This is a genomic window from Ruegeria sp. CRTD044, assembly GCF_059613485.1.
The window spans coordinates 113,144-170,028 of record NZ_JBXWSP010000004.1 but is presented as its reverse complement, the minus strand read 5'-3'; the positions used below and the strand labels follow the sequence as shown (position 1 = coordinate 170,028).

Sequence of the window (56,885 nt, the reverse complement as noted above, 5' to 3'; positions counted from 1 at the left end):
CGGGCCTGTCTCAGGCCGTCGTGGTCGTCGAGGCTGCCGCCAAGTCCGGCAGCCTCATCACGGCGCGCGACGCACTGGATCAGGGACGCGAGGTTCTTGCCGTGCCCGGCCATCCGTTCGACGCCCGCGCCGCCGGATGCAATCTTCTGATCCGTGAAGGCGCCACACTGGTGCGCTGCGTGCAGGATGTGATCGACGCCCTGCCCCCGCAGCCGCGCAGCGCACCCAATCTTGCCCCCGATACGGCGCCCGTCGCGCAGACAATCACTCCTCCCGAGGCGCTCCACGCCCGAATCCTGGAACGGTTGGGGCCTTCGCCCTTGGCCGAGGACCAGTTGATCCGGGATGTCGATGCGCCCGCCAGCGTGATCGGCCCCGCTTTGATCGATCTGGAGCTGGATGGATTGATCCGTCGCCAGCCGGGCGGGTTGCTGAGCCTCGCCGTGTGATCTGCCGAGGTGGTTCCAACCCGGGCAGACCGTCTCAATTTGGCCGGATTTCGGGCCTTTCAGACTGTGCATTGACAAATCCATCTTGCCCTACACATTTTGCACGGCCATAGAAGGCGCCCAATCCGTCGAGCGAGGTTTTTAACTAAATGCCTGTAGTTGTTGTAGAATCCCCGGCCAAAGCAAAAACGATCAATAAATACCTTGGCCCCGACTACACGGTCCTGGCCTCTTACGGACATGTTCGCGACCTGCCTCCGAAGGATGGATCGGTGGATCCCGACCACGAGTTTTCGATGACTTGGGAGGTCGGTGCCGACAGCCGCAAACACGTCAAGGCCATCGCCGACGCGCTCAAGGATGACAACGCGCTGATCCTGGCAACCGACCCCGACCGAGAGGGCGAGGCGATCAGTTGGCACCTGCAGGAGGCGCTGACCAAACGCCGCTCGATCAAGAAGGATACGGCCGTCAGCCGCGTAACGTTCAACGCCATCACAAAGGATGCGGTGACCAAGGCGATGCAGAACCCGCGCGAGGTGGACATGCCGCTGGTCGAGGCGTACCTCGCCCGGCGCGCATTGGATTATCTGGTCGGCTTCAACCTGTCGCCGGTTCTGTGGCGCAAACTGCCCGGCGCGAAATCGGCCGGGCGCGTGCAATCGGTCTGTCTGCGCCTGATCGTCGAGCGTGAGATGGAGATCGAGGCTTTCAAGCCCGTGGAATACTGGTCGGTCAAAGCGCTGTTCGAAACGCCGCGCGGCCAGACCTATGAGGCGCGACTGATCACGCTGGCCGGCAAAAAGCTGGATAAGCATGACATCGCCAACGCGACTCAGGCTGAACTGGCGGTGCAGGCGATCACCAGCCGCGCGCTGAGCGTGACCTCGGTCGAAGCGAAGCCAGCCGCGCGCAATCCCAGCGCGCCGTTCATGACCTCGACCCTGCAGCAGGAAGCCAGCCGCAAATTTGGCATGGGCGCCCGCCACGCGATGCAGGTGGCCCAGCGTTTGTACGAGGCCGGGCACATTACATATATGCGAACTGACGGCATCGACATGGCTCCCGAGGCCGTCGCCGCCACGCGGGACGCGATCAAGGACCGTTTCGGTGCCGAATACGTGCCGGACAGCCCGCGCATGTACAAGAACAAGGCCAAGAACGCACAGGAAGCGCACGAATGCATCCGGCCAACGGACATGACCAAAGATGCGGCCGCCCTGAAACTGTCGGATGACGATCAGCGCAAGCTGTACGATCTGATCTGGAAACGTACGATCGCCTGCCAGATGGCGGCCGCGCGGCTGGAACGCACCACCGTCGAAATCGGCAGCGATGACGGACAGGTGGGCCTGCGCGCCACCGGTCAGGTCGTGCTGTTCGACGGCTTCATGCGCGTCTACGAGGAAGGCCGCGACGATGTCGAGGACGAGGATGACAAGCGCCTGCCCCAGATCATGCAGGGTGATCCGGCGCGCTTTGCCAAGACCACGCTGAAGGATCAGTTTGACAAGGCCACCGCCGACGGCGCGGACAAGAAAGCCATCCTGTCGGACAACGAGGCGGTTCTGGCGCTGCAACACCACACCCAGCCGCCGCCGCGCTATACCGAGGCGACCCTGGTCAAACGGATGGAGGAACTGGGCATCGGACGACCCTCGACCTATGCCTCGATCGTAACCACGATTCAGGACCGCGGTTACGTCCGCAAGGACAAGAACCGCCTGATCCCCGAGGAAAAGGGCCGGATCGTCACGATCTTCTTGCTGAATTTCTTCCGTCAGTACGTGGGTTACGAATTCACCGCCAACCTCGAAGAACAGCTGGACGAGGTGAGCGACGGCGCCCGCGACTACAAGGACCTGCTTTCCAAGTTCTGGCGCGATTTCTCGGCCGCGATCGCCGAGACGTCCGAGCTGCGGATCTCGGAGGTGCTCGACAAGCTGGACGAGGCGCTGGCCCCGCAGCTGTACCCCCCGCGCGAGGATGGCTCTGATCCGCGCATCTGCCCCAAATGCGGGGTCGGACGGCTGCACCTGAAAACCTCGCGGACCGGCGGGTTCGTGGGCTGCGGGAACTATCCGGAATGCAACTATACCCGCCCCATCGCTGGCGAAGGCGCCGAGGGCGAGGAACGTCTGCTGGGCCTGGATGGCGAGGATGAGATCTGGCTGAAATCCGGACGCTTCGGGCCCTATGTCCAGCGCGGCGAAGCCACGCCCGAGAACAAGAAACCGCCGCGCGCCTCTTTGCCCAAGGGTTGGAACAAGGACGACATGGACCTTGAAAAGGCGCTGACCCTTCTGAGCCTGCCGCGCGAGATTGGCGAGCACCCCGAGGGCGGCATGATCAGCGCCAATTTCGGGCGCTTCGGTCCCTATATCATGCACCAGCTGCCGGACGAGGCGAAGCCGGTCTATGCCAACCTCAAAGATCCCAACGACGTGTTCGAGATCGGCATGAACCGCGCCGTCGAACTGTTGGCGGAAAAGCGCGCCAATCCCGGGCGGCGGGGGCGGGCTGCGGCCAAACCGCTGAAGGATCTGGGCGAGCATCCCGATGGCGGCGCGATCCAGGTTCTGGACGGGCGCTATGGGCCTTATGTGAAGTGGGAAAAGGTAAACGCGACCCTGCCCAAGGACATCAAGCCCGAGGATGTGACGCTGGAAATGGCGGTGGAATTGGCCAATGAGAAGGCCGCCAAGAAAGGCACCCGCAAAAAGGCGGCGCCCAAGAAGAAAGCCACCAAGAAGAAAGCCGGCTGATCCCGGCTCCCCGCAGGCGGTTAGGTAGAAATACCACCCGCCCGCAGGTTTCATTGACTTCCCAATGACGTGGCGGCACAACCTCCCCATCACCATGTCATTGGGGGAGTTTTCCATGAAGAAAGTCTATGCCAATGCCACCGAGGCCCTCGATGGGATACTTCGGGATGGCATGCTGATCGCGGCCGGCGGGTTCGGCCTGTGCGGCATTCCCGAATTGCTGCTGCAGGCGATCAAGGAGTCGGGTGTGAAGGATCTGACCTTTGCCTCGAACAACGCAGGCGTCGACAATTTCGGCATCGGCATCCTGCTGCAGACGCGGCAGGTCAAGAAGATGATCAGCTCGTATGTCGGTGAGAACGCCGAATTCATGCGCCAGTACCTGTCGGGCGAGCTTGAGCTGGAGTTCAACCCGCAGGGCACCTTGGCCGAGCGCATGCGCGCCGGGGGCGCGGGCATTCCGGGCTTCTACACCAAGACCGGCGTGGGCACCGTCATCGCCGAAGGCAAGGAACACAAGGAGTTCAACGGCGAGACCTACATCCTCGAAGAAGGGATCTTTGCCGATCTGGCCATCATCAAGGCATGGAAAGCCGATGACACCGGCAACCTGATCTTCCGCAAGACTGCGCGCAACTTCAACGTGCCGGCAGCGACCTGCGGCAAGGTCTGCGTTGCCGAAGTGGAAGAGATCGTGCCGCGCGGCTCGCTGGATCCCGACTGCATCCACCTGCCCGGCATCTATGTGCATCGCATCATTCAGGGCGAGCACGAAAAGCGCATCGAACAGCGCACCACCCGCAAACGTGAGGAGGCCTGAACCATGCCTTGGGATCGCAACCAGATGGCCGCGCGCGCGGCGGAAGAGCTTGAAGACGGCATGTATGTGAACCTCGGCATCGGCATTCCGACGCTGGTGGCGAACTATGTGGGTGACAAGGACATCACCCTGCAGTCCGAAAACGGCATGCTGGGGATGGGCCCCTTCCCCTATGAGGGCGAAGAGGACCCTGACCTGATCAACGCCGGCAAGCAGACCATCACCGAACTGCCCCGCACCGCCTATTTCGACAGCGCCACGTCTTTTGCCATGATCCGCGGCGGCAAGATCGCGGCGGCGATCCTGGGCGCGATGGAGGTCGACGAGAAAGGCGATCTGGCCAACTGGATGATTCCGGGCAAGCTGGTCAAGGGCATGGGCGGCGCGATGGACCTGGTGGCCGGCGTCGGACGGGTCATCGTGGTAATGGACCACACCAACAAGCACGGCGACAGCAAAGTGCTGAAGAAATGCACCCTGCCGCTGACCGGCAAGGGCGTGGTTGACCGCATCATCACCAACCTGGGCGTGCTGGACGTCGTCGAAGGCGGCCTGAAAATCGTCGAACTGGCCGATGGCGTCAGCGAAGAAGAGATGCGCGCGGCGACCGAGGCGACCATCGTCAGCTGACTGCTGAACAATCGGAGAAACCGCAAGGCCCGCCATTCGGCGGGCCTTTTTCAATTCATGGACTGAAAGACGCACCCGTCGGAAATCAACATCGGCGGAGTGGCACACAACGCTCGGGCCACCTGGAAGGCGGCAAGAACCTTCGGGACATAGTCGCGCGTTTCAGCATAAGGCGGGACGCCATTGTGCTTTCGCACCGCGCCTTCACCGGCGTTGTATCCCGCCAGAACGAGGATCGGGTCGTCGTTGAATTCACCCATCAGCCAATCCAGGTATTTCACGCCGCCGGCGATATTCTGTTCCGGCAACATGCTGTCGGTCACGCCGAACCGCTTGGCCGTGGCAGGCATCAGTTGCATCAAACCCTGTGCTCCCGCCGAGCTGACGGCAGTAGGGCGACCGCCTGACTCCACGGACATGACTGCAAGGACCAGCGCCGGCGACACTTTTGTTCCTACAGTCGTACGGAGAATATCGACCCCGCGCTGCTCGACGATCTTCTGAAGGTTCTGCAGCCGCGGAGATGAAATCTGGGTCGCCGCCAGAGCCTGCAAGGCTTCGTCAAGGCGGCCGGGGCCGGCTCGAGTCATATCCGGCGATACCTTTTCCCAGAACGCCTTGTATGCGCCCTCGGGGGTCTTTTTCTTCATTATGTCCGGAAAGGCCGCCGGAGGGACTTTGGTCCGGGCTATGATATCGGGCACGACCAAATCGGGGCCCGTGCTGGGCGCTGAAGGTGCTGATGCGTGTTCTTGCGGACTGATCTGAACCGTCACTCGCGGGCGTTCCCCCGCCTTGGGAGCCTTGATCCGTTTGTATACGCCGCGTGGCTCGATATCCGCGGCAGGTGCCGGAGCCGCCACGGCAACCAGCAACGCCAAAACGCCGGCGCATGTCAGTGCGTCCCGGAAAACCATTTCTGCCTGCCTCATCTGTTCTTTTGAGTTGATTTGATACGCGAATCTTCCCGCAAGGCCAGAAAAACAAAGCGAATTGGGGCGGTTTTGCCTCATTTGGCGCAATTTTGCACCGCCGAAACAGCGTGGCGGGTTGGTGTCGAAATTTTTTCATTATTTCTTTCAATAAGTTACCAGATTAATGACCAAAAAGTTAAGCCTGAGGCAAAAAATTCGTTGTTTGGCCCAATTCCTGCCACGCACGAGGGGCAAACATAGTGCCATACCGAGACGGTCATGAGCCGACTGAGAGATGAAGCTCTGAACGACCCCGAGGTTTTATTGACTTTTTGATCCTTTAGGAGGGACGTAACATGATCAAGTTCATCAAGAACTTCCGCAAAGACGAAGACGGCGCCGTAACTGTTGACTGGGTCGTTCTGACCGCAGCCGTTGTTGGTCTGGCAGCCGTTGCTTACCAGCAGATCGAAGGCGGCGCGACCGGCCTGGCAACCGACGTTTCCAGCGCCCTGACCAGCGCAACGATCAGCACCGGTTCGAACTCGGCAGCTGGTGGTATCACCACCGCCGGCAGCAACTAAGCTGACTTCATCCCAATCGGGATACAAGGCCGCGCCCAAGGGCGCGGCCTTTTCCTTTGAAGCAAGACACACGCTGCGCATCGGATTTCGGGCGCCGGGCCAAGCATGGCCCACGTTTGGCCCAAATTCCGCCACGGCGACCGCGTTTAAGTCTTTGATAATTAGTTTTTAGGTGCCCGCGAGAATTCTGGTCGCCATCAGAAACCGGAACTGGGCGGAATCACTCTGTCAGGAGGGACGCGAAATGATCAAGTTCATCAGGAACTTCAAAAAAGATGATAGCGGTGCGATCACCGTCGACTGGGTGGTCCTGACCGCAGCCGTCACCGGCCTGGCAGCGATTGCCTACGCTTTGATCCAAGGCGGGACCGAGGGCTTGGCTGACGATGTCGAGGCGGCCCTATCCGACTCGGCGATCAGCATCAGCACCGGCGACAGCAACACGACCGTTGGCGGAATCATCACCGGTGGATCGAACGGATCCGGCGGCAACTGATTTTCGGAAACTTGGCCGACCGGCCACATGACAACCGCGCCAGCCGGGCGCGGTTGTTCGCGTTTGCCCCCTGCCTTCTCCGCACCGCACAACCCATGTTGGGATACAGCAGACGCGACGTCACGAGATGCTCGTTCGCAACGTTCTGTGCCAATAAAACAACGAAAAATATCCATTTGTCCCACATTTCGACACAATTCCGATTTAGGAAATATGCTGTTTCAATGTCCTGCCCGGACCGATACAGGTCCGGCCAGAGCAATAAAGAGGTATACGCATGCGAGCTGTATTTGGTCTTGTCCTGATCGTCGGGGTCGCTTTGGCTGGCGGTGCGGTCTATATGGCCCGCAACTATATTGCCGAGTATCAGAACGCCCTGGCGCGTGAACGGCAGATGGCCGAAGAGGCCCTTGCCAACGCCAAGGTCGACGTCGTTCCGACCGTCGGCGTGATCGTCTCTGAGCGTCCTCTGAAATACGGTGAGCGTTTGACCCAGGAAGATGTGCGCGTCGTGGAATGGCCTGAGAATGCTGTTCCGGAAGGGTCGTTCACCGATATGACGGCCCTGTTCCCGGAAACCGGCAACAATGAACGCTTTGTTCTGCGCACCATGGAAAAGGACGAGGCCATCATGGAGGTCAAGATCACCCGTCCGGGTGAGCTGGCCGGCCTGACCTCGCGCCTCGAAAAAGGTATGCGCGCGTTCGCCATCAGTGTTGATGTTGCCTCGGGCGTTTCTGGCTTTCTTCGCCCCGGCGACGTTGTTGACGTGTATTGGACCGGATCGCTGCGCAGCGCGGTCGAAGGGGCAAACGGGGAAATCACCCGCTTGATCCAGACCAATATCGAGTTGATCGCCGTCGATCAGACGGCGGGATCGGATGTCACCGGCACAACCATTGCCCGGACCGTCACCGTCGCCGCCACCCCGGAACAGATCGCGGCCCTGGCGCAGGCGCAAAACACCGGACGCCTGTCTCTGGCGTTGGTCGGGGTTCAGGATGAAACCGTCGCAAGTGCGATCGAGGTTGACCAACGCAAACTGTTGGGAATCGAAGAAGCAGCCCCCGCGCCGAAGAAAGAGGCCGAGAAGGTTTGCACCATCCGGACTCGCCGCGGCGACCAAATCGTCGAGACCCCGATCCCCTGCACAAACTGACGCCCATTCAGAGCGTTACCATGCCCGAGCCGCGCATAATGCGCGGCTCGTTTCGTTTGGGTTGTTGCGCATTGTCCACATAAGGAAAATTCCAGAAACCCTTGATTATTGCAATAAATCCGGAATTCGCGCAGAGTTCGTCACCATAGGGCATAAGACCCAAAAAAATAGAGTGGTGATCGGAGAGGCAGGTCACATGACAATACGTTCCTTGATTGGTTCGACCCTTTTGGGGTTGGCCCTAGTTCTGAGCCCGGTCGGCGATTCCGCCTGGGCCCAAAATCTTCGCGTGGTCAAAAAGGGCACGGCGGAAACGCTGGATGTGCCCATGAACCGCGCCATCGTGGTTGAAAGCGAACAGCCGTTTGCAGAGCTCAGCATCGCGAATGCAGGGATTGCGGACATCTCGTCGCTTTCGGACCGCACAATTTACGTCTTGGGCAAAGCGCCAGGCATGACGACGCTGACACTGTTTGACGGCGCCGGAAACCTGATCACGAACGTCCGCGTTCGCGTTGCGCCCGATGTGACCGAATTCAAAGAGCGCCTGCGCCAGATTCTGCCAAATGAGCGAATCGAAGTGCGTACCGCCAATGACGGCATCGTTCTCTCGGGCACGGTCTCCAGCGCAGCCAAATTGGCACGTGCTCTGGAACTGGCCGAGCGCTATGCGCCCGAGCGTGTGTCGAACCTGATGAATGTCGGCGGCGTACAGCAGGTCATGCTGAAGGTCCGCTTTGCCGAGATGAACCGGTCGGTCGCCAAGAACCTGTCCGCCTCGCTTGGTTTTTCCGGCGGTGACGCGACCGGTGGTATCAACACGCTGAACAACCAGTTGTCCCTGAGCAACGCGTTGGCCAACAACATCCCGGCGGTTCAGTCGAATACCGGCGCAATTCTGTTTGGCTTTGGCGCAGGTTCCACGCAAGTCCGGCTACTGCTGGAAGCGCTGGAAGCCAAAGGCTTGGCACGAAGCCTGGCCGAGCCGAACCTGTCGGCGCTGTCCGGGCAGGAAGCAACCTTCCTCGCCGGTGGTGAAGTGCCGATTCCCGTTCCTCAGGATGACGGTGTGGTGGCCATTGAATACAAGGCTTTCGGTGTCGAGATCGACTTCGTTCCGCGCGTCGTCGACGGTGACCTGATCAACCTTGAGATGGCGGCAGCGGTGTCCAGCATCGACACCAGCTCGAACTTCACCATCAACGGTGACACAGTCCCCAGCTTCATCACGCGCCAGACCAGCACAACGGTCGAACTGCGAGATGGTGAGAGCTTTGCGATCGCCGGCCTGATTCAGGACGACTTCACAGACCTGAGCAACCAAATCCCGTGGTTGGGTGACGTACCTGTTCTGGGCGCATTGTTCCGCAGTGCGGAGTACCAGCGCGAGCAGAGCGAACTGGTGATCATCATCACCGCGCATCTGGTTTCCCCGACCCGTGGCGAAGCCCTGGCGCTGCCGACCGACCGCGTGAAGCCGCCCAGCGAATTCGACCTGTTCATGAACGGCAGAACTGCCCGGACGGAACGGGTTGGTAATGGAGCCGCATCGGAAGTCGCCAAGCAGGACTTTGGCAATTCCTACGGCTACGTCCTGGATTGATAGGGAGGACAGACCAATGCAGAAGTGGATCATCACACTGGGTCTTACAGTCGCTGTCGCCAGCTGTACCCGTGAGGCCGGCTATGAAGTGGACCAGGGCGCGTTCGGCAACGCAACGCTGAACAACATCCAGGTCATGAATGGCGAGTTGACCTATGGCCAGATCCTGGCGCAGCGATTCGCTGCCGAGGTTCCGACCCAGATCAACTTTGCTTTCGACAGTGCGCAGCTGGATTCGGCAGCACGCCAGATTCTGCTGTATCAGGCGAACTGGATCAAACAGTTCCCCGAAGCACGTTTCCGCGTGTACGGCCACACCGACGCCGTCGGATCCCAGTCCTACAACAACAGTCTGGGTCTGCGCCGCGCGCAAGCGGTCGTCAACTTCTTCGCGCAACAGGGTATTTCCCGCTCGCGTCTGGAAGCTGTTGTTTCGTATGGCAAAACGCAGCCACTGGTGGCCACGCCCAATCGGGATCGCCGCAACCGCCGCACCGTTACCGAAGTGTCGGGCCTGGTCGATCGCCATCCCAACATCCTGGACGGCAAGTATGCTGACTTCGTTTATCGCGAGTACATCGAAAGCGCGACATTCAAGAGCCAGCTGCGCCGCGAAACGGCCATCGGCGACACCAGCGAACAATAATCAGAAATTGGGCGGCATCGTCGCCCAATTCCCTACAATTGGTTTTTTTGCGCCCAATTCTTGCCCCACTTCCACGCAACATTGTGAACAATTGGGTGACCTGCGGCCAGAATTGACCGCTTAGGGCGACAGCAAGCTGAAACACGGACTGGTATTGTATCGACGTTTGCTGCGCTCTCACGACGAGGATTGTGTTAATGACGAGCGCAACGCCGCAAAACGACGACACCGGCATTCTGGCCTGTACCATCAGCCGAGATGTCCAGAACTTCGACCTGTTGATCGAGGACATGGAAGCCGCTTTGGGCGAGCGCTGGGGTGACCTTGGCTTTGCCGAGGCCCTTGCCTTTTTTAGCCAGCCCGAAGCCGAGTCTCTTCAATTCGTGGCCCTGGCGATCGACGGTGAGGACGAGGACAATCTGACCTTGATGGGTGAGATCATCACCCAGGCCAAGGAAAAGAAGATCAAAGTTGTCCTGATTGCCGAGGACGTGACCCCCGCCGCTCTTCATCAGTTGCTGCGCAAGGGGGCCGATGAATTCGTCCCCTACCCTCTTCCCGAGAACGAACTGCAGGAAGCGATCGACCGCATGAATGCGCCCGAACCTGTCGTGACTCCGCAACAGGTTTCCGTCCCGCTGGCTTCAGGAGCTTCGAAAGAAGGCGCTTTGTTTGTTGTTCAGGGCTTGGCCGGCGGCGTCGGTGCAACGACTCTGGCCGTGAATCTGGCTTGGGAATTGGCCACCGTATCGCAAAAGGATGCACCCAAGGTCTGCCTGATCGATCTGGATCTGCAATACGGAACCATCTCGACCTATCTGGACCTGCCCCGCCGTGAAACCGTGTTCGAAATGCTGTCGGACACCGTGGCCATGGATGACGAAGTGTTTGGGCAGGCTCTGCAGACATTCGACGAAAAGCTGGATGTTCTGACGGCCCCGACCGACATGGTGCCTCTGGATATTCTCACGCACGAAGACATCCAGCGGGTGATCGACATGGCCCGCAAGCACTACGACTATGTCGTGGTCGACATGCCGAAAACGCTGGTGCACTGGTCCGAGACCGTTTTGCAGGCCGCGCATGTCTATTTTGCTCTGATCGAACTGGATATGCGGTCCGCTCAGAACGCGTTGCGTCTGAAACGCGCCCTTCAGGCCGAGGAATTGCCATTCAACAAGCTTCGCTTTGCGTTGAACCGCGCACCCAAGTTCACGGACCTGAGCGGCAAAAGCCGCGTCAAGCGCATGGGTGAAAGCCTGGGAATCTCGATCGACCTGCAGCTGCCGGATGGCGGCAAGCCGGTCATGCAAAGCGGCGACCATGGTCTGCCTTTGGCCAGCTCGGCCGGCAAGAACCCTCTTCGCCGCGAAATCGCAAAGCTGGCTCAATCCTTGCACAGCCTCGGCAGCAACAGCGCCGAAGCGGCATAACAAAGGCTATCAGGGGGAGAAACCGCCGTGTTCTCACGTTACAAGAAACCATCAGGTGCGCAGCCGGTTGCGACCCCTTCACAAGCCCCCAAGGCCGCCGAAGCCCCAGCTGCTCCGGCAGCGGCACCGTCGCCGTCCACCGCGATTGCCCGCAAACCGGTGGCCAAAACCGCGGCGGAAGCCAAGGGCAACGACCGCGAACGCAAGCGCAAGGAACGGCTGAGCGAAATCAAGATCGAGCTGCATCGGGAGCTTCTGGAAAACCTGAACCTGGCTGCACTGGAAAATGCAGCCGAAGCCGAATTGCGCACCGAAATCAGCGCGATCGCGAGCGAGGTTCTGGAAGCCAAGAACATCGTTCTCAATCGCGAAGACCGGACCCAGTTGAACAAGGAATTGTACGACGAAGTCACCGGTCTGGGTCCGCTTGAAACACTGCTTCAAGACGACTCGGTCAGCGATATTCTGGTCAACGGTCCGCATCAGATCTTTGTCGAACGCTTCGGCAAGCTCGAACTGAGCGACGTATCGTTCAAAGACGAAAAGCACCTGATGCGGATCATCGACAAGATCGTGTCCGCCGTTGGTCGCCGGGTCGATGAATCCAACCCCTATGTTGACGCCCGTCTGCGCGACGGGTCTCGTTTCAACGCTATGGTTCCACCGATCGCGGTGGACGGGTCTCTGGTTTCCATCCGGAAATTCAAGAAAGACAAGCTTGGCATCGACGATCTGGTCAATTTCGGCGCGTTTACCGAAGAAATGGCCGCGTATCTTCAGGCCGCCGTCTCCACTCGTCTGAACATCATCGTGTCTGGTGGTACGGGTTCCGGTAAGACGACCACGCTCAACGCGCTGTCCAGCTTCATCGATGACGCAGAACGCATTCTGACCATCGAGGATACGGCGGAACTGCAGCTGCAGCAGACCCATGTGGGCCGGATGGAAAGCCGCCCGCCCAACGTGGAAGGCAAAGGCGAAGTCAGCCCTCGCGACTGTCTGAAGAACGCCCTGCGGATGCGCCCTGACCGCATCATCGTGGGCGAAACGCGCGGCGCTGAGGTGATCGACATGCTGCAGGCCATGAACACTGGCCATGACGGCTCGATGACCACGATCCACGCCAACTCGGCCCGTGACGGTATCTCGCGACTTGAAAACATGATCGCGATGGCCGGGATCGAAATGCCGATCAAGGCCGTACGCAGCCAGATCGCAAGCGCTGTGAACCTGATCGTCCAGGCCAGCCGTCTGCAGGATGGTTCGCGCCGCATGACCTCGATCACCGAGATCACCGGGATGGAAGGTGACGTAATCTCGATGCAGGAAATCTTTAAATTCCAACGAGTTGGCCTGACGCCCGACAACAAGATCATTGGTCATTTCACGGCCACCGGCGTTCGCAGCCACTATTCCGAACGGTTCCGTCTGTGGGGGTATGACCTGCCCGCATCGATCTACGAACCGACGACAATGTAGGAGATCAGGGCATGCAACTGCCAACCGAGGCGCTCATCTATGTCGCGATCTTCGTCGGGGTTCTGGCGCTGGTCGAAGGTATCTATCTGGTGGCTTTCGGCAAATCCATCAGCCTGAACAGCCGCGTCAATCGCCGTCTGGACATGATCGACAAAGGCGTCGGGCGCGAACAGGTTCTGGAGCAGCTGCGCAAGGAAATGCAGCAGCACATGAAGTCGCAGAGCATTCCGCTCTACTCGCTGTTGGCCGACAAGGCCCAGAAGGCGGCGATTGCCTTCAGCCCGCGGCAACTGGTCATGATCATGGCACTGGTGTCCGTGGTCGCGTTCATGGGCCTGAGCATCGGCACCAGAACCGACACAATCCTGCGGGCAGCTCTGTCGATCGCAATCGGTATCGGCGCTGTCTATGCTTGGGTCAATCACAAGGCCAAGAAGCGCATGGGCATGCTTGAAGAGCAGTTGCCCGATGCCGTGGAACTGATGGTGCGCTCACTTCGGGTCGGCAACCCGTTCGTTTCGACGATCCAGATCGTCGCGAACGAGGTGCAGGATCCGCTTGCGACCGAATTTGGCGTGATTGCCGACGAATGCGCCTATGGCCGTGACGTGGGCGAGGCGTTGAAGGACATGGCCGAACGTCTGGACATGCAGGATTTGCGCTTTCTCGCGGTCGCCGTTGGCATCCAGCAGCAGTCGGGCGGCAACCTGGCTGAGATCCTTGACGGGCTTGCCAAGGTGATCCGCGCACGGTTCCGTCTGTTCCGCAGGGTCAAGGCGATCACGGCCGAGGCGCAGTGGTCGGGCAAGTTCCTGTCGGGGTTCCCACTGTTTTGCCTGGTTTTCATTCTGGTCAAGGACCCCGGGTATTATGACTCGGTTCTGGACCACAAATGGTTCATTCCCGCCTGTTTTGTCGTGGGGATCATGCTGACGCTGAACCTGATCGTCATGCGCATTCTCACCAACATCAAGGTCTGAGGGCACGACCATGGAATTTCTGACCCAAATCAACGACATGCTGACGGATCAATTGGGCGAGTTCGGCCCGCTGATCGTCGTCGGCGTGCTGGGATTGTTCATGGTCCTGGTGACCATTCCGATCCTTTTGAACCAGCCGGAAGATCCCTTGAAAAAGCTGCAGCGTGCAAACGCTGCGCCCAAAAAGGAAAAACGTGGCAAGAAGGATCAGTTGCGCAACTCGGGCCGGAACGAACAGCTTGAAAAGTTCGCGACCTTCCTTGAGCCGAAAGATGAAGAAGAATACTCGGCCATGGAGCTCAAGCTGCGCCAGGCCGGTTACCGCTCGAAAGACTCCGTTCGGTTCTTCCACTTTGCGCAATTTGCGTTGGGGATCACCGGGATCGTTTTGGGTGTTCTCCTGGTGACCGTGTTTTCAAACGGGCAGGAATTCACCGGTCAGCAAATGATGATCCGCGTTCTGGTGCCGGGTGCCATCGGATACTACATTCCCAAATACTGGATCACGCGCCGGATCGAAGAGCGCAAAGAGAACATTATCGCGGGCTTTCCCGACACGCTTGACCTGATGCTGGTCTGCGTGGAAGCTGGTCAGTCTCTGGATCAAGCGATCGTGCGTGTGGCCGGCGAGATGAAGGCCTCCTACCCCGATATTGCGCAGGAATTCGAGATCGTGGCCTATGAGATGAAGGCCGGCAAAGAGAAAGATCAGGTTCTGCGCGATTTCGGGACGCGGTGCGGTGTCCAGGATGTGAGCTCTTTCGTGACGGTGATGATTCAATCGGCCACATTCGGTACGTCGATTGCCGACGCCCTGCGGGTTTATGCCGGCGAGATGCGCGACAAACGCGTCATGCGCGCCGAAGAAGCCGCGAACAAGTTGCCAACGAAAATGACCCTTGCCACAATGATGCTGACGGTGCCGCCGCTGCTGATCATTCTGGTCGGTCCCTCGGCAAAAGGCATCATGGAGTTCGGTAACAGAGGCCAATAAGCCCATGCCCTCACGCAACCGGTGCGCCCGCTTTGGGCTCCACCGCCTAATGATAGCCACCGCGGTTCTTGCCATGGTGGCTTCGTGTACGGACCCAAGTCTTTCGAACGGGCCTTTTGCCCCCGGCGTCGACCCCAAAGGTGGACCGATTGACGAAATTGCTGTCGGGAACCGATTGATGGCAGCCGGAGAATACGAGTTGGCCATGGAATCGTTCACCCGCGCGGCCCTGACAGAGGGGATGACCCCGGAAATCCTGACCTCGATCGGAACCGCCAATCTCGGCCTCAGGCGGCTGGGACAAGCCGAGCCCCTGTTGCGACAAGCGGTCGAAGAAGACCCGGATTGGTCGGTTGCGTGGAACAATCTCGGCGTTCTGCTGATGGAAAAAGGTGAGTATGCCGAGGCCGCGCAGGTCTTCCAAAGGGCCTATGCGTTGGACAATGGCGAAAGTGACGCAATCCGTGACAATCTTCGCTTAGCGCTCGCAAAAATGGAAAATCCTGTTAATAATACACCACAAGAACAAGAATATACGCTGGAGCAGCAAGGGAACGGAGCTTTCCTACTGCGGAAGAACCAGTAACAGAGGCAAGAGCAGTAAGGGACGCAAAAATGCGCCAACAATTCCTGATTCCGACAGTCGTCGTGTGCGGGCTGATCCTGTCTGCATGCGCAAAAGAATCCGAAGAGGAAAAGGTCGAACGTACGTTCCAGGAAGTGAACGTCATCGACGAGACAAACCTCAACGACGTGATGCTCAATGCGGCTGACCCGAACGAGGCAGTGACCTATTTCCGTGGAGCCGCCGGCAAGAATCCAGATCGGATCGATTTGCAGCGCGGCCTTGCCATTTCGCTGACCCGCGCCAAGCGCAGCACCGAAGCATCGGCCGCCTGGAAGCGCGTGACCGCGATGTCCGGTGCAACGAACGCGGATCGCGTCGATTATGCGGACTCGTTGGTCCGCAGTGGTGATTGGAAGGCCGCAAAGGCTGCGCTGGACCAGATCCCCCCAACCTACGAGACGTTCAAACGGTATCGGCTTGAAGCCTTGGTGGCAGACGCCAGCAAGGATTGGAAGCGTGCGGACCAGTTCTATGAAACCGCGATCGGGCTGACCACACGGCCGGCCGGCGTGATGAACAACTGGGGGTATTCCAAGTTGACCCGCGGCCAATACTCTGAGGCTGAGCGCCTGTTCACCGAAGCCATCCGACAGGACAGTTCATTGTTCACGGCAAAGAACAACCTGGTTCTTGCCCGCTCGGCGCAGGGCAATTATTCCATGCCGGTGATCCCGATGTCCCAGACCGAACGCGCGGAACTCTTGAACACGATGGGCATCTCGGCCGTGAAGCGCGGTGACATCAACACTGCCAAGAACCTGTTCCGGGAAGCAATCGCCACCCATCCGCAGCATTTCGACGAAGCAGTTCGGTCGCTCCGCGCGCTCGAGGAAGCATAAGGCATGGAAATTCCTGCAGTGGCAGCCCTGTGGTTTCTACCATTTGTGCTGCCCATCTGTTTCTATGTCGCGTTCACCGACATGCGGGAAATGAAGATCAAGAACCATGCGGTTACAGCTCTGGCCTTGGTTTTTGTGGTGGTCGGGCTGATTGTGCTGCCACCTTGGTCGGGCGAATGGGTTGGGGCCAGCATCGGGCCTTTGCAGTTTTCTCTGCCGGTTTATGCTTGGCAGCTGTTCCATCTGGTGGTCGTGCTGTTTTTTGGCATTCTTCTCAATGCCGCCGGCGCCATGGGTGCGGGCGACGCCAAGTTCTGCGCGGCTGCGGCTCCGTTCGTTTGGGTTGGTGATTTCTTGCTAGTGATGGTGATTCTGATGGTCACGACGCTGGCCGCGTTTGCCACCCATCGGCTGGCCAAATACTCCCGCCTGCGCCAGATCGCCCCGAACTGGGAAAGCTGGGATCAGGGCAAGAAATTCCCCATGGGGCTGGCCTTGGGTGCGAGTCTTGGCATCTATTTGATTTTGGGCGCAATTAACGGCTCGTAAACCATCATGCCTGCGCCTTGCCCGCGCCTTGGTCCTGCCACAAAGCTGCGCCAGATTTTCCGCAAGTGGTCCGTTTCGGGGCCCAAGGATTGACAACTGGATAGACGAGCCGCGCTCATGAACATGCAGACCTCATCCGTTATGGCTCCTCCCGCCCCGAAGGGTCTGGGGGAAATGCAGCTTCCGCTGGTTATGATGCGGGACATCCTTCTGAAGACCGTTTTTCGCAAGAATGTGGACACGGTGAGCGAGATCGCCGCCTCGATCTGTCTGCCGAGTTCGGTGACGCAGGAATTGGTCGACATCGCCCGCGAACAGAAGCTGCTTGAGGCGACGGGGACATTGAACGCCAACAGCGGCAATGAAATGGGCTATCAGCTGACCGACGCCGGCAAGGCACGGGCTTTGGACGCGCTGAGCCAGTCCGAATACTTTGGCGCCATGCCCGTTCCGCTGGAGGTCTACCGCGAGCAGGTCAAACGGCAGTCGATCCGGAACATCCAAGTCACGCGCGATCAGCTGACCGGCGCCATGGGGCATCTTGTCCTGCCGGACAGCCTGCTTGACCACCTGGGCCCTGCGGTCAGCGCCGGTCGCTCGATCCTGATGTACGGCCCGCCGGGCAACGGTAAGTCTTCGATTTCAAACGGAATTCGGGATGCATTGGGTGACAACGTCTTTGTTCCGTACGCCATCGAGTATGCCGGTCAGGTGATCACCGTGTACGACCCGATCGTGCACACAGCGATCGAGCAAGAGGCTGACGACCCGAACAGCCTGCGCCGCCGCAAGCGGTTCGACACGCGGTACGTCCAGTGTGAACGCCCTACGGTGGTCACGGGTGGTGAACTGTCGCTGAGCATGCTGGACCTGGTCTACAACCCCACGGCGCGCACCTATCAGGCGCCGCTGCAGCTGAAATCGACCGGCGGCATCTTCATCGTGGACGATCTAGGCCGCCAGGCCGAGCCGCCGCAGGCCCTGATCAACCGGTGGATCGTTCCGCTGGAAGAGGGCAAGGACATTCTGGGTCTTCAGTCGGGTGAAAAGTTCGAAGTTCCCTTCGACACGCTGGTCATCTTCTCGACCAACTTCCACCCGAACGAGATCTTCGACCAGGCCGCGCTGCGCCGGATCTTCTTCAAGATCAAGATCGACGGTCCGAACCAGGAAAATTTCCTGAAGATCTTCGCGATGGTGGCCCGCAAGCGCGGCATTCCGTTGGACGAGGCCGCGCTAGTACATCTTCTGAAGGTCAAATACCCGACCATCAACAATGTCTATGCGAACTATCAGCCGATCTTCCTGATCGACCAGATGATCTCGATCTGCGAGTTCGAGGGCATCCCCTATCAGATGAGCCCGGAATTGATCGACCGCGCCTGGGCGAACATGTTCGTCAAGGACGAGGAAATCGTTAAGTAAGACGGGCCCAAACCGCATTCCGCTTTGACACCGGGCGGGCTAGTCTGCGCATATGACGCAGATTCCCGCCCGGATTGACGCTTGGTTTCCCGCCAAAGGTTGGTCCGTCCACCCGCACCAACAGGCTATGATCGACCGGGCACAGGCCCCTGCGACGCTGTTGATCGCGCCCACGGGCGGCGGCAAGACGATGGCGGGTTTCCTGCCCTCGCTGATCGAACTGGCCGATGGGCGGCACGCGGGGCTGCACACGATCTATGTCTCGCCGCTCAAGGCGTTGGCCGCCGACATCAAGCGCAACCTGCGCGGCCCGGCCGACGAGATGGGCTTGCCGATCCGGATCGAGGATCGCACCGGCGACACCACCCCCACCCAGAAAAAGCGCCAACGCGTGGACCCGCCGCATATCCTGCTGACGACCCCGGAAAGCTTGGCGCTGCTGGCGTCCTACGAAGATGCACCACGTATGTTTCAGGGCGTCCAGCGCGTGATCGTGGACGAGATACACGCGTTGGCCGACAGCAAGCGAGGCGACCAGTTGATGCTGGCGCTAGCCCGCCTTCAGACGCTGTGCCCCGATCTGCGGCGCGTGGGCCTGTCGGCCACAGTCGAGGACCCGGACGCCATCGCGCGCTTTCTGGCCCGCCACCCCGACCCTTGCGACATTGTTCTGGCCGACCCCGGCCCCGATCCCGATATCGCCACATTGCAAACGGCCGAAATGCCGCCCTGGGCCGGGGGCGGCGCGGCCTATGCCATCCCGGCGGTGCTGGAGCAGGTCCGGCAGCACAAGACGACGCTGATTTTCCACAACACCCGCGCCCAGGCCGAGATCTTCTTTCACAACCTGTGGCTGGCCAATGACGAAGGTCTGCCCATCGGCATCCACCACGGCAGCCTCGACCGACAGCAGCGCGAACGGGTCGAGGCGGCGATGGTCCGTGGAGACCTGCGCGCCATCGTCTGCACCGGCAGCCTCGATCTGGGGATCGATTGGGGCGACGTGGATCTTGTGATCCAGATCGGCGCACCCAAGAACGTCAAGCGCTTGGTCCAGCGGATCGGGCGGGCCAACCACCGCTACAACGCGCCGTCCAAGGCTCTGCTGGTGCCGGCCAACCGATTTGAGGTGGTCGAATGCGTCGCCGCGCTGGAGGCCGCACGCGCACACGATCTGGACGGCGAGCCGCGCGGCCCCGGCCCGCGTGACGTATTGTGCCAACACATCCTGATCGCGGCCTGCGCCGGGTCGTTCGATGCCGATGCCCTGTATGCCGAGGTCACCTCGGCCGGTCCCTATGCCGATCTGGCCCGCGCGGCCTTCGATGCCTGTTTGGAGTTCTGCGCCACCGGTGGCTATGCGCTGCAGGCCTATGACCGCTGGCAGCGCCTGCAACAGCGCCCCGACGGGCTGTGGCAGCTGCGCGACCCTCGCGCGGCGCAGCGTATTCGCATGAACCTGGGCACGATCCAGGACAGCGATACCCTGAAGGTCAGGCTGAAACGCAACCGTGGCGGCAAGCCCTTGGGCGAGGTCGAAGAGGCCTTTGCCGCATCGCTCACTCCCGGCGACACCTTCCTGATCGGCGGTCAGATCGTGCGCTATGAAGGGCTGCGCGAAACGGTTGTCGAGGTCACGCGCCGTGCGGACAAAAAGCCCAAGGTCGCCACCTTCTCGGGCACCAAATTCGCCACCTCGACCCAGCTGAGCGACCGCATCCTGAGGATGTTTGCACAGCCCGACTGGCCGCAGCTGCCCGAACATACGGGTGAATGGCTGGATCTGCAGCGTCGGATGTCGCGGCTGCCCGGGCGTGATCGGCTGTTGATCGAGAGCTTTCCCAATGACGGCCGCGAAAACCTGTGCGTTTACGGCTTTGCCGGACGCAACGCACAACAAACGCTGGGCCTGCTGCTGACCAAACGAATGGAGGAAACCGGGCTTGCGCCGCTGGGCTTTGTCGCGACCGACTATGCCACGCTGATCTGGGGACTGGACGCGGTGACCGACCCCAGCCCCCTGTTCCAGATCGAGGCCCTGCGCGACGGGCTGGACAACTGGCTGGCGGGCAACGCGGTGATGAAACGGACCTTCCGCGCCTCGGCTACCATCGCCGGGCTGATCGAGCGCAACACAGGTGGCCAACGCAAAAGCGGGCGGCAGGCGACCTTTTCGTCGGACATCCTGTACGACACGCTGCTGAAATACGACCCCGACCACCTGCTGATGCAGATCACCCGCGAAGAGGCCATGCGCGGGCTGGTCGATTTCGGACGGATCGAGGCCATGATCGCGCGCATCGGCGACCGGATCGACCTGATCCGGCTGGACCGGGTGTCACCGCTGGCGGCGCCGTTGCTGCTCGAGGTGGGAAAGGTCCCGGTCAAGGGCGCGGCCGAAGAACGGCTTCTGGCCGAAGAAAGTGCCCGCCTGTTGCGTGACGCCGGCCTGGAACCTGCCTGAAGAAACGACTTGCAAAACACGCCCTGACAGGCAAAGAACGGACCATGAACAGCCTTGAATTTTCGTTTGCGGGTGCCCGGCTGCGCGCCATGGGATCGGGCGCACTTTGGTGGCCTGCGCACGATCTTCTGTGTGTTTCGGACCTGCACTTGGGCAAGTCATCTCGGGTCGTTCGGCGGGGCGGACCGGCCCTGCCCCCATATGACAACCGAGAGACACTGTCCCGGCTGGCCGCCGATCTTGACACGACCGGTGCCAAGACAGTGGTATGCTTGGGGGACAGTTTCGATGATCTCGAAGCCTCGGAAACGCTGAGCGACGCAGATCGGCTCGAGATTTCTGCGCTGCAAGCCGGGCGGCTCTGGATCTGGATAGAGGGCAACCATGACCCGGGTCCCGTCGCGCTGAGCGGCACCCATCTGGCCGAGTGGAGCCAAGACGTGCTGGTCTTCCGCCATATAGCGGAAACCGACGCGCAAGGCGAAGTTTCAGGGCATTTTCACCCCAAGGTCCGGCTCAATGCGCGGGGCCGCATAATCTCGCGCCCGGCCTTTTTGTTCGACGGGTGTCGACTGATCATGCCGGCTTATGGAACATATACCGGAGGGTTGCGCAGCTCGGACACCGCGTTGTCTCAGTTGATGCAGCCGGACGCCCGCGCCATTCTGACGGGCCCGCAGCCACAGCTGACGGCGATGCCGCGTTAGCCGACAGCTGGTTCAGATCACACCGTCTTCTTCCAGTTTGGGTTTGTATTTTCGGCTGACGGGAACCAGATCATCGTTCCGAAGGCGCAGGTAGGTCTTGCCGTTGTTTTTCTGGATTTCCAGAATGGCCGCGTCCGTGACCCAATGGGATCTGTGCGTACAATGGCCGGAAACCGGTTCCATCTCAGCAATCGCATCAGTAAAGCGCGACCGGATTGTATAGGTTCCGCTGGTGGTCACCACATCAACGTAGTGATCCCGGACCGCAAGCCGTAGGATATCACCACGGAACCCATCCGGTAGGCGGCTCACCAAACGGGGTTGGGGTGCTTCGACGACCTCGTTATTTTCAGGCGGGGCTTCGCCTTTGCTGACAAGAACCAGACCTGTGCTAAACAGCGCACCGTAGGTGCCAACCGCCAGCAAACCGGGGGCATCGTGGCCACTGGCAGCGCACAGGATCCACGTCAGGATCCACAATGCTGGCGTGAACAATACAAGGATCACCAAGGCAAACGCCACGTCCCGGACCGTCAGTCCGACGTGGTCCAGACGATCTTTCACCAACTGCCGAGATCCCCAAGTTGCCACAACCGCCAGAATCATCACTCCTGCCCAGAACAACAGACGTACGGAGAAGGGCAGATCCATTTCTCGGAACGGTGGAAAAGTATAGGCGAGCAACGGGATGAACAGAATACCGGCGACCACCCTCTGAGGCGTGCATTCTGCAATGAATGGGCTCAGTTTTGACGACATATCAAAATCAATAAGCAGCCTTCCGAGACCCAGCCCTTGTCCCTCAGACGCCCACTTGTTCACTTCGTAACCGGCTGGAAACTCAAGCTTATCACGAAATGTCAGACAATCAAACACGTTTGCGGCGTGTTGGCGGGGGTCGTTTCATCCCCATGTTGGCCCCGGGGCGGACGCTCTGCCCCAAGGCCGCCAGTGGTCAGGCTGTCAGGCCTTCGGGCTCGGGCAGGCCGTTCGACCGGCAACAGGCCGTCAGAGTGTTGGCCAACAGGCAGGCGATGGTCATCGGGCCAACACCACCGGGAACCGGTGTGATAGCGCCTGCGCGCTCGGCCGCGCTAGCATAATCCACGTCGCCGACCAGCTTGGTTTTTCCATCACGCTCGATCCGGTTGATTCCAACGTCGATGACGGTGGCACCCTCCTTGATCCAGTCGCCAGGCACCATCTCGGGGCGGCCCACGGCGGCCACGACGATATCGGCGCGACGCACGACATCGGGCAAGTCCTTCGTACGGCTGTGCGCGATGGTCACGGTGCAGCTGTCGCCCAGCAGCAGTTGCGCCATCGGCTTACCCACGATGTTCGACCGGCCGATCACCACCGCATCCATGCCGGACAACGAGCCATGATGATCGCGCAGCATCATCAGGCAGCCCAACGGTGTGCAGGGGACCATGGATTTCTGACCGGTGCCCAACAGACCCACGTTCGAGATGTGGAACCCGTCGACATCCTTGGCCGGGTCGATCGAGTTGATCACCAAGTCCTCATTCAAATGTTTGGGCAGCGGAAGCTGGACCAGAATGCCATGCACCGCGGGATCGTTGTTCAGCTTCTCGATCAAGGCCAGCAGATCTGCCTCGGACGTGTCGGCATCCAGCTTGTGCTCGTATGAGTTCATGCCCACTTCTACAGTCATCTTGCCCTTGGAGCGGACATAGACCTGGCTGGCCGGATCTTCGCCGACCAGGACCACTGCCAGACCGGGGGTGATGCCGTTTTCTTCCTTGAGTTTTGCAACCTGATCGGCGACTTGCGCGCGGACCTTGGCCGCAAAGGCCTTGCCGTCGATGACTTGAGCTACCATCCTTTGATCCCTTCTTTCAAAAAGCGGATCGGGCGCGAAGGGCGCCCGGTCATTCAGTCAGGGCCGAGCACGTTCTCCTCGCGCGCAATCGACCAATCAATCAAGATGCGCCAAAGCCTTTCGGTCAGATCGGGGTCCATGCCCACCTCAACCGAGTTTGAACGCACCTTTTGCACCACATCCTCGACACGCTCGGGAATTCGGGCCGGCAGGCCCTCGCCCGGTTTCAATTCGGACGCGCGATCGATGTAGGTTGCGCGCGTCGCCAACAGTTCGATCAGTTGGCGGTCCAGCTTGTCGATCTGAACCCGCAATTCCTGCATGGAATGACAGTCCTGCGGTAGTGTCAGAGTGGGCATCGCAATCTCCTCATGGCCCGGGGATTCCCCGGACCACGAGATGTCTTATTCAGCAGCTTAGAACAAGCCCTCGATCTGCCCTTCGTCGTTGAGGCGGATTGTCTCAGCCGCCGGTTTGCGGGGCAGACCGGGCATGGTCATGATCTCACCGCAGACCACCACGATAAAGCCAGCACCCGCCGACAGGCGCACCTCGCGCACCGGAACCGAGTGGCCGGTGGGCGCGCCGCGCAGCGACGGATCGGTCGAGAAGGAATACTGTGTCTTGGCCATGCAGACCGGCAGGTTGCCGTATCCGGCAGCTTCCCATTCCTTCAGCTGGTTGCGGATCTTGGCATCGGCCAGAACCTCGTCAGCGCGGTAGATGCGCTTGGCGATGGTCTCGATCTTTTCGAACAGGGACATTTCGTCAGGGTAGATCGGCGCAAAATTCGCGGTACCGGCATCAGCCAGTTCAACGACTTTTTTTGCCAGATCTGCAGATCCTTCCGAGCCCAGTTCCCAATGCCGCGACAGAACCGCCTCAACCCCATGTTCGGCGCAGTAGTCCTTGACCGCCTGAACCTCGGCATCGGTATCGGTGACGAAGTGGTTGATCGCCACGACGACCGGCACGCCGAAGGATTTCACGTTTTCGATGTGGCGGCCCAGGTTGGCACAGCCCGACTTTACCGCGTCGACGTTTTCCGCGCCCAGATCGGCCTTGGCCACGCCGCCATTCATCTTCATCGCACGCACCGTGGCCACGATCACCACCGCCGACGGCGCGATGCCCGCCTTGCGGCACTTGATGTTCATGAACTTCTCGGCGCCCAGATCGGCCCCGAAACCAGCCTCGGTCACGACATAGTCGGCCACCTTCAGCGCGGTCTTGGTCGCGATGACCGAGTTGCAGCCATGCGCGATGTTGGCGAATGGGCCGCCATGCACGAAGGCCGGGTTGTTTTCCAGCGTCTGGACCAGGTTGGGCTGCATCGCGTCCTTCAGAAGAACGGTCATCGCGCCTTCGGCTTTGATGTCGCGGCAGTAAACCGGGGTCTTGTCGCGGCGGTAGGCCACGATGATGTCGCCCAGGCGCTTTTCAAGATCCTTCAGGTCGTTGGCCAGGCACAGGATCGCCATGACCTCGGACGCGACGGTGATGTCGAAACCTGCTTCACGCGGGAACCCGTTCGACACGCCCCCCAAAGAGGCCGTGATCTGGCGCAGGGCGCGGTCGTTCATGTCGACGACCCGGCGCCAAACGACGCGGCGGGTATCGATTTCCAGTTCGTTGCCCCAGTAGATGTGGTTATCAATCATCGCCGACAGCAGCGAGTGGGCCGAGGTGATGGCGTGGAAGTCACCGGTGAAGTGCAGGTTCATCTCTTCCATCGGCACGACCTGCGCATAGCCACCGCCCGCGGCACCTCCCTTCATGCCGAAGTTCGGACCAAGCGAGGCCTCGCGGATACAGATCATCGCATTCTTGCCGATCCGGTTCAGGCCATCACCCAAACCGACGGTTGTGGTGGTCTTGCCCTCGCCCGCAGGCGTCGGGTTGATTGCAGTCACAAGGATCAGCTTGCCATCTTCGCGGTCCTGGACCGAATTGATGAAATTCTGGCTCACCTTGGCCTTGTCATGGCCGTACGGCAGCAGGTCGTCGCTCGAGATGCCTATTTTTGCACCAATCTCCTGGATTGGCTTCTTGTTCGCCTCGCGAGCGATTTCAATGTCGGATTTGTAGCTCATTGGGCAAGATCCCTGATTGAATTCCGTGCAAAACCGACGCCGCGCGTCGGTGCTGTCAAATCCATACCGTTGTGTACGGTTTGAATGGATGTGGATTCCGACATTTTCAGGCCGCGAAACGGCGTAGGCCTTGTTCGGACGTATCTAATCGGAAACCGCCGTCTGTTTTGGGTTCCATGCGCGCTGATCGGGGACGAACAGGGTCAGACTGTCTCCGAGCCTCAGAAGTCCCGGCCGTTCGACCCAAGCGGTCACCCCGCGCCGGCCCTGTGCGGCCGGTTTGAACCGGACGCCGTGCCCCGGTGACTCTGCTTCGATTTCACGTCCGGGCAGAACACAAGGGCGGTTCTCCATATCGACGGTCATGGTCAATCCCGTATCCGCCTGCAGCCGAGACGAGGGCGGAACATGCGTGAAATCCGGAATGCCCTCGACAACGATACTTGCACCCAAAAGGGCCGGATCCAGCCGGTCCACGCCCATGTCAGAAGCAATGGCCGCCATTTCCTCGGCAGCCAGGATCGTCAACTGTCGCACGTTGCGGATTTCGGTGCCTTCCGGGTACAGGTTCTTGACCCGCACGCAGGATGGTCGATTGAGCCCTTCATGGCGCGCGCCAATGTCGCCCGAGAACCCAAGGTCGAGCTGTGGCACCGGCTGAGCCCGCAGGGATTGCCCGGCGGGAACGTGGCCCAACCAGACGACCCGGGCCTTGAATTCGGTTTCACGCAGGACAGGCATGCCATTTCCTTTCGACAGCGGATCAAAGTTCGCTGCAGCCTAACGCTCGCTGCCCTGATGGAAAGGCCGAAAAGAAAAGACCCGGCTCTGGGGCCGGGTCTCTTGCATCATGCCGAAGGTTCAGGCTCCATCCCGCCCTCGGGCGGGGTCTTCTTGACCTTGGTCTTGGGAATCGCCGTCACGCTCGCGGCATTGCCGTGATCGGACTTGTCGCTTTCGTCGTCACTCTCATTCGGCGGTTCGCCATTCATGACGCGCTTGATTTCGTCACCCGTCAGAGTTTCGTATTCAAGCAGACCCTGAGCCAGACGCTCCCATTCTTCCTTGTGTTCGGTCAGGATCTGATGGGCGCGGTCATATCCCTGCTGGATCAGCCGTTTGACCTCTTCCTCGATCAGTTCCTTGGTATGGGCCGAAACCGAGAACCCGGCCGTGTTACCCTGATAGCCCTCATGCGCTTCGGCATAATCGATGTTGCCGACCTTGTCAGACATGCCCCAACGCATCACCATGGCCCGTGCAAGTTGGCTGGCCTGCATGATGTCACCGGCCGGGCCGTTCGAGACGTGGTCTTCACCGTACTTAATGACCTCAGCCGCCTTGCCCGCCATGGTCATGGCCAGCTTCTGCTCACATTCATCCCTGTGATAGTTCAGCTGGTCCATCTCGGGCAGGCTGACCACCATGCCCAGCGCGCCGCCCCGCGGAATGATCGTGGCCTTATAAACCGGATCGCACAGCGGCAGGGTCATACCGACGACGGCATGGCCGGCCTCGTGATAAGCGGTCTTTTCCTTCTGGTCCTGGGTCAGCACCATCGAGCGGCGCTCGGCCCCCATCATCACCTTGTCCTTGGCGTTCTCGAAGTCTTCCATGGTGACAAAACGCCGACCGACCCGCGCGGCCATCAACGCGGCTTCGTTCACCAGGTTGGCAAGGTCAGCCCCCGAGAAGCCGGGTGTGCCGCGCGCGATGATGCGCAGATCGACATCCGGGCCCAGAGGCGTCTTGCGGGCGTGAACCCCAAGAATCTTTTCGCGGCCCTTGATATCGGGGTTGCCGACGGTCACCTGACGGTCAAAGCGGCCCGGGCGCAGCAGCGCCGGGTCCAGCACGTCCTTGCGGTTGGTTGCAGCCAGGATGATGACGCCCTCGTTTGCCTCGAACCCGTCCATCTCGACCAGCAGCTGGTTCAGGGTCTGTTCGCGCTCGTCGTTGCCCCCGCCATATCCGGCGCCACGGTGGCGACCCACGGCGTCGATCTCGTCGATGAACACGATGCAGGGCGCGTTTTTCTTGGCCTGTTCGAACATGTCGCGCACGCGAGACGCACCCACACCGACGAACATTTCCACGAAGTCCGAACCCGAGATGGTAAAGAACGGCACGCCGGCCTCACCCGCAATCGCTCGGGCCAGCAGCGTCTTACCAGTGCCCGGAGGGCCAACCAGCAGCGCACCTTTCGGGATCTTGCCGCCAAGGCGCGAGAATTTCTGCGGGTTGCGCAGGAATTCGACGATCTCTTCCAGCTCTTCCTTGGCCTCGTCGATGCCCGCTACGTCGTCAAAGGTGACGCGGCCGTGCTTTTCGGTCAGCATCTTGGCCTTGGACTTGCCAAAGCCCATGGCACCGCCTTTGCCGCCGCCCTGCATCCGGTTCATGAAATAGACCCAGACACCGATCAGCAACAGGAACGGCAGCAGCGTGATCAGGAACGACTGAAAGCCGGATTGCTGCTGCTTTTCTGCCCGCACGGGGATGTCTTTCTCGATTAGCAGCTTGGTGACTTCGGCATCACCGGGCTTGATCGTGACGAAATTCCCGCCGGAACTGGTTGTGTAACGGATCTGCTCACCATCCAGCGTCACGCCTTTTACGTCGCCTGCTTCGACGGCGCTTACGAAATCCGAATAGGTTTTTTCATTGCTCTGGAGGGTTCCTCCCGGTCCGCTGAACAGATTGAACAGTGCAAGGATCAACAGGAAGAGAACGACCCAGAAGGCTATATTGCGAGCGTTGCCCAAGAAAATTCTCCCAAAAGACATCGGCAGATGAGGCGCTGCCGGGTTGCCTCTTAAAATAGAGATGATTGAAGCAGGTTCAATGCGATAAAAAAGAAGCCGAAAACTCGGGGAATTTCGGGTCCATTTCAAACGTCCATCCGTTCAAAAAACCGGCAAATGGCGCAGACACGATTTGGTCGCCCAGCCAAACGGCGGGCGTGGCCATCAGCACCATGCGCGGCACCCCTGTCGCGCGCCAGTCGGGTACTTGTGGCAACCCGGTTTCGCCGAGCGTGCCGATCTGCGCTCCGGGCGTGTCCGGTCCTGTCGCGATCCAACGCCCGTCCCAGAGTTCGGCCGGTCGGGCCACGCATGCCGAAACGGCGGTCAGCTCTCTGCAAAACCACGAACTATTCCCGTCCGTAAGGATTTGACAACCGCTCAGCGTCGACGAACGTCCCGCAACAACGGCCTGTACGACCTGCTCGACTTTGCTTTGCCGAGGCGGGTACCCCGGACCGGAAATCCGCTGAAGGATACCGACCACAAGCCGGCGCTGTATTTCTTCAGGTAGCGCAGCAAAACCGGCGCGATCCACACGCACCGCACAGGCTGTCTCCTTCGCAACACGGCGGGCGGATTCCTGCGCAAAATGCTCAAGCGCCCGGTTCGCACGCCCGAGGTTCGCAGCAACCCGGGACAAAGTGTCGGCCGTAATCCCCAAGCCGGACAGATGGCCCAACGCCTCGCGGGCCTTGATCCGGTCAAAGCGCAGGTCCTGATTCGAAGGGTCTTCGATCCATCGCACCCCCTCAGCCTGCAGGTAGTCCCGCAAAGCTGTGCGCGTTTCGCCCAGCAAAGGTCGCCAAACCGTGACACCGTCCAGATCGCGCCCAAAAGACATGGCCGACAATCCACGCACGCCAGAGGCGCGCCCAAGACGCATCAACACGGTTTCCGCCTGATCATCTGCGGTATGGCCCAGAGCGACCGCAGGAATGTCCTGCGACACCGCCCAGTTCCGCAGCAGGCCGTAGCGCGCCTGCCGTGCCTGATCCTGCAGGTTTCCCGACCGGTCCCATCCCGTCCATTTCAGAGTGACATGGGACACGCCCAAATGTGCACATGTCTCGGAAACACTGGCCGCCTCGGCGGCCGCATCCGGCCTCAGGCCGTGGTCGACAGTGGCCGCAAACAGCCGAACATCTTCATCCCGGGCGATGCGGACCAAAAGATGCAGCAATGCAAGCGAGTCGCTTCCGCCGGACACGGCCACGCCCAGTCGCGACGGAAGCGTTTCAGGCAACAGCGCCCTGACGCGCTCCGGAAGGGTGTCGGCTGGTGAGCTCAAGAACAGCTCAGCGACGCCATTTCCTCGGTTGCCGTGGCCACAAAGGCCGACGACGGGAACCGGACGCCGACTTCTCCAAGCGTGATACAAGCCTGGTCCACCTGGCCCAACCGGCCCAATGCTGCTCCAAGTTCGTACAACGCCTCGGGGGCCACCGGCCCTTCGGAATCGCCAGTAAAGCTGGCAAGGAAAGCCCGGGCCGCTTCACGGGTATCACCCAGCCCTTCCAAGGCCTGCCCTCGCCTCAGGTTGGCTTCGGGGGCCAGCGGGCTGCCGGGATACGCGCTGTCAAATTGCGCAAAAAGATCGGCCGCCGTCTGGAAATCTCCGTCCGCAAGGGCTTGCGACGCGGCATCAAAATCGGCTTGTTCACCTACGGCCAGTTCGACCTGGTCGCCGTCGGTGGCATCGCCGGGCGTCGTCATCGGAGCGGTGATGGCCGCTGTATCGCTATCTCCTCCCAATGTCGGTGTGCCTTCGCCAGTGAACTCGCAACCGGGTTCCAGCTCGCAGAGACGGAACTCCAGATCTCCGATCCGGTTGGTTCCGTCCGTCACGACATTCTGAACACGTTGATTCAGCTGCTCGGTCTGCCGGGTCAGCCTCTGCAACTCGGCCTCGATGGCGTCAACGCGTTCCAGTATCGAACTGCCGGACAGGTTCGGCGCGGGCGAGCCTGTCGTGGAAAACTCGCGCTTGAGCCGTTGGATTTCGACATGCAGCACCGTCAGCTCCTGGCGGATATCGGCCAGAGTCTGCTGATCCTGCGCTTGCGCGCCGCTGGCAAGGGTCAAAGCCGCCGCCAGAACCAATCCCGCAATTCTCATCCTGTTACCCCGTTGTGGAACCGGTCAGCACGGTGACCGCGCGGCGGTTCTTGGAATAGCATTCCTCGGTGCTGCAGATTTCGATCGGGCGCTCCTTGCCATAGCTGATCGTCTGCAGACGGTTTCCGGCCACACCGCGGGAAATCAGGTATTCCCGCGCGGCATTTGCCCGGCGGGCGCCCAGCGCAAGGTTGTATTCCCGCGTGCCCTGTTCATCCGCGTGACCTTCGATCGTCGCGACGTAGTCGGTGTTGGCCAACAGCCACTGGGCCTGCCCCTGAAGGATCGTCTGCGCTTCGGGCGAGAGCGTGGACTGATCCACGGCAAACAGGACCCGGTCACCGATCGCCTGCTGGAAATAGGCGGGCGAACGTGGGTCGCTGGGAGAACCCGGGACGATTGCGCCGTTGCCGCCGGCGCCACCGCCCAAAGCCGAGGGATCGTTGTTGGTACATGCGGCCACCAGCGCCAGCGCGCCCAGAGCCGCAAACTTGCTCAATACGTTCATTTCTGTTGCCTCTTGTCCCGTTTGTTTATTGACGTCTGTCTATCACAGCCAGCCTGCCTTGTGAACTTCGGCCCGACCGGCGGCTCCTTAATTCAACAGTGGCCCCCACGACGGGTCACTGCCACCGTCCGGGGTGCGTACGGGGCGCAGGTTTCGGCCCGAAATGTCGACCGAGTACAGGGTCGAACGCCCGCTGGCGCCCTGTGTTTCCCGCGCAAACATGATGACCCGGCCATTGGGCGACCATGTGGGCCCCTCGTCCAGGAACGAGGCGGTCAACAGCCGCTCTTCGCTACCGTCCAGTCGCATGACGCCGATGTGGAACCGGCCTTTGTTCTGCTTGGTAAAGGCCACCAAATCTCCGCGTGGTGACCAGACCGGCGTCCCATAGCGCCCCTGGCCAAAGCTGATGCGGGTCGCCTCACCGCCATTTGCCGGCATGATGTAAAGCTGAGGGCTGCCGGACCGGTCGCTCTCGAACACGATCCGCGATCCGTCGGGCGAATAGCTGGGCGCGGTTTCAATTGCGGGCGTGTTGGTCAGGCGCACGCTCTGTCCGGACGCCAGATCCATTTTCCAAAGATCCGTATTGCCGCCCTGCGTCAGCGAATAGACGATCGAGCGGCCATCCGGCGAAAAGCGCGGCGAGAAACTCATCGTACCTTCCTGAGTCTGCAATTCCTGCCGCTTGACCCGACCAACATCCAGAACGTAAATCCGCGGCCGGCCGCTTTCATAGCTGGTGTAGAGCAGCCGGTCGCCCGTTGGCGAAAAGCGCGGGGCCAGAACGATCGCGGCACTGTCGGTCAGGTACTGAACATTCGCCCCGTCATAATCCATGATGGCCAGCCGCTTGCGGCGCTGATCCTTTGGGCCGGTTTCCGAGACAAAAGCCACACGGCTGTCGAAATAGCCTCCTTCACCGGTGATGCGGCTGTAGACCTGATCAGCCACCTTGTGCGCCATTCGGCGCCAGCCCTCGGTTGTACCGGCAAATTGCAGGCCGTTGCCCAATTCCTGACCCGAGAATACATCCCAGACCCGAAACCGGACGGACAGGGTGTTGCCCGAGACATTCACCGCGCCGGTGACCAGCGCATCGGCATTGATCGCCTTCCAATCCGCAAATTGGACCGGCGCTTCGAAACTGCTGACACGGCTGATGAACGCATCCGGCGAAATCTCACGGAACAGGCCGGTTCCGGTCAGGTCCTCGGCGATGACGCGGCTGATGTCAGCCGCAAACTGGCTGGCCGCCGGACTGTCCGGTACAAAGCTGGGCACCGCAAACGGCAAAGGTTCGATAATGCCTTCATCCAATTCCAGCCGAAGTGGGCCGGTTTGCGCAGACACGGGGGCCGACAGAAGGGTCAGGCCAACGAAGAGGCTGGTCAGAAGTTTCATCATTTGATCCGCATCCTCTCGGGATTGAAGGTGATCTCAATATCCTTCCAATGCTCGTATTTGTCAGCAGGAAGGTCATATCCTTTTGCTCCGCAGCGCAAAATCGCACGCCGGGCGGCCTCGTATGCCTGTTTTGCGGCCCCGTCCGAGCCGCCGGAGCTATCCAGAAGCTGCAGGCTGCCGGGAACGATCGAGCCGTCGCGGTTCAGTGAGAAACCGACCACCACAACGGTCTTGAGCGCGTCGGTCGACAACGAGCCCACATTCCAGCACCGCGAAACAGCCAGACGCATCGCATCCTTTTCACCGCCGGTGAGAGGCGGGCCGGACGGCTCGGACGTACCGCCCAAGGCCTCGGCCAACGCGTCATTGATCGCGGCCTCGTCCGGTTCCGCAGCCTGTTCGGCCGGCTCAGCGGTCGCGGTCTGTTCGGTTTCCGCAGGCTTGGGCCGATTGGGCCGGACCCGGGGACGCGGCGAGCTTTGTGGCGACAGGTCCTTGGCTTCTTCCGCCTCGGTCACGATCTGGTCGGTGGCTTCCTCGGGCGCGGTCTGGTCTTGCTGCTCCTGCTGGATCTCAGCACCTTCATCCAGCGAAACCGCCGGTGTTTCGATATCGTCCGGCTTTGCGTCCAGTGGCGGAGGAGCGATGGGTTCGGGGGCGACCTTGTCCGCTGGGCGCGGCTGGGACTCGGGCAGCGCTGGCAAAACCGCAACCTCGGGTTCCGGTTCATCCAGTACCGAAGGCTGCTCGATCACTTCGGGTTCAGGTGGAGCCTCAACTGCCTCGGGTTGCGGCTCGGGCTCCGGTTCAGGTGGCGTGACCGGCTCGGGGCGCGGCTGTTCTTCGGCAGACGGCTCCGGCACTTCGGGCGCCGGGGGTTGTACGATCGGATCTTCCAATGCGTTGGGGGGCGTCGGAACTTCGGGCGCATCGCTTTGCGCCGTCAGGGCAGCGAATTGCTCAGCCGAAACCACCGACACCTCCTGCACAGCAAAAGGCAGCGGCTCGGACCGGAACGTGCCGCCGAACAGGGCCCATCCGATCAATGTCACATGGGCAATCGCCGAAATCTTGGTGCCGGTATCCACCGCGCAGCCTCACTCTCCGCCCGCGTCCAGCGCCGGCCCGCCAGTATCGGTGACAAGGCCCACATTCGAAAACCCGCCGGCATTCAACGCACCCATGACCTGCATGACCTGCGCATAAGGAATGGCGCCATCGGCCCGCAGGTAGACGCGGTCGCTGCTGCGCTCGGCAGCAATGGCGCGTAACTTGCCGATCAACTCGTCGCGGGTCACCTCGGTGGTCTGGATCTGAACCCGCCCGTCGGCTGTTAGCGTGACGGTCAACGGTTCCTCGTTGTCGCCCGGCAGGGCACTGGCGGCGGTTTTGGGCAGGTCAACCTCGACCCCCACGGTCATCAGCGGAGCCGCGACCATGAAGATGATCAGCAGCACCAACATCACGTCGACAAAGGGTGTGACGTTGATTTCACCCATCGGCTGCGCACGCCCGCGCCGCCGTCCTCGGCGTCGTCCGTTGCCGCCAGACGATTGCTGGATCGCCGCACCCATGTCAGCTGTCCAACTGGCGGGACAGAATGGTTGCGAATTCGTCGGCAAAAGCCTCATATCCGCCAACGATGCGATCGCTGTCCGCGCTAAGTTTGTTGTAGAAGATTACGGCCGGAATTGCGGCCAAAAGGCCAAGACCGGTCGCCAGCAAAGCTTCGGCGATGCCCGGTGCCACGACGGCCAGGTTTGTGTTCTGCTGTTCGGCGATTTCGATGAAGGCGTTCATGATTCCCCAGACCGTACCGAACAGGCCGATGAAGGGCGCAGTCGAACCCACGGTGGCCAGGATCGAAAGACCCTTTTGCAAACCCTCGGCTTCTTTGGCGATGGCCACATCCATCGAACGATCGATCCGTGCCTGAGCGCCAGCTATGAGCCCACCGTCGGCGCGGTGCGAGCGGCGCCACTCGATCATGCCGGCTGCGAAGATCTTTTCGGAACTGCCATCCGGCTGCGTTCCGATCTGTTCAAACAGCTCGTCCAGCGGGTTGCCCGACCAGAACGCCTCGTCGAACACCTGCGCTTCGCGTCGTGCGCTGCGATAGGTGATGAGCTTTTGAATGATGATCGACCATGACCAGAAGGATGCGACCACAAGGATCAGCATCACCACTTTCACGATGAATGTCGCACGGGCGAACAGCCCCCACATGGAGAAATCGATCTCCTGCGCCAGCGCCAGCGTTTCAGCTTCCATGAACCTGCTCTTTGTTTTGCCTGACAGCCGTTGATTGGCCTTGTTTTGCCAAACGCTAGCGTAGTTAGGGGCAAATTGCCAACAGAACCACAGGGGCTGAGCAAATTGTTACAGCAATGCGCGAATCTCTGCCGGGAGCCGGATCGGCCGGCCATCCTGATTGACGCAAACGGCCGTCACGGTCGCGCGGAAGACTTCGGTTTCCCCGCGCCGGATGAGTTGAGCCATGGTCAGTCGCACGCCGGAAATCGCGACGACCTCGGTTTCGACCAGCAACTCGTCATCGAACCGCGCAGACGCCAGATAGTCGGCCTCGACCCTCCGCACGACCCAAATGATACCAGCCTCGCGCATTGCGTTCTGGTCATTGCCCAGGTTGCGCACCCAATCCGACCGGGCGCGCTCGATATAGCGCAAGTAGTTGGCGTGATAGACCACGCCCCCCATGTCGGTGTCCTCGTAATAGACCCGGACGGGAAAGACATGCTTCATTGCGTCGGCTCCATGCGTGCGAACAGCCGCAGCGCATGGGACGGGTCCCGCGCCACCGCCGGCAAAACCGGATCATAGGCGGCGCGGATCAGCGCGGCAATGTCGGGCCGCAGGATCGTCGTGTCTCCCGCCACGGCCAGGGGCGAGCTCTCTCGGAAGGCTGTGTCCGACCACAAAAGAACGGTCTGAACAACCTGCGACAAGGCCAGCGTTTCAGCCGATACTTTCGACAGCGCCCGGTCCATCCTCACAAAGACAAACGCAGCACGGATCGCGCCGTCCAGATCGAACCTGAATGCTCGATACTGGTTGGCTCCGCCAGCATCGAGCCGTTCGACCAGCGGCGCGAGGTCCGGGATCAGCCGGTCAAGGTCGGGTACCTCAAGCAGCTCGGCCCAATCGCGAAAAAAGAACACCATGCAGTTGGCCCCCAACTCGGGGTCGGTCTCGGCCATCTTGTGGCCGGCCAGTGCAACCACCGCCTCGAACGCGCCTTTGACCGTTGCTAGCGTCTTGTCTTCCACACCAAATACGATCGGCACGATGGGCCGTCCCCAACGTGCGAAAAGATAGCTCCCGTCCGCGCGAAAAAACAACTCGGCAACACCCTCAGGCGTCATTGGCAATTCCCTCTTTTTTCAACCTCGGGGCCGTTGTTTACTATCGTAAACAACGATATGCCCGCGACAAACGCAATGTTGCCCGGGCGTTACCGACACTACCAGACCAGACGGTCTCGGCCATATCTGACAAGGACGAAACATCGGCCCAATGCTTTCCTGGATCAGAAGAAAACCGCCACAGCACAAAGGTCGGCTAACTCCTGAATTTGACCGCGTCTACCATTATCACATCAGAAAAACAGCCGGCTCTTCGTTGAATGCGGCGTTCCTATCGGCGTTCGCCGGCAAGCGTGTGACAGTGAAAGCTCTTGCGGGCGCCCCCAAACACCGAATTGCCGGCGAGATCGGGCCTGCGGTCGGCTGGTACGAGCGGCTGATCAAGTCGGGCAGCTTTGCTTACGCGTTGCACATTCGCCGTTCCATTCACTGAAGGTGCCCGCCAAGACCTGCACATTTACAGTGTTCCGCGATCCGGTCGAGCGGGCCTACAGCCACTTTTTGATGCTGAAAGGGTATATCGAAAACGGCGTCGATCACCCCTGCCTGGCATCCGAAGGCGATTGGGCGAGTGGCGACTTTGCCGATTTCATCGCATCCGCTGACCGCAATCACCTGCTGCGTCAGCTTTATATGTTCAGCGAAAACTTCGACGTGGACGAGGCTGTCGAGGCTGTGTCCTCTCTAGATCAAGTCGGTTTCTTTCACGAACTCGGCAATTTTCTTGAAAGCGCCCAGGCGTTGTTCTCGGTGGATTTGCCTATGCGCCACGAAAATAGGTCGTTGTCACGCAAGAAGCTGTCTGCGGAAGACTTGGCCGCATTCCGTCCTCATTTCGAACCTGAGTACGAGATGCTGACGAATATCCGCGAGCGTAGCGGCTGATCTACAATCGTCAGCCAAACAGGTCACTCTGCCCCTTGGGCGCAGCCATGCCCAGATGCGTCCAGGCCTTCTGCGCCAGCATCCGGCCGCGCGGCGTGCGCTGGATCAGGCCCTGTTGCAGCAGGTAGGGCTCGATTACTTCCTCCAGCGAGTCGCGGCTTTCGGACAGGGCGGCCGACAGGGTCTCGATCCCCACCGGGCCTCCGCCATAATTCTCGGCGATCAGTTTCAGATAGCGGCGGTCGGCCCCGTCCAGACCCAGATTGTCGACGCCCAGCCGTGTCAGCGCGCCATCAGCCAGCTTGCGCGTGATGCGTCCGTCGCCCTCGACGATGGCGAAATCCACGACCCGCCGCAGCAGCCGCCCGGCGATACGGGGGGTGCCCCGCGACCGGCGCGCGATCTCGCGTGCTCCGTCGTCATCGGCCGGCGCGCCCAGCTTGCGGGCGTTGCGGGTGACGATCTCGTGCAGCTCGTCCTCGGTGTAGAATTGCAGCCGCGTGGGAATACCGAACCGATCGCGCAGCGGGGTGGTCAGCAGGCCCATCCGCGTGGTCGCCCCGACCAGGGTAAAGGGCTGCAGCTCGATCCGCACAGTACGGGCCGCGGGCCCCTCGCCGATCACCAGATCCAGCTCGAAATCCTCCATCGCCGGGTACAGAACCTCTTCCACCGCCGGATTCAGGCGGTGGATCTCATCGATGAACAGCACGTCGCGCTCTTCGAGGTTGGTCAGGATCGCCGCAAGATCCCCGGCCTTGGCCAGAACCGGCCCCGAGGTCATGCGGAAGTTCACCCCAAGCTCGCGCGCCATGATCTGCGCCAGCGTCGTCTTGCCCAAGCCCGGAGGGCCGTGGAACAGCGTGTGGTCCATCGCCTCGTTCCGCTGGCGGGCCGACTGGATGAAGATGCGCAGATTGGCCCGGGCCTCGGCCTGGCCGATGAATTCGTCCAGCCCCTGCGGGCGCAAGGCGCGGTCGTTGTCCTCAGGCAGAGGCTGCGGGCGCAGGGTCGGGTCGGCATCAACCATTCATTCAGCCTTTCGGAGCCAGCAGTTTCAACGCCGCGCGGATCAATTCGGCCTCTCCGGCATCGGGCAGGTTGGCGGCGGCCTCGGCGACGGCAGAGGCGGCCTCGGACGGGCCATAGCCCAGGTTCGACAGCGCCGACAAAGCACCCGCCGACGCCGCACCCGCGCCGGGTTTCGGGGCCCGTACTGGGGCTGGCGCCGGGTCTGCGGATTCAACCACCTCGGCCACGGGGCCGTCCATCGCCTCGGTCACCGTGCCGCCCATCGCCATGACGCCGGGCGCCTTGTCTTTCAGGTCCAGCACGATGCGCTGCGCGGTCTTGGGCCCGACACCCTTGGCCGCCTTCACCGCCCCCCAATCGCCCAGCGCGATGGCCCGGCTGACCCCGTCCGGCCCCAGCGCGCCCAGAATGGCCAGCGACACCTTGGCCCCCACCCCCTGAACCGAGCAGAGCAGCCGGTGCCATTCTTTCTCGACCAGAGACAGAAAGCCGTAAAGCTGCATCAGGTCCTCGCGCACCACCAGATCGGTATACAACGAGACCGCCTCGCCTACCCCGGGCAGGGCCGCCATGGTCCGGTCCGAGCAGTAGACGATGTAGCCGACCCCGCGCACGTCGATCAGAAGATGATCCGCCGCGCGGTAGTCGATGCGTCCGGTCAGCTTGCCGATCATGTGGCCACCTGCTTGATGCGCGCCTGCGGCGTCGCACCGTAGAACGCATGACAGATCGCAATCGCCAGCGCATCCGCCGCGTCGGCCCCTTTGGGCTGGCACCCCGGCAGTTGAAGTTTGACCATGTGCAGAACCTGCTCCTTCTCGGCGTGCCCTACGCCCACCACGGTTTTCTTGACCCGGTTGGGCGCGTATTCGCCCACCGGCAACCCCGCCTGCGCCAAGGTCAGCAACGCCACTCCGCGCGCCTGACCCAGCTTCAGCGTCCCGGCGCCGTCCTTGTTGACGAAGGTCTGTTCAATCGCCGCCTGATCGGGCTGATGTTCGGCGATCACCTCGACGATCTGGTTGTGCAGCGACAAAAGCCGCTCACCCAGATCATCCCCGTCGGATTTGCAAAGGCCGTTGGCAACATGGCTCAGCCGGCTGCCATGTGATTCGATGACGCCCCATCCCAGGGTTCGCAGCCCCGGATCAATGCCCAGAATTCGCATGTTGTGCCTCGGCCTGCTCGGGTTTTCATTGTCTTTTCTCTCGATTAGCACGAAGCGTGAACATTTTCCAAGAAAATTGATCCGGCGACCAAATGCGACACACCTGTTCCGTCCGCGACAATTCGGACGCATTGCGACCCCAGAAAGTCTGAAACCGACACATTCCCAAAGCAGTTTTCACCAATAATTTAAGGGACTTTCATCATTTTCGAAGTATTGCAAAAACTGCATAGGACACATGCAGTTTCAGCACTTGCAAGGTCAATCCGACATCACTAACTGGCCCGAGAATTCGACATTCAAACGTCAACACTGAACAGAAGGAAGCAGGATATGGCTGCAATTGACACAACCCGCGCCTCGATTGGCTCGTTTGGCCTTGTCGGCCGTATCGGCGCCTTTCTGGCATCCGTCGTGAACGCCGTTGTCGCCTGGAACGACGCACGCGTGACGCGCAATGCATTGAACGGTCTGAGCAACCGTGAACTGGAAGATATCGGCCTGTGCCGCGGTGACATCGACGAAGTCGCTGCTGGCCGCCGCCGTCTGTACTGAAACCACCCGCTCTCGCCCCTATCCTCCCTCGGGGCAGCACAGAAACACCGCGGACCGAAAGGTACGCGGTGTTTTTGTCTTTTGAAGGCTCTTTAGGAGAGAGAGTTCAGTAGAGAATCTTGTTCAGCTGTGTCGACAGGGCCTGCGACAATGGATCGATCTGCATGATCCATGCGCCCGCCTGTTCAACCGATGTACCTTCGTTCAGGGCATCCACCCGATACTGGTATCCGGTCGGGCCGAGATTGGATAGCAGGAACGCTTTGAAAGCAAAAAATCCGCACAGGCACAGCAACAGAACCTTGGCCGGAACCGCCGAGCGTACCCGCTGGGGTTTCATGACGACCAGACCATCTTTGCGCATAGTCGCGCGATAGCCACGGCTCATCTTGTTGTGTTTCTTTGTCAGCCGATGAACGCGCTGATCGAATTCAAGTTGTTTTCCTGTCATGGCAGCCTCCAAAAACCGCCCCCAAAATTCATTGGATGACGGTAGAAAGAGAATGCGTCAAAACCGTGGCAAAAATCCACAAACCTCCTGCAAATGGTCTAATTTGCGCCCTGTTTGGTTAAGACTAGCGTCGTCCATTCACCAATCATTGACCGATCCATCGTATTGAACCCGTTTTGTGCATAAACCGATTCCACTTCGTCGGCCTGCTCGTTGAGGATTCCCGACAGGATCGCATGTCCGCCTCCGCGCAGATTCTGCGCGATCTCCGGCGCAAGGGCCACCAGCGGGCCCTTCAGAATGTTGGCAAAAATCAGATCGTAAGGCGCCACCGCCTGGAGGTCAGGATGGTCAAATCCGGCAGCCTCGACACAACGGACGGCCCCGGCCATGCCGTTGGCCTTCAGGTTGGCCTCGGCTACGTCGACGGCGACCTGATCAATGTCGCTGGCCAGGATGTCACATTCCCAGACCCGCGCCGCCGCCATCGCCAACACCGCCGTACCGCAGCCGATATCGGCGACCTTGCCGGCCTCGAACCCAGTCTCAATCAGCTTGTCCAGCGCCCGCAGACATCCCAGCGTCGTTCCGTGGTGCCCGGTACCGAAGGCCATCGCCGCCTCAATCAGCAGCGGGATGCGTCCCTCGGGCAGCTTGTCGGCGTCATGGCTGCCATAGACGAAAAACCGCCCGGCTTCGACCGGGGCCAGCTCGCGCCGGACATGGGCGACCCAGTCGGTTTCCGGCAGTTCCGACACCACGAACGGCTTGGCCTCGAAGGCCGCCGCCAGCAGGGCCAGGGCGGCCTCGTCGGGGCTTTCGGTGAAATAGCCGCCGACCTCCCACAGGCCCGAGCCGTCCTCGACCTCGAAGACGCCCACGCCGGTGGGTTCGGGCTCCAGACGCTCCATCGCTTCGCCCAGGCTTTCGGCTGCGGCTTTGCCTTTCAGGGTGGTCAGGGCGGTGAATGTGGGCATGGGAACCTCCTGCAGAAACCGCCTTTGCGCCTAGGGCCGTCAGCCGCCGAGGTCAAGCGTCCCGGGTGTCATTCGGCCGGTGCGGGGGCGTATTTCGAAAAGATGGTCTCGTTCCCCGGCTCGGGGTGGCGCGGGATCAGCAGCGACAGCGCCAGAGAGATCAGCGCCATGCCCGCCGCCAGGCCGAACACCGCCCCCGGCGACACGACCCACAACAGGCCAAGCAGTGCCGGCAGGAACACCGCCGCGATGTGGTTGATGGTGAAGGCCACCGCCGCGGTGGGCGCGATGTCGGCCGGGTCGGCGATTTTCTGGAAATAGGTCTTGAGCGCCAAAGCCAGCGCGAACAGCACATGATCGATGACATAGAGAATAGCCGCCAGCAGCACGCCCCAGCCGAACCAGTAGATGCCGCCATAGGCCGCAAACACGATGGCAAGGCCCAGATACTCGAAGATCAGCGTACGCCGCTCGCCAAACACCGCGACGGCCTTGCCCAGCAAAGGGGCGGCGGCCATGTTGATGATCAGATTGATGAGGTACAGACTGGTCAGGTGATGCACTTCGAAGCCAAAGCGTTCGACCATCATGAACCCCGCGAACACGACGAAGATCTGCCGCCGCGCGCCCGCCATGAACTGCAGCGCGTAATACAGCCAGTAGCGCCGGCGCAGCACGATTTTCTTGGTCTGCGGTGTCGGCGCATCGAATTGTGGATAGGCGATCAGGCAGAACAGTGCGAGTACCGCTGTCAGCCCACCAGCCGCCATGAAGACCGTGTTGTAGGACAGATCGAACCGGTCCCAGGTCAGCACGATCAGCCCATAGACCACCAGCGTCGAGGCCGATCCCATCGCCACCAGCCAGCCCAGCACCTGCGGGGCGCGGTCCTTGGGCAGCCATTGCAGCTGAAGCGACTGATTCACCGTTTCGTAGTAGTGAAACCCGATCGAGCTGAACAGGGTCACGAACAGCAGCCCGCCGAGGCTGGGAAACCAGGCCGTCACTGCCGTGGCCACACCCAGCAGCACCAGCGAAATCATGGCCAGCACCTGCTCGCGCACGAAAATTATCACCGCGATCACGCCCACGGCCAGAAAGCCCGGGATTTCACGCACCGTGTGCAGCAGGCCGATGTCTGCCCCGTCGAAATCCGCGACTTCGATCACAAAATTGTTCAGCAGCGCGCTCCACGCGTTGAAGGCGATCGGCATGGTCAGCGCCATCACGAACAGCAACGTGACGGGGCGGCGCCAGAACGGCAGGCTCTGGGCCTGGGACAGGGGCATCGGTTTCAGCATGAGAGTTCTCTACGCCCAATCCGCCCGGCTGGCGAGAGGAAATCCCCCGTGCACACCGGGTCTGCGCTGATGCAGGGTCAGTAGAAACTCTGCGGGTCAATATCGACGGTCAGGCGGATGTCACCCTTCAGGCGCAGCGGTGCGATCCAGCGGGCGATGGCGTCCTGGATCGGCGCCCCCTTGGGCGCCTTGACCAGCAGCCGCACCCGGTGCCGCCCGCGGATACGGGCAATCGGCGCCGGGGCCGGTCCAAAGACCTGTGCCCCGATCTGCCGCAGCGGCGCGTCGTTGCGCGCCAGTACGTTGCCGATGTCAAAGACGGGCCCGACCTCGGGGCCGGACAGCACGATCCCCGCCATCCGGCCATAAGGCGGCACCCCGGCCGCCTGCCGCCCGGCGGCCTCGGCCCGCCAGAACCCTTCCTCGTCCCCCGACAGGATCGCGCGGATCACCGGGTGTTCGGGCTGAAAGGTCTGCAGCAGCGCCGCCCCCGGCTTGTCGGCCCTCCCGGCCCGGCCCGCCACCTGCCGCATCAGTTGAAAGGTCCGCTCGGCCGCGCGCAGGTCGGACCCGTGCAGGCCCAGATCCGAGTCGATCACCCCGACCAGCGTCAGGTTCGGGAAATTGTGCCCCTTGGCCACCAGTTGTGTGCCGATGACGATATCGGCGTCACCCTCGGCGATCTCTTCGATCTTGGCCTTCAGCGCCCGGGCCGAGCCGAACAGGTCGGAACTGAGCATGGCGATGCGGGCGTCGGGAAAGGTCGCCTCGGCCTCTTCGGCCAGACGTTCGATGCCGGGGCCGACCGGAGCCAGCTTGCCCTCGACCCCGCAGGCGGGGCAGGCCTCGGGCATGGGCTTGGTCTCGCCGCACTGGTGGCACATCAGACGTTTGAGGAACCGGTGTTCGACCATGCGCGCATCGCAGTGGTCGCAGGCGATCTGTTCGCCGCAGGCCCGGCACAGCGTCACCGGTGCATATCCACGGCGGTTGATGAACAGCAGCGACTGTTCGCCCTTCTCGATCCGCGCCTGCACCGCCTGGCGCAGGCTGGGGGAAATCCAGGTGCCCGGCTGCATCTTCTCGGCACGCATGTCGATGGTCTTCATGTCCGGCAGCACCGCCGCCCCAAAGCGCGAGGTCAGGTCCAGCCGGTCGTACTTGCCGGCCTCGGCATTGGCCCAGCTTTCCAGCGAGGGCGTAGCACTGGCCAAGATGACGCGCGACCCGCAGATCGCCGCCCGCAGCACCGCCATGTCGCGCGCATTGTAATGCACGCCGTCTTCCTGCTTGTACGAGGTGTCGTGTTCCTCATCCACTACGATCAGGCCCAGATCGCGGAACGGAAGGAACAACGCCGACCGCGCGCCCACCACCATCTGCGCATCGCCCTGCCCGACCATGCGCCAGACACGGCGGCGTTCAGTCATCGTGGCACCGGAATGCCATTCGGCCGGGCGGGCGCCGAACCGCTCCTCGACCCGTGTCAGAAACTCGGCGGTCAGGGCAATCTCGGGCAGCAGCACCAGCGCCTGCCGGCCCATGCGCAGTGCTTCGGCCACCGCTTCAAGGTAAACCTCGGTCTTGCCCGACCCGGTCACGCCCTTCAGCAGCGTGGTGCCATAGGTTCCGCTGCGCAGTGCGGCCCGCAACGTGTCGGCGGCAGCGGTCTGATCGGGGGTCAGCGCCTTGCCGGGCCGGTCCGGGTCCAGCGTCGGATAAGGCAGGTCGCGCGGGCTGTCCTCCTCGCGCACGGCGCCCTGCTTGACCAACCCTTTGACGACCGACGAGGTGACCCCGGCCATCTCGGCCAGTTCCTTCAGGGTAAAGGCCAGCCCGCCATAGTCGCGCAGCACCTCCAGCACCCGGGCCCGGGCATCGGTCATGCGGTCGGGCGTGCCGCTGCCCAGCCGATAGATCTTGCGCATCGACAGCGGGTCGCCCAGCCCGGGCGCGCGAGTAGCCAGCCGCAGCATGGCCGGCATCGGCGTCAGCGTGTAGTCGGCCGCGCGCTGCAGGAACAGGCGCATCTCTTCGCGCATGGGCGCCACGTCCAGCACCCGGATGACCGAGCGGATCTTGCTGCGGTCGAAATCTCCGCGCCCCGCGCCCCAGACCACACCCAGAACCTTGCGCGGGCCCAGCGGCACCTCGACGAAGGCCCCCAGGAAACACCCCCCCTCGGGCGCCTTGTAATCCAACGTCCGGTCCAGCGGCTGGGTCGTCAGAACCGCCACCAGCTCACCTTGGTCGAAATGCACCGGGTCGCTCAATGCGCGCCTTTCTTCAGCAGGGGTTTCAGCACGGGTCTCTTTGAGGTAAAGGCATCCGCGAGCAAGGCCAACCCATCAAAGGACTGCCCCGATGAAATTCTTCGTAGACACAGCCGAAATCGACGCCATCGCCGAATTGAACGACCTGGGCATGGTGGACGGTGTCACCACCAACCCCTCGCTGATCCTGAAATCGGGTCGTGACATTCTGGAAGTGACCAAGGAAATCTGCGACCTGGTCGATGGCCCGGTTTCCGCCGAAGTCGTCGCCACCGAGGCCGAGGACATGATCGCCGAAGGCCGCAAGCTGGCGCAGATCGCACCGAACATCGCCGTTAAGGTGCCGCTGACCTGGGCCGGTCTGAAAACCTGCAAGACGCTCAGCGACGAAGGCCAGATGGTCAACGTCACCCTGTGCTTCTCGGTCAATCAGGCACTTCTGGCAGCCAAGGCCGGCGCGACCTTCATTTCACCCTTCATCGGACGGCTGGACGACATCAACCTCGACGGTATGGACCTGATCGCCGACATCCGTCAGGTCTATGACAACTACGGGTTCGAAACCGAAATCCTCGCCGCCTCGATCCGCAGCGTGAACCATGTGGCCGACAGCGCCCGCATCGGCGCCGACGTGATCACCGCCCCGCCCGCTGTGATCAAGAAGCTGGCTGATCACCCGCTGACCGACAAGGGGCTCGAGGCCTTCCTGTCGGATTGGGCCAAGACCGGTCAGAAGATTCTGTGATCCATTGATCCCAAGCACAACCGCGCGGCCCCGTCCGGGGCCGCGCCTGGCCCAACTGCCCGGGCCTGATCTTTGATCAGATGCCTGCAGGCGGGAGCCACGCCCCCACACACGGCGCCTAATCCACCTAAACGTGCATTTTTCCCAAGGTATTTCCGGGCACCCGTGCTATAACGCCCCCAACAAAAAAAGACCGGACAGGATATGAGCAGCAATCCCAAACTCGAGGACAACCTCCGCGCCGCGATTCTGGCCGAGCCGGACGCCGTACTGGACGACAAGGATCTGATGCAGGCGCTGGTCGCCGCGAACGAACGCGCCCGCGGAGACAACATAATCGACCTGCGCGGAATCGCCATGCAACGGCTTGAGGCACGGCTGGACCGGCTGGAGGACACTCACCGCTCGGTCATCGCCGCCGCCTACGAGAACCTCGCCGGAACCAACCAGGTTCACCGAGCCATCCTGCGCCTTCTTGAGCCGACGGAATTCGAGGACTTCCTGCGCGTGCTGGGTACGGAAGTTGCCGAAATCCTCCGCGTCGACCGCATCACGCTGGTCCTGGAAACAACGTTGGTCCAACAGGACCCAAGCATCGACCGGCTGGACGGTGTTTTGGCCGTGGCGGAACCGGGTTTCGTACAATCCTACATGGACAACGCTCCGAACCACCCCGCGCGCGAGGTTGTCCTGCGCGAAATTCGCCAACCCAACCGCAGAGTGCACGGGGATCAGCTGGACCAGCTGCAATCTGAGGCATGTATGCAGCTGGATCTCGGCAAAGGGCGTCTGCCGGGCATGATTGTCATGGGCGCGCGCGACCCAAGGCACTTCTCGCCTCAATTGGGCACTGATCTGCTGGCCTTTTTTGCAGGCGTATTCGAACGGTCGATGCGCCACTGGCTGTCATGAGCCTGATCTCTCCAGCCTGCCGCGATGCGTTGCAGTTGTGGCTGGAGGGATTGACCGCTTTGGCGGGCCGCTCGGAAAACACCATCAATGCCTATCGCGGGGATGTCTCGGATTTCCTGTCTTTCATGACTTTGCATCACAGCGAACGGCAGGGGCTGGCGGCGCTCGAGCGCATCACCGTTTCGGACATGCGGGCCTGGATGGCACATCAACGCGAATCCGGTGTCGGGGCGCGGTCACTGGCGCGAAAACTGTCCGCCGTCAAAAGCTTCTATCGCTGGCTGGCTGAACGCGAGGGGTTCGAGCCCACCGCCGTCCTGTCCACCCGCGCCCCGAAATACACCAAGAAACTGCCGCGCCCTCTGGCCGAAGACGCCGCCCGAGCCATGATCGAGACGGTCGAGCTGCAGTCCGGGTCAGATTGGGTTGCCGCCCGCGACGTTGCCGTCGTGACCCTGCTGTATGGCTGCGGCCTTCGCATTTCCGAAGCCCTGTCCCTGACCGGAGCGGACGCGCCCCTGCCCAACACGCTGAGAATTGTCGGCAAGGGTAACAAGGAAAGGATCGTTCCGGTCATACCCGCTGCGCGTCAGGCAGTCGACCGATACATGGAATTGTGCCCACATCCCCAAAGCCCAACCGCCCCATTGTTCCGCGGCGTACGGGGCAAGGCCCTGAGTCCAAGGGCAATTCAGGGCGTCATGGCCAAAGCGCGCATGCAGCTGGGTCTTCCGGCAACAGCCACTCCACACGCGATGCGGCACAGCTTTGCCACCCATCTTCTGTCGGCCGGCGGAGACCTCCGGGCCATTCAGGAACTGCTGGGTCACGCGTCCCTTTCGACCACCCAAGCTTATACAGCGGTCGACACCGCGCGCCTTATGGAGGTGTACAACCGCGCGCACCCCAAAGCCTGAGACGCAGCGGAATTGCAGCAATCAAATTTCGGTGCTGATACCGCTGGCTTTTTGCTTTGCATCTCGGGCGCGCATCGTACATGACACGGGTCATGACACTCAGATTCAAAGCCTTAGCCGTTCACCTGTTTACCGCGACCGGAGCCGTATTTGCGATGCTGGCCATGCTGGCCGCGGTCGAGGAAAAGTGGAGCCTGATGTTTCTGTGGCTGGTCGTTTCGTTCATCGTCGACGGAATCGACGGCCCTTTGGCGCGGCACTATCACGTCAAAAAGAACGCGCCCGAGTTCGACGGTGTCCTGCTGGACCTGATCATCGACTATCTGACCTACGTCTTCATTCCGGCCTACGCGCTGTTCAAATCCGGCTTGATGGACGGCTGGACCGGTTGGTTCGCGATCATCGTCATCACCTTCGCCAGCGCGATGTATTTTGCCGACACGCGTATGAAAACAAAGGACAATTCCTTTTCCGGTTTTCCCGGTTGCTGGAACATGGTCGTGGTGGTGATCTTTGCGCTAAAGCCCGACTTCTGGTTCAGCCTCGTTCTTGTGGCGCTGCTGGCCGTTGCAATGTTTCTGCCCCTGAAATTCATTCACCCCGTACGCACCGAACGCTGGCGCAACCTGTCCCTGCCCATGGCCTTCGCCTGGACATTTTTCGCCGGATGGGCCGCTTGGGTGGATTTTCACCCGCAAAGCTGGGCGCATTGGGGTCTAGTGGTGACCAGCCTGTACCTGGTCTCGGCAGGGATCGCCCAGCAAATCATGCCGCCGAGCCGCGACTGAGACGCGGCCCGAACGGGCGCAAATCACAGGTCAGAGAATTTCCCGGATCTCGAACTCGGTGCCATTGTGGGTGAAGACGTCCCCCTTGCGCATTCCGGCCATGGCCAGATAGATCGGGCTTTGGGTTGAAATCCCCATATATGTTTCACCATCCACGTCGAACTTGGTGGTCGATACGCAGACGACGAAATGCCGATCCCCCAGCCAGACTACGGCGCCCGGCTGCACGGTATCCGTCAGGCTGAAATCGGTGTTTTCGATCACGTCAATCTTGGCATGGTGCGCATGCACCGGCCCGTCAAACGCAGCGGCCAGATCTGCGCTTTCGCGCGAGGCGGCGATGTCGTCCTTGTCGTGGCCTTCCCGGTCATCCAATTTGGACTCTTTCTGAAAGGCATCGTGGTGCGCCTGCGCCGTCGCCAACTCCTGCGCCTCCAACGCCATCAATTGGTCAATGATGGCCTTCTTCCGGGCGGCGAGGTCAATTTTCGCAGTCATGAATTGCAGTCCTTCGGGTTCGAAAACTGTCTCAGGTTGGGACGCTTTGCAAAAGATTGCAACCGGATTCCGGTGGTCAGATCAGCAGACTGGCAGCGCCCTCGTGACGCAACAGGGCAACCTTGCCCTCAACCCCGCCCTGCCCCGAGAACCCGCCAAGCCCGCTTGCCGCCAGAACGCGGTGACATGGAATGATCACCGGGATCGGGTTGGCACCACAGGCCTGCCCGACAGCTTGCGCCGGACACCCAAGATCCTGCGCGATATCACCGTAGGTCCGTGTGTCACCGAAAGGAATCGCGGACATCAAGTCGCAGACCTGCTTCTGGAACTCGGACCCAACGACACGCAGCGGCAGGTCGAACTTTTGCAACCGGCCCTCGGCATAGGCCCTGATTTGTAACCCCGCTTCGATCACCAGCGGGGTCTTCTCACCCGTTGTGTGACCGTCCCACACCAGACTGGTGATGGCACCGTCCTCTTCTTCTATCCCAAGGCATCCGAACTGGGTTTCCACTGCAATCATCGGCATGGGCGCAGAGTTTCAGATCAGCGGGTGCACGGCAAGCCGCAAGAAAAACCCCCGCGCGATGGCGGAGGTTTCAGGGATCATTTTCAGCTCAGCGCCGTATCGCATCGGCCGCAGACGCCGGGGTGGGCGTGACGTCCCACATCCGGCAGGATCTTCCAGCAGCGCTGGCATTTGGCCCCTTCGGCCTTTTCGAACACGACGCCGACGCCCTCGATCTCGGGCAGGCGGAACGCCTCGGCCGGGGCCGGGTCGGCTGTGACGGTCAGGCCCGAAGTGATGCAAAGGTCATCCACGTCGAAGGTCGCCAGCAGGTCGCGGGTTTCGGCATCCTCGACATGCACGACCGGCGCGGCTTCGAGGCTGGAGCCGATAACCTTGTCGCGGCGCTGCACTTCCAGCGCGGCGGTCACCGCACGGCGCACACGGCGGATCTTGGCCATGTTTTCTTCGAGAGCGGGATCGCGCCAATCGGTGGGCGTGTCGGGGAAGTCGACCAGATGCACCGAGCTGTCCTCGCCCGGGAACCGCTCGAGCCAGACCTCTTCCATCGTGAAGACCAGAACCGGCGCCAGCCAGGTGGTCAGTCGGTGGAACAGGATATCCAGCACCGTGCGCGCGGCCCGGCGGCGCGGGGTGTCGCCATCGCAATACAGCGCATCCTTGCGCACGTCGAAATAGAAGGCCGACAGGTCAACGGTGGCAAAGTTGAACACCGCGCTGAACACGCCCTGGAAGTCGAACGCAGCATAGCCCTTGCGGACCTGCTCGTCCAACTCGGCCAGGCGGCTGAGCACCCAGCGTTCCAGACGCGGCATCTCGGCCGGGTCGATCCGGTCCGCCTCGGTGAAATCGGCCAGCGAGCCCAGCATGAAGCGCATCGTGTTGCGCAGCCGGCGATAGCTGTCAGCGACCCCTTTCAGGATTTCCGGCCCGATCCGCTGGTCGGCGGTATAGTCGGTCTGGGCCACCCACAGGCGCAGGATGTCGGCACCGTATTGTTTGACGACCTCTTCCGGCACGATGGTATTGCCGAGCGATTTGGACATCTTGTTGCCCTTCTCGTCCAGCGTGAACCCGTGCGTGACCACGTTGCGATACGGCGCGCGGCCGATCGTGCCGCAGGCTTGCAGCATCGAGGAATGGAACCATCCGCGGTGCTGGTCGGTGCCCTCCATGTAGACATCGGCGATACCGTCGTCAGTGCCATCCTCACGGTCGCGCAGAACGAACGCATGGGTCGAGCCCGAGTCGAACCACACGTCCAGAACGTCGAACACCTGATCATAGTCATCGGGGTTCACGATGCCGCCCAGCACCTGCTGTTTGAACCCGTCAGTGTACCAGACATCGGCACCGTGTTCTTCGAACGCGGCCTTGATGCGGGTGTTCACTTCCGCGTTGCGCAGCAGATAGTCAGGGTCGGTGGGCAGAGCGCCCTTCTTGGTGAAGCACGTGAGCGGCACACCCCAGGCACGCTGGCGCGACAGAACCCAGTCGGGGCGCGCCTCAATCATCGAATACAGGCGGTTGCGGCCCGATGGCGGCGTCCACTTCACCAGCTGGTCGATCGAGCGCAGGGCGCGTTCGCGGATGTTGTCGCCCATCTGGTTCATGCCGTCGTCCAGCTTTCGGTCGACGGACACGAACCATTGCGGCGTGTTGCGATAGATGATCGGCGCCTTGGACCGCCACGAATGCGGATAGCTGTGCTTGATCTTGCCGCGCGCCAGCAACCCGCCGACCTCGGCCAGCTTGTCGATCACGGCCTTGTTCGCATCACCCTCGCCGCCCTTGCGCGACAGGATGTACTTGCCGCCGAAGAACGGCATGTCAGCGCGGAAGCTGCCGTCGTCCATCACGTTGTAAGTGATGACCTGCTCGAGCATGCCCAGATCGCGGTACAGCTCGAATTCCTCCATCCCGTGCGAGGGCGCGCAATGGACGAAGCCGGTGCCTTCCGTATCGGTCACGAAATCGGCCGCGCGGAAATCGCGGATGTCGTCCCATTCGCCGTTGGACCCTTCGGCCCCTGCCAACGGGTGCTGCAGCTGGATCTTGGCCAGATCGTCCTGGGTGACGTCACACAGGCGGCGGTACATGGTGTCGTCCAATCGCGCCCGCGCGAACACGTCGGCGGCCAGATTGTCGGCCAGCAGGTAGCGGTCACCGATCCGGGCCCAGCACTCCTCGGGGCGGCCGGTCACTTCGTACAGCCCGTACGAGATGTCCTTGCCATACACCACGGCCTTGTTCGACGGCACGGTCCAGGGCGTCGTGGTCCAGATCACCACATAGGCGTTGTCCAGCGTGGTGTCGCCGGTGTCCACCACCTTGAACTTCACCCAGATGGTGAAGCTTTCCTTGTCGTGATACTCGACCTCGGCCTCGGCCAGGGCGGTCTTTTCGATCGGCGACCACATCACCGGTTTCGAGCCCTGATACAGCGTTCCGTTCATCAGGAACTTCATGAACTCGTCCGCGATCACCGCCTCGGCGTGATAGTCCATGGTGATGTAGGGATCGGCCCAGTTGCCGGTGATGCCCAGACGCTTGAACTCTTCGCGCTGGATGTCGATCCAGCCCTCGGCGAACTTGCGGCATTCCTGGCGGAAGTCGATGACCGGAACCTCGTCCTTGTTCTTGCCCTTCTTGCGGTACTGTTCCTCGATCTTCCATTCGATCGGCAGGCCGTGACAGTCCCAGCCGGGCACATAGCGCGCGTCAAAGCCCATCATCTGATGCGACCGCACGATCATGTCCTTGATCGTCTTGTTCAGCGCGTGGCCGATATGCAGGTGCCCGTTGGCATAGGGCGGGCCGTCATGCAGCGTGAAGGGCTTGCGCCCCTGTTGGTCGCGCAGGCGGTCATAGACGCCGATCTTCTCCCAGCGGTCTAGCCATGCGGGCTCGCGCTTGGGCAGGCCGGCGCGCATGGGGAATTCGGTTCGGGGCAGGTTCAGCGTGTCTTTGTAGTCGGGTGTCTGGGTCGTGTCGGCGCACATGGAGAGGCGTCCCTTGGATGATCTTGGCGTGTTTGGATCGAAGCGGTCGGTGCGATGAACTCAAGCACCTTTGCCCGGCGTCTCGGAAACTCAGAGCGCCGGGGAAATAATTCGAATGATAATGGCCAGAACGTCTTGCATGGCCGGGCTTATAGGCCGGTTGCGCCTATTGGTCCAGAGCTTCCGGTCCCTGCGGCGAATGGCGCAGCTTGGCCCAGCGGTTCAGCCATGCCAGACCCGCCAGCGCCAGCCCCAGCGCCAGCAACGAAAACACCCGGATCAGACCGCCCAGGCCCGAGATGTCGATCAGGAACACCTTGGCCACCGCCAGCCCGATCACCGCCAGCCCGGCTTTGCGCATTACGTCCGACCGACGCGCCAGCGACTGATAAAACAGCGCCGCGCCGATCACCAGCAGGGCGAGCGTGTAAGTATAGAGCTCAGGCTGGGATACGCCGTTGCCTTCATACATCCCTGCCGCGCCCTGCCAGAAATGCCGGATGGTCAGGCCCAGCCACAAGGCGCCCAACGCAATGGTCACCCCCTGACAGGCCAGCCGCAACTGCGCCGGCATCGTGGGGATCCGCCACGCGGACAGGCCGATGACGAGGGCCGGCAGCAGATAGGCAATGGCCAGCGTGTTCACGATCGGCGGCCCGAGGACTGGCTCGGCCACCGCCCGCAGCACAGGGTTGGCCGAAACCACCGCCAGCCCCAGCCACACCAGACTTTGAAAGGCAAAGAACGCGGCCAGCGCGACCCGCACCTGGCTCAACCGTCCACCCAGCGCAAACCTCTGCACCTGCGCGAAGGCCAGCAGCAGCCAAATGGTCGACAACAGGCCCAGCCCCCAATGGCTGTCCTCGGCCCCGCCCTGCCCCATGCCTTCCAGCCAACGCAGCAACAGCAGCGACAGCAGAACGCCACCCGTCGCCCAGGCCGCGCTGTCCAGCACGACCTTGGCGACAGGTCGGTCCAGCGGACGCAGCATCCACCATGCGGCGACATAGCCTGCAACCGCAGTTCCATAGACCAGAGCCATTTCCGCAACCGGCGCATCCAGCGCCCAGCCCAGCCCCGGGTTCAGGATCAGCCGGAACGTGACGGTGGCAACGCCGGCCCAGATGAACCAGCTCATCGGCGGCAGGGTGAACCGTTGGTCCAGCGCCGCCGCCGCGATGATCGTGACCACGAAAGCGATGGTCAGCGCCGCCGAGCTGAGCACGATCACGCAGCCGAAGGTCAGGCAGGACAGGGCCGACAGCGTGGCCAAAGCCGGACGCATCCGGGCCGCGCCATCCACACGCGCAAAGCGCTCGGCCAGTACCACCATCAGCGCCGCAAGCGCGACCGCATGCAGGGCCCAGGGGTAGGCGCCGATCACGCTGGCAGGACGCCAGCCAAGCTCAAGCGCGATGGCCAGCGCCGGGGCGTACAGCGCGGCGGCACCGGCCCAGACCAGCGGGTACCGCCCAACCCGAAACGACCGCCATGCCGCCAGAAGAGAGATCACCGCGCCCAGCGTAACCAGCAAGGTCACGGCCAACGGAAAAGCGGCCTCGGGCGTTTCGGAATAGGTCTGCCAGAACCCACGCGCCACCGCGCCGCCATCAAATCCATGCGTGAACACGAAACCACCCAGACCCACGGCGGGCAGCGCGGTCATGTCCTGCAGGGCCGGCGCGTCCTTTGCCCAGATCAGCAGAGCGAACGTCAGGCCCGTCAGCAGGATCACAGCCAGCCAGAACTCACCGCTCGAATCCGACCATTGCAGTGCCAGAATGGCCGAGCTTGCCAGCACCGCCCCAAAGGCCAGGCGCGTCGGAAATTCGGGCCACGGACCCCTCGCTTTTCTGACAAGGATTTCGCTGAACATCGCGCCGTCATGATCGGGCCAGATCCGGCGCACGGGAATGGCAATGGCGATCACGGCAACGGCGGCCACGTAGACGAGGAAAGCCGGTTCCGTGATCGGCGAACCCATCACCAGCAAAAGGCCCGCCAAATAGGCGCCCAAAAGCGACAGCACCGACACCCAGGCCCAGCGCCGCACCGTGTCGATCCCAAGCCCCAGCCCGGTGATCACGAAGAAATATATGTACAGCCAAGACGGGTCAGCCGAGTCGCCACCCACGACGAAAGGTGCAGCAAAGGCTCCGATCAACCCGATCGCCGCCAGCAGCGGGCCGTGGAACCAGCCCAGAACCAGCCCGACAAGAGCGATGGCGATCATGCCCGCCAAGGCCGCCTCGGGGCCGATCAAGTCATAGAGCTGACGCGCCGCCAGCACACCGCCGAACAGCGTGACCAGCCCCGCGCCGGAAAACACCGAAGGCAGGTAGGCGGTGGCCGACGACTCGTCATCGCCATACCGACGCCGCACAATTTCACCCGCCACGATCAGCAGCGCGCCGAAGCCCAGGGCCGCCAGCACGCGCGCTGCGGGCGGCAGCAACCCGTTCTCGACTCCGTATTGCACGAGAAAAATCCCCGCCAGCGCCAGCGACAGAGCGGATACGGCATAGAACCAGTTCTCGCGCAGCCACGCGCCCAGGTCGTCGAACCGCTCGGCGCGGAACACCACTGCAGCCGGAGGCGATGCACTCTCAGTAACAGTTGCCGACTCTTCAGGGTCAGGCCGTTGGTCCGGCGTCGGTGGGCTTTCCTGTTTCGGCGAACCCCAAGGGGCCGGCCGCGGTTCAGGCGTCGGCGCTTCGATTGGCGCGGACTGCGTCTGTGGTGGCCGCTCAGTGTCCGGTTGCTGCTCGGCACCCAACCGACTCTCTAACTGCTCGACCCGCCGCCGCAGACGGGCATGGCCGACCAGCAAGACGACAATAGATACCGGCATCGCCAAAACGACCAAGCCAACAAGAACAAGCAGAGATTCCAAACCGCACCTCCGGGCAAATCTGCATTACAGGCTATCCTGTGCAGGCGCGGTAAGACAGTCGGGAAATCCCTAATGGTTTCAGCCTGTTGCGATCTGACGCCAGTGATCTAAGGATGGAACAGAGACCCGACGAGATAGGCAATTGCCGCCGCCGCTCCACCAATCGCCAGCGTCTCAAGCCCCGAGCGCCACCAAGGCGCCAGCGACCACCGGCTTTTCATCGCGCCGATGGCAAAGAACACGCCCAGCGTCATCAGGACCGAGGCTGGAAACGCGCCCTCGACACCCAACAGGAACGGCACGAGCGGGACCATGCCGGCCACGACAAAGGCCGCGAACGTGGCCGCTGCGGCCTTGAGCGGATGCGGATCGACGCTGCCCAACCCGTATTCGCCCTCGATCATCAGGTTGATCCAGGTATCCCGATCGGCGGTGATCGCGTCGGTTGCCTGTTCCAGCACCCGGCCCGACAAGCCCTTACGGGACAGGATTTCCAGCACCTCGCCGCGCTCGCCGTCGGGGTAGAGGCGGATGTGGCGCTCTTCGATGGCGCGGATCCGGCGGATATTGTCCAGCTCGGCCTTGGTCCCCGAATAGTTGCCCGCAGCCATCGAGAACCCGTCGGCCAGCACGTTGGCCAGGCCCAAGGCCACGATAACGAAGGGCGACAGCCCGGCCCCGGCCACGCCTGCCACGATGGCCAGCGTGGTCACCGATCCGTCGATCCCGCCATAGACCACGTCGCGCAGAAATCCGCGCCCGGGTGGAGCGTCGATCCGGTCTGCGATTTCCTGTTGGCTGTGGCCGTGATCTGCCATGGCTGGTCTCCCTTCCGGAAGATTGTGCCCTGCACAGCGGCCCGATGGCTTTGCGGCAGATCAACCCTTGGAAAACAGCCCGCCCAGCGCGCGAGAGACCATGCCGCGGGTCGACGGCCTGTGCCGGTCCGAGAAGGGCAGCGGACGGCAGACCTCCATCGCAGCCACGCCGACGCGGGCGCTGAGGGCGCCGTTGACCAGTCCTTCGCCAAAGCGGCGCGACAGCTTGCTAAGGACCGACCCGCCCAGAACCGGTTCGAGCAGGTCGTCACCCACGGCCACCGCGCCGGTGGCCACCAGGTGAACAAACACCGCACGGGTCAACCGCCAGCCCCCCAGAAACCCGGCCCGCCCGCCATAGATCTCGGCAATCCGGCGGATCATCCGCAGCGACGCCAGCAGCGCCGTCGCAACATCGGCCAGCGCCAGCGGCACCAGCGCCGTCACCGTCGCGACCTGGCGCGCGGCGGCCTCGACCTCGCGGCTGGCGGCTGCGTCCAGCGGGGCCAGCAATTCGTCCTCGACCAGTCCCAGCAGGCCCGAGGCGTCGAACTGTTCCTCAATCCGTTCGGCCAGACGGTCGCGGCCCCAGCGCGTATCCTCGCGCCCGCGATAGAACGCGATCAGGCGCTGCGTCACGGCCCGGGCCTGCGCCAGATCGGCATCGGCCAGCGCGGCATCGGCGGCGCGGCGCATCCCGTCCACCCGCGACAGCCGGCCCAGCGCGGCCAGCTCGCGCAGCGCGATCAGCAGGGCCACCAGCACCAGCGCGCAGATCAGGCCGGTCACGATCCAACCCAGCACCGGAACGCTGGCGATCAACGAGGTGGCAAAGTTCCATGCGGCGACAGAGACCGCCGCCCCCACGACCGCAACCGCCAGCCCCCAAAACCACCGCCCAAGAACCGACGGCTTACGCGCGGCCAGTCGTGCCGCGGCCTGCATCGCCTGCCCCTGGGGCGGCGCGATATCCGGTACCGGCGCGGCCTTCGATACGTCGGCGGCCGGGGCATCCTCGTCAAGCTCGATCAGAACCGGACCCTTGGCCATGCATCACTCCTTCCGTCGCCAGACGAACCGAATGTCCGGCAGCTGTTCATCATTGTCGGCCCCGTCGCTGCGCGCCACTTCGACAAAGCCGTGCCGTTCGTAGAACCGGCACGCGCTCGTGTTGGCCTGAAACGCATACAGCACCAGTTCGCGGCGGCCTGCCTTGGCGCTGTCCAGCAATTGTGCGCCGATCCCCTGATTTCGCGCGGCGGGGCTTAGGTACAGGCAATGAACCTCGGTCCCGTCCACGGCCAGAAAGCCTGTGACCTTTCCGCCCTGTTCGGCAATCGTGACCCATCCATTGTCAATCATCCGCCCGCAAAAGGCGATGGCTTCGGCACCGGAATGCAGCTCGGGCATCCAGT

At 61.7% G+C, this 56,885-nt stretch carries 56 protein-coding genes (2 of these 56 running past the window's edge); 26 read left to right on the top strand and 30 right to left on the bottom strand.

The features are described from left to right. The 4 genes from dprA to AC2FNL_RS03700 form a co-directional block, all read left to right on the top strand. On the top strand, positions 1–449 hold the final stretch of the coding sequence (gene dprA, locus AC2FNL_RS03715; protein WP_496832476.1) for a DNA-processing protein DprA. Its footprint begins 682 nt before the window's first position; 449 of the gene's 1,131 nt are visible here — the last part of the coding sequence; its start codon lies beyond the left edge, outside the window; its stop codon occupies positions 447–449. Between the two features lie 149 nt (positions 450–598). Further along, on the top strand, positions 599–3,214 hold the full coding sequence (gene topA, locus AC2FNL_RS03710) for a type I DNA topoisomerase (RefSeq protein WP_496832474.1): 2,616 nt from the start codon (positions 599–601) through the stop codon (positions 3,212–3,214). Between the two features lie 115 nt (positions 3,215–3,329). Then, positions 3,330–4,034, top strand: coding sequence for a CoA transferase subunit A (locus AC2FNL_RS03705; RefSeq protein ID WP_496832472.1), 705 nt, complete (start codon positions 3,330–3,332; stop codon positions 4,032–4,034). 3 nt (positions 4,035–4,037) lie between these two features. Further along, positions 4,038–4,664, top strand: coding sequence for a CoA transferase subunit B (locus AC2FNL_RS03700; RefSeq protein WP_496832470.1), 627 nt, complete (start codon positions 4,038–4,040; stop codon positions 4,662–4,664). A gap of 50 nt (positions 4,665–4,714) precedes the next feature. Here AC2FNL_RS03700 and AC2FNL_RS03695 read toward each other — a convergent pair whose 3' ends face one another. After that, positions 4,715–5,581, bottom strand: a complete 867-nt coding sequence (locus tag AC2FNL_RS03695) for a lytic transglycosylase domain-containing protein (protein WP_496832930.1) — start codon at positions 5,579–5,581, stop codon at positions 4,715–4,717. 353 nt (positions 5,582–5,934) lie between these two features. Between AC2FNL_RS03695 and AC2FNL_RS03690 the strand changes: the two genes are divergently transcribed. The 15 genes from AC2FNL_RS03690 to pdeM all read left to right on the top strand — a co-directional run bounded on the left by AC2FNL_RS03690 (position 5,935) and on the right by pdeM (position 21,564). Beyond that, entirely contained in the window at positions 5,935–6,162 is a 228-nt protein-coding gene (locus tag AC2FNL_RS03690; RefSeq protein WP_093962753.1) for a Flp family type IVb pilin, read from the top strand. A 244-nt stretch (positions 6,163–6,406) separates the two neighbouring features. Next, entirely contained in the window at positions 6,407–6,658 is a 252-nt protein-coding gene (locus AC2FNL_RS03685) for a hypothetical protein (RefSeq protein ID WP_093962754.1), read from the top strand. 277 nt (positions 6,659–6,935) lie between these two features. After that, positions 6,936–7,817 carry a Flp pilus assembly protein CpaB gene (cpaB, locus tag AC2FNL_RS03680; RefSeq protein WP_093962755.1) on the top strand — a complete coding sequence of 294 codons (882 nt, stop codon included), beginning with the start codon at positions 6,936–6,938 and terminating at the stop codon, positions 7,815–7,817. A 196-nt stretch (positions 7,818–8,013) separates the two neighbouring features. Continuing rightward, positions 8,014–9,420, top strand: a complete 1,407-nt coding sequence (locus tag AC2FNL_RS03675) for a type II and III secretion system protein family protein (protein WP_093963039.1) — start codon at positions 8,014–8,016, stop codon at positions 9,418–9,420. Positions 9,421–9,436: 16 nt separating this feature from the next. After that, positions 9,437–10,066 (top strand): OmpA family protein, encoded by a 630-nt coding sequence (locus tag AC2FNL_RS03670; RefSeq protein WP_093962756.1) that lies wholly within the window; start codon positions 9,437–9,439, stop codon positions 10,064–10,066. 197 nt (positions 10,067–10,263) lie between these two features. Beyond that, positions 10,264–11,499 (top strand): CpaE/TadZ family protein, encoded by a 1,236-nt coding sequence (locus AC2FNL_RS03665; protein WP_093962757.1) that lies wholly within the window; start codon positions 10,264–10,266, stop codon positions 11,497–11,499. A gap of 27 nt (positions 11,500–11,526) precedes the next feature. After that, positions 11,527–12,978 carry a TadA family conjugal transfer-associated ATPase gene (locus AC2FNL_RS03660; protein ID WP_093962758.1) on the top strand — a complete coding sequence of 484 codons (1,452 nt, stop codon included), beginning with the start codon at positions 11,527–11,529 and terminating at the stop codon, positions 12,976–12,978. Between the two features lie 11 nt (positions 12,979–12,989). Beyond that, positions 12,990–13,958: a type II secretion system F family protein gene (locus tag AC2FNL_RS03655; RefSeq protein ID WP_093962759.1), complete on the top strand. Its 969-nt coding sequence runs from the start codon at positions 12,990–12,992 to the stop codon at positions 13,956–13,958. A 10-nt stretch (positions 13,959–13,968) separates the two neighbouring features. Continuing rightward, positions 13,969–14,952, top strand: coding sequence for a type II secretion system F family protein (locus AC2FNL_RS03650; RefSeq protein ID WP_093962760.1), 984 nt, complete (start codon positions 13,969–13,971; stop codon positions 14,950–14,952). A 4-nt stretch (positions 14,953–14,956) separates the two neighbouring features. Beyond that, complete coding sequence (locus AC2FNL_RS03645) at positions 14,957–15,538, top strand: tetratricopeptide repeat protein (RefSeq protein ID WP_496832465.1); 582 nt, start codon at positions 14,957–14,959, stop codon at positions 15,536–15,538. Between the two features lie 29 nt (positions 15,539–15,567). Next, positions 15,568–16,419 carry a tetratricopeptide repeat protein gene (locus AC2FNL_RS03640; protein ID WP_093962762.1) on the top strand — a complete coding sequence of 284 codons (852 nt, stop codon included), beginning with the start codon at positions 15,568–15,570 and terminating at the stop codon, positions 16,417–16,419. A 3-nt stretch (positions 16,420–16,422) separates the two neighbouring features. Then, on the top strand, positions 16,423–16,968 hold the full coding sequence (locus AC2FNL_RS03635; RefSeq protein ID WP_093962763.1) for a prepilin peptidase: 546 nt from the start codon (positions 16,423–16,425) through the stop codon (positions 16,966–16,968). A gap of 117 nt (positions 16,969–17,085) precedes the next feature. After that, positions 17,086–18,393 (top strand): DUF8689 domain-containing protein, encoded by a 1,308-nt coding sequence (locus tag AC2FNL_RS03630; RefSeq protein WP_093962764.1) that lies wholly within the window; start codon positions 17,086–17,088, stop codon positions 18,391–18,393. A gap of 52 nt (positions 18,394–18,445) precedes the next feature. Continuing rightward, positions 18,446–20,857 carry a ligase-associated DNA damage response DEXH box helicase gene (locus AC2FNL_RS03625; protein WP_496832462.1) on the top strand — a complete coding sequence of 804 codons (2,412 nt, stop codon included), beginning with the start codon at positions 18,446–18,448 and terminating at the stop codon, positions 20,855–20,857. Between the two features lie 44 nt (positions 20,858–20,901). Further along, entirely contained in the window at positions 20,902–21,564 is a 663-nt protein-coding gene (gene pdeM, locus AC2FNL_RS03620; RefSeq protein WP_496832460.1) for a ligase-associated DNA damage response endonuclease PdeM, read from the top strand. Between the two features lie 12 nt (positions 21,565–21,576). Here the strand turns inward: pdeM and AC2FNL_RS03615 are convergent, their stop codons facing one another. The 15 genes from AC2FNL_RS03615 to AC2FNL_RS03545 all read right to left on the bottom strand — a co-directional run bounded on the left by AC2FNL_RS03615 (position 21,577) and on the right by AC2FNL_RS03545 (position 35,723). Next, positions 21,577–22,386: a LytTR family DNA-binding domain-containing protein gene (locus tag AC2FNL_RS03615; protein ID WP_496832458.1), complete on the bottom strand. Its 810-nt coding sequence runs from the start codon at positions 22,384–22,386 to the stop codon at positions 21,577–21,579. A 133-nt stretch (positions 22,387–22,519) separates the two neighbouring features. Next, positions 22,520–23,410, bottom strand: coding sequence for a bifunctional methylenetetrahydrofolate dehydrogenase/methenyltetrahydrofolate cyclohydrolase FolD (gene folD, locus AC2FNL_RS03610; RefSeq protein WP_093962767.1), 891 nt, complete (start codon positions 23,408–23,410; stop codon positions 22,520–22,522). Between the two features lie 53 nt (positions 23,411–23,463). Further along, complete coding sequence (locus AC2FNL_RS03605) at positions 23,464–23,769, bottom strand: chorismate mutase (RefSeq protein WP_170337522.1); 306 nt, start codon at positions 23,767–23,769, stop codon at positions 23,464–23,466. Positions 23,770–23,826: 57 nt separating this feature from the next. Beyond that, the gene (locus tag AC2FNL_RS03600; RefSeq protein ID WP_475144729.1) at positions 23,827–25,503 is read right to left on the bottom strand and encodes a formate--tetrahydrofolate ligase; all 1,677 of its coding nucleotides are present in this window, start codon (positions 25,501–25,503) and stop codon (positions 23,827–23,829) included. Positions 25,504–25,647: 144 nt separating this feature from the next. Next, on the bottom strand, positions 25,648–26,244 hold the full coding sequence (locus AC2FNL_RS03595) for an MOSC domain-containing protein (protein ID WP_496832455.1): 597 nt from the start codon (positions 26,242–26,244) through the stop codon (positions 25,648–25,650). A gap of 107 nt (positions 26,245–26,351) precedes the next feature. Beyond that, positions 26,352–28,268 (bottom strand): ATP-dependent zinc metalloprotease FtsH, encoded by a 1,917-nt coding sequence (gene ftsH / locus AC2FNL_RS03590; protein WP_093962771.1) that lies wholly within the window; start codon positions 28,266–28,268, stop codon positions 26,352–26,354. 76 nt (positions 28,269–28,344) lie between these two features. After that, complete coding sequence (gene tilS, locus AC2FNL_RS03585; protein ID WP_496832452.1) at positions 28,345–29,598, bottom strand: tRNA lysidine(34) synthetase TilS; 1,254 nt, start codon at positions 29,596–29,598, stop codon at positions 28,345–28,347. Continuing rightward, the gene (gene ybgF, locus AC2FNL_RS03580; protein ID WP_496832450.1) at positions 29,595–30,425 is read right to left on the bottom strand and encodes a tol-pal system protein YbgF; all 831 of its coding nucleotides are present in this window, start codon (positions 30,423–30,425) and stop codon (positions 29,595–29,597) included. Before ybgF ends, tilS begins: the two co-directional genes overlap by 4 nt. A 4-nt stretch (positions 30,426–30,429) precedes the next feature. Continuing rightward, entirely contained in the window at positions 30,430–30,933 is a 504-nt protein-coding gene (gene pal, locus AC2FNL_RS03575; RefSeq protein WP_093962774.1) for a peptidoglycan-associated lipoprotein Pal, read from the bottom strand. 87 nt (positions 30,934–31,020) lie between these two features. Continuing rightward, positions 31,021–32,340: a Tol-Pal system beta propeller repeat protein TolB gene (gene tolB, locus AC2FNL_RS03570; RefSeq protein WP_093962775.1), complete on the bottom strand. Its 1,320-nt coding sequence runs from the start codon at positions 32,338–32,340 to the stop codon at positions 31,021–31,023. Continuing rightward, positions 32,337–33,428 (bottom strand): cell envelope integrity protein TolA, encoded by a 1,092-nt coding sequence (gene tolA / locus AC2FNL_RS03565; protein ID WP_496832448.1) that lies wholly within the window; start codon positions 33,426–33,428, stop codon positions 32,337–32,339. The genes tolB and tolA overlap by 4 nt, the downstream gene beginning before the upstream one ends. 9 nt (positions 33,429–33,437) lie before the next feature. Then, the gene (gene tolR / locus AC2FNL_RS03560; RefSeq protein ID WP_093962777.1) at positions 33,438–33,914 is read right to left on the bottom strand and encodes a protein TolR; all 477 of its coding nucleotides are present in this window, start codon (positions 33,912–33,914) and stop codon (positions 33,438–33,440) included. A gap of 1 nt (position 33,915) precedes the next feature. After that, complete coding sequence (gene tolQ, locus AC2FNL_RS03555) at positions 33,916–34,611, bottom strand: protein TolQ (protein WP_093962778.1); 696 nt, start codon at positions 34,609–34,611, stop codon at positions 33,916–33,918. Between the two features lie 108 nt (positions 34,612–34,719). Continuing rightward, positions 34,720–35,103 (bottom strand): tol-pal system-associated acyl-CoA thioesterase, encoded by a 384-nt coding sequence (ybgC, locus tag AC2FNL_RS03550; protein WP_093962779.1) that lies wholly within the window; start codon positions 35,101–35,103, stop codon positions 34,720–34,722. Next, the gene (locus tag AC2FNL_RS03545; protein WP_496832445.1) at positions 35,100–35,723 is read right to left on the bottom strand and encodes a hypothetical protein; all 624 of its coding nucleotides are present in this window, start codon (positions 35,721–35,723) and stop codon (positions 35,100–35,102) included. The genes ybgC and AC2FNL_RS03545 overlap by 4 nt, the downstream gene beginning before the upstream one ends. Positions 35,724–35,874: 151 nt before the next feature. Between AC2FNL_RS03545 and AC2FNL_RS03540 the strand changes: the two genes are divergently transcribed. Together AC2FNL_RS03540 and AC2FNL_RS03535 are read left to right on the top strand one after the other, a co-directional pair. Then, positions 35,875–36,156, top strand: coding sequence for a hypothetical protein (locus tag AC2FNL_RS03540; RefSeq protein WP_093962781.1), 282 nt, complete (start codon positions 35,875–35,877; stop codon positions 36,154–36,156). A 2-nt stretch (positions 36,157–36,158) separates the two neighbouring features. Next, positions 36,159–36,608, top strand: a complete 450-nt coding sequence (locus AC2FNL_RS03535; RefSeq protein ID WP_496832443.1) for a hypothetical protein — start codon at positions 36,159–36,161, stop codon at positions 36,606–36,608. 10 nt (positions 36,609–36,618) lie between these two features. Here the strand turns inward: AC2FNL_RS03535 and ruvB are convergent, their stop codons facing one another. From ruvB to ruvC, 3 genes are read right to left on the bottom strand one after another with little or no spacing between them, the layout of a single operon-like run. Further along, positions 36,619–37,638, bottom strand: coding sequence for a Holliday junction branch migration DNA helicase RuvB (gene ruvB, locus AC2FNL_RS03530; protein ID WP_496832441.1), 1,020 nt, complete (start codon positions 37,636–37,638; stop codon positions 36,619–36,621). A gap of 4 nt (positions 37,639–37,642) precedes the next feature. Beyond that, positions 37,643–38,314 (bottom strand): Holliday junction branch migration protein RuvA, encoded by a 672-nt coding sequence (gene ruvA / locus AC2FNL_RS03525; protein WP_496832439.1) that lies wholly within the window; start codon positions 38,312–38,314, stop codon positions 37,643–37,645. Beyond that, positions 38,311–38,808, bottom strand: coding sequence for a crossover junction endodeoxyribonuclease RuvC (ruvC, locus tag AC2FNL_RS03520; protein WP_005977912.1), 498 nt, complete (start codon positions 38,806–38,808; stop codon positions 38,311–38,313). Before ruvC ends, ruvA begins: the two co-directional genes overlap by 4 nt. Before the next feature lie 333 nt (positions 38,809–39,141). Here ruvC and AC2FNL_RS03515 point away from each other — a divergent pair, with 333 nt between their 5' ends. Beyond that, positions 39,142–39,363, top strand: coding sequence for a DUF1127 domain-containing protein (locus AC2FNL_RS03515; RefSeq protein ID WP_093962786.1), 222 nt, complete (start codon positions 39,142–39,144; stop codon positions 39,361–39,363). Positions 39,364–39,469: 106 nt separating this feature from the next. Here the strand turns inward: AC2FNL_RS03515 and AC2FNL_RS03510 are convergent, their stop codons facing one another. The 4 genes from AC2FNL_RS03510 to AC2FNL_RS03495 all read right to left on the bottom strand — a co-directional run bounded on the left by AC2FNL_RS03510 (position 39,470) and on the right by AC2FNL_RS03495 (position 44,365). After that, entirely contained in the window at positions 39,470–39,814 is a 345-nt protein-coding gene (locus tag AC2FNL_RS03510; RefSeq protein WP_093962787.1) for a hypothetical protein, read from the bottom strand. Between the two features lie 98 nt (positions 39,815–39,912). Next, complete coding sequence (locus AC2FNL_RS03505; RefSeq protein ID WP_496832436.1) at positions 39,913–40,791, bottom strand: 50S ribosomal protein L11 methyltransferase; 879 nt, start codon at positions 40,789–40,791, stop codon at positions 39,913–39,915. A gap of 68 nt (positions 40,792–40,859) precedes the next feature. Continuing rightward, positions 40,860–42,092, bottom strand: a complete 1,233-nt coding sequence (locus AC2FNL_RS03500) for an MFS transporter (RefSeq protein WP_170337509.1) — start codon at positions 42,090–42,092, stop codon at positions 40,860–40,862. 77 nt (positions 42,093–42,169) lie between these two features. Then, the gene (locus AC2FNL_RS03495; protein WP_170446936.1) at positions 42,170–44,365 is read right to left on the bottom strand and encodes a primosomal protein N'; all 2,196 of its coding nucleotides are present in this window, start codon (positions 44,363–44,365) and stop codon (positions 42,170–42,172) included. A 91-nt stretch (positions 44,366–44,456) separates the two neighbouring features. Here AC2FNL_RS03495 and fsa point away from each other — a divergent pair, with 91 nt between their 5' ends. From fsa to AC2FNL_RS03475, 4 genes are all read left to right on the top strand, one after another. After that, positions 44,457–45,110: a fructose-6-phosphate aldolase gene (gene fsa / locus AC2FNL_RS03490; RefSeq protein ID WP_170337507.1), complete on the top strand. Its 654-nt coding sequence runs from the start codon at positions 44,457–44,459 to the stop codon at positions 45,108–45,110. A 204-nt stretch (positions 45,111–45,314) separates the two neighbouring features. After that, positions 45,315–46,022, top strand: coding sequence for a DUF484 family protein (locus AC2FNL_RS03485; protein ID WP_170337506.1), 708 nt, complete (start codon positions 45,315–45,317; stop codon positions 46,020–46,022). Further along, positions 46,019–46,939, top strand: coding sequence for a tyrosine recombinase XerC (locus AC2FNL_RS03480; RefSeq protein ID WP_093962793.1), 921 nt, complete (start codon positions 46,019–46,021; stop codon positions 46,937–46,939). The genes AC2FNL_RS03485 and AC2FNL_RS03480 overlap by 4 nt, the downstream gene beginning before the upstream one ends. A 92-nt stretch (positions 46,940–47,031) precedes the next feature. Continuing rightward, the gene (locus tag AC2FNL_RS03475) at positions 47,032–47,727 is read left to right on the top strand and encodes a CDP-alcohol phosphatidyltransferase family protein (protein WP_093962794.1); all 696 of its coding nucleotides are present in this window, start codon (positions 47,032–47,034) and stop codon (positions 47,725–47,727) included. A gap of 30 nt (positions 47,728–47,757) precedes the next feature. On the opposite strand, the gene AC2FNL_RS03470 is transcribed toward AC2FNL_RS03475, so the two are convergent. The 7 genes from AC2FNL_RS03470 to AC2FNL_RS03440 all read right to left on the bottom strand — a co-directional run. Beyond that, entirely contained in the window at positions 47,758–48,225 is a 468-nt protein-coding gene (locus tag AC2FNL_RS03470) for a hypothetical protein (RefSeq protein WP_496832432.1), read from the bottom strand. Positions 48,226–48,301: 76 nt separating this feature from the next. Then, entirely contained in the window at positions 48,302–48,757 is a 456-nt protein-coding gene (locus tag AC2FNL_RS03465) for a methylated-DNA--[protein]-cysteine S-methyltransferase (protein ID WP_496832430.1), read from the bottom strand. 83 nt (positions 48,758–48,840) lie between these two features. Beyond that, the gene (ileS, locus tag AC2FNL_RS03460; protein WP_496832428.1) at positions 48,841–51,759 is read right to left on the bottom strand and encodes an isoleucine--tRNA ligase; all 2,919 of its coding nucleotides are present in this window, start codon (positions 51,757–51,759) and stop codon (positions 48,841–48,843) included. A 166-nt stretch (positions 51,760–51,925) separates the two neighbouring features. Continuing rightward, the gene (locus tag AC2FNL_RS03455) at positions 51,926–54,610 is read right to left on the bottom strand and encodes a DUF2339 domain-containing protein (RefSeq protein ID WP_496832426.1); all 2,685 of its coding nucleotides are present in this window, start codon (positions 54,608–54,610) and stop codon (positions 51,926–51,928) included. 149 nt (positions 54,611–54,759) lie between these two features. Then, entirely contained in the window at positions 54,760–55,470 is a 711-nt protein-coding gene (locus tag AC2FNL_RS03450; RefSeq protein ID WP_170401676.1) for a VIT1/CCC1 transporter family protein, read from the bottom strand. Between the two features lie 60 nt (positions 55,471–55,530). Next, positions 55,531–56,520, bottom strand: a complete 990-nt coding sequence (locus AC2FNL_RS03445; protein ID WP_496832424.1) for a YcjF family protein — start codon at positions 56,518–56,520, stop codon at positions 55,531–55,533. 3 nt (positions 56,521–56,523) lie between these two features. After that, a protein-coding gene (locus tag AC2FNL_RS03440) for a GNAT family N-acetyltransferase (RefSeq protein ID WP_496832422.1) crosses the window boundary here: on the bottom strand, positions 56,524–56,885 show its 3' portion. The gene runs 82 nt beyond the window's last position; 362 of the gene's 444 nt are visible here — the last part of the coding sequence; its start codon lies beyond the right edge, outside the window; the stop codon is at positions 56,524–56,526.

Coding starts and splice junctions, on each gene's coding strand:
- topA (WP_496832474.1), top strand. CDS start 599: ATGCCTGTAGTTGTTGTAGAATCCCCGGCCAAAGCAAAAACGATCAAT.
- AC2FNL_RS03705 (WP_496832472.1), top strand. CDS start 3,330: ATGAAGAAAGTCTATGCCAATGCCACCGAGGCCCTCGATGGGATACTT.
- AC2FNL_RS03700 (WP_496832470.1), top strand. CDS start 4,038: ATGCCTTGGGATCGCAACCAGATGGCCGCGCGCGCGGCGGAAGAGCTT.
- AC2FNL_RS03695 (WP_496832930.1), bottom strand. CDS start 5,581: ATGGTTTTCCGGGACGCACTGACATGCGCCGGCGTTTTGGCGTTGCTG.
- AC2FNL_RS03690 (WP_093962753.1), top strand. CDS start 5,935: ATGATCAAGTTCATCAAGAACTTCCGCAAAGACGAAGACGGCGCCGTA.
- AC2FNL_RS03685 (WP_093962754.1), top strand. CDS start 6,407: ATGATCAAGTTCATCAGGAACTTCAAAAAAGATGATAGCGGTGCGATC.
- cpaB (WP_093962755.1), top strand. CDS start 6,936: ATGCGAGCTGTATTTGGTCTTGTCCTGATCGTCGGGGTCGCTTTGGCT.
- AC2FNL_RS03675 (WP_093963039.1), top strand. CDS start 8,014: ATGACAATACGTTCCTTGATTGGTTCGACCCTTTTGGGGTTGGCCCTA.
- AC2FNL_RS03670 (WP_093962756.1), top strand. CDS start 9,437: ATGCAGAAGTGGATCATCACACTGGGTCTTACAGTCGCTGTCGCCAGC.
- AC2FNL_RS03665 (WP_093962757.1), top strand. CDS start 10,264: ATGACGAGCGCAACGCCGCAAAACGACGACACCGGCATTCTGGCCTGT.
- AC2FNL_RS03655 (WP_093962759.1), top strand. CDS start 12,990: ATGCAACTGCCAACCGAGGCGCTCATCTATGTCGCGATCTTCGTCGGG.
- AC2FNL_RS03650 (WP_093962760.1), top strand. CDS start 13,969: ATGGAATTTCTGACCCAAATCAACGACATGCTGACGGATCAATTGGGC.
- AC2FNL_RS03645 (WP_496832465.1), top strand. CDS start 14,957: ATGCCCTCACGCAACCGGTGCGCCCGCTTTGGGCTCCACCGCCTAATG.
- AC2FNL_RS03640 (WP_093962762.1), top strand. CDS start 15,568: ATGCGCCAACAATTCCTGATTCCGACAGTCGTCGTGTGCGGGCTGATC.
- AC2FNL_RS03635 (WP_093962763.1), top strand. CDS start 16,423: ATGGAAATTCCTGCAGTGGCAGCCCTGTGGTTTCTACCATTTGTGCTG.
- AC2FNL_RS03630 (WP_093962764.1), top strand. CDS start 17,086: ATGAACATGCAGACCTCATCCGTTATGGCTCCTCCCGCCCCGAAGGGT.
- AC2FNL_RS03625 (WP_496832462.1), top strand. CDS start 18,446: ATGACGCAGATTCCCGCCCGGATTGACGCTTGGTTTCCCGCCAAAGGT.
- pdeM (WP_496832460.1), top strand. CDS start 20,902: ATGAACAGCCTTGAATTTTCGTTTGCGGGTGCCCGGCTGCGCGCCATG.
- folD (WP_093962767.1), bottom strand. CDS start 23,410: ATGGTAGCTCAAGTCATCGACGGCAAGGCCTTTGCGGCCAAGGTCCGC.
- AC2FNL_RS03605 (WP_170337522.1), bottom strand. CDS start 23,769: ATGCCCACTCTGACACTACCGCAGGACTGTCATTCCATGCAGGAATTG.
- AC2FNL_RS03600 (WP_475144729.1), bottom strand. CDS start 25,503: ATGAGCTACAAATCCGACATTGAAATCGCTCGCGAGGCGAACAAGAAG.
- AC2FNL_RS03595 (WP_496832455.1), bottom strand. CDS start 26,244: ATGCCTGTCCTGCGTGAAACCGAATTCAAGGCCCGGGTCGTCTGGTTG.
- ybgF (WP_496832450.1), bottom strand. CDS start 30,425: ATGAGAATTGCGGGATTGGTTCTGGCGGCGGCTTTGACCCTTGCCAGC.
- pal (WP_093962774.1), bottom strand. CDS start 30,933: ATGAACGTATTGAGCAAGTTTGCGGCTCTGGGCGCGCTGGCGCTGGTG.
- tolB (WP_093962775.1), bottom strand. CDS start 32,340: ATGATGAAACTTCTGACCAGCCTCTTCGTTGGCCTGACCCTTCTGTCG.
- tolR (WP_093962777.1), bottom strand. CDS start 33,914: ATGGGTGCGGCGATCCAGCAATCGTCTGGCGGCAACGGACGACGCCGA.
- tolQ (WP_093962778.1), bottom strand. CDS start 34,611: ATGGAAGCTGAAACGCTGGCGCTGGCGCAGGAGATCGATTTCTCCATG.
- ybgC (WP_093962779.1), bottom strand. CDS start 35,103: ATGAAGCATGTCTTTCCCGTCCGGGTCTATTACGAGGACACCGACATG.
- AC2FNL_RS03545 (WP_496832445.1), bottom strand. CDS start 35,723: ATGACGCCTGAGGGTGTTGCCGAGTTGTTTTTTCGCGCGGACGGGAGC.
- AC2FNL_RS03540 (WP_093962781.1), top strand. CDS start 35,875: ATGCTTTCCTGGATCAGAAGAAAACCGCCACAGCACAAAGGTCGGCTA.
- ruvB (WP_496832441.1), bottom strand. CDS start 37,638: ATGGTTGATGCCGACCCGACCCTGCGCCCGCAGCCTCTGCCTGAGGAC.
- ruvA (WP_496832439.1), bottom strand. CDS start 38,314: ATGATCGGCAAGCTGACCGGACGCATCGACTACCGCGCGGCGGATCAT.
- ruvC (WP_005977912.1), bottom strand. CDS start 38,808: ATGCGAATTCTGGGCATTGATCCGGGGCTGCGAACCCTGGGATGGGGC.
- AC2FNL_RS03515 (WP_093962786.1), top strand. CDS start 39,142: ATGGCTGCAATTGACACAACCCGCGCCTCGATTGGCTCGTTTGGCCTT.
- AC2FNL_RS03510 (WP_093962787.1), bottom strand. CDS start 39,814: ATGACAGGAAAACAACTTGAATTCGATCAGCGCGTTCATCGGCTGACA.
- AC2FNL_RS03505 (WP_496832436.1), bottom strand. CDS start 40,791: ATGCCCACATTCACCGCCCTGACCACCCTGAAAGGCAAAGCCGCAGCC.
- AC2FNL_RS03500 (WP_170337509.1), bottom strand. CDS start 42,092: ATGCTGAAACCGATGCCCCTGTCCCAGGCCCAGAGCCTGCCGTTCTGG.
- fsa (WP_170337507.1), top strand. CDS start 44,457: ATGAAATTCTTCGTAGACACAGCCGAAATCGACGCCATCGCCGAATTG.
- AC2FNL_RS03485 (WP_170337506.1), top strand. CDS start 45,315: ATGAGCAGCAATCCCAAACTCGAGGACAACCTCCGCGCCGCGATTCTG.
- AC2FNL_RS03480 (WP_093962793.1), top strand. CDS start 46,019: ATGAGCCTGATCTCTCCAGCCTGCCGCGATGCGTTGCAGTTGTGGCTG.
- AC2FNL_RS03475 (WP_093962794.1), top strand. CDS start 47,032: ATGACACTCAGATTCAAAGCCTTAGCCGTTCACCTGTTTACCGCGACC.
- AC2FNL_RS03470 (WP_496832432.1), bottom strand. CDS start 48,225: ATGACTGCGAAAATTGACCTCGCCGCCCGGAAGAAGGCCATCATTGAC.
- AC2FNL_RS03465 (WP_496832430.1), bottom strand. CDS start 48,757: ATGCCGATGATTGCAGTGGAAACCCAGTTCGGATGCCTTGGGATAGAA.
- ileS (WP_496832428.1), bottom strand. CDS start 51,759: ATGTGCGCCGACACGACCCAGACACCCGACTACAAAGACACGCTGAAC.
- AC2FNL_RS03455 (WP_496832426.1), bottom strand. CDS start 54,610: ATGCCGGTATCTATTGTCGTCTTGCTGGTCGGCCATGCCCGTCTGCGG.
- AC2FNL_RS03450 (WP_170401676.1), bottom strand. CDS start 55,470: ATGGCAGATCACGGCCACAGCCAACAGGAAATCGCAGACCGGATCGAC.
- AC2FNL_RS03445 (WP_496832424.1), bottom strand. CDS start 56,520: ATGGCCAAGGGTCCGGTTCTGATCGAGCTTGACGAGGATGCCCCGGCC.